Consider the following 44052-nt stretch of genomic DNA (forward strand, 5'->3'; position numbering starts at 1 on the left):
GGGTCCCAGGACCGGATCGGGGAGCAGGCGGGAGACGGGGTCGGGGGCGGGGGCGGGGGCAGGGGCAGGGGCCGGAACGGCGGTGGAAGGCCGCGCCGGGGACGGGGCCGGGACCCGGGCCGGTTCCAGACAGGGGGACGGGGCCGTCGTCGGGGTCGCCGCTGGTGCACCCAGGAGTTCCTTCGGCAGCACCAGCACCGCGAGCACACCGCCGTAGATGTTGGACTTCAGCTCGACCGCGATGCCGTGCCGGCGGGCCAGCGCCGAGACCACGTACAGGCCGATCCGCCCGTCGGCGAGCAGGTGCCGGACGCTGATCTGGTCGGGGTCGCCGAGCAGCGCGTTCATCCGGTGCTGCTCCTCCGCCGGCATGCCCAGCCCGCGGTCCTCCACCTCGACCGCGATCCCGGCGGTGACCCGCTCCGCCCGCACCACCACATCGGTGTCGGGCGCGGAGAACACCGTGGCGTTCTCGACCAGTTCGGCCAGCAGGTGCACCACGTCCGCGACGGCGTGGCCGCGTACGCTGCCGCCCGCCGGCGGCACCACCTTGACCCGGGTGTACTGCTCGACCTCCGCGACGGAGGAGCGCAGCACCTCGCTCAGGTCGATGGGCCGGGTCCACTGGCGGCGGGACGCGGCGCCCCCGAGCACGGCCAGGTTCTCGGCGTGGCGGCGGATGCGGGTGGCGAGGTGGTCGACGTGGAAGAGCTCCTTGAGCAGGTCCGGATCCTCGACCGTGTCCTCCAGGTCGTCCAGCAGCGAGATCTCCCGGTGCACGAGGGATTGCAGCCGGCGCGCGAGGTTGACGAAGACCTCGACCTTGCGGTCGCTGTCGGACGGAGCCACCGGTCCGGCCAGTCGTACGAGGGTCGCGTGCGCCTGCTCGCGGGCGCCGCGCAGCTCCTGGGAGAGCAGCCAGAACTCGTCGATGCCCGCAGGATCCGCGCCGAGCCGCGGCCCGGCCGCACCACCGCCACCGCGCAGCGGACGCGGCGCACTCTCACCCCGCTCCAGCCGCTCGGCCGCGGTGCCCAGCTCCTGGCGGCCGCGCACGCTGGAGCGGCGCAGCGCCTCGCACCGGTCCCGGACGGCCTTGGCGGCGCGCTGGGCCCCGAGCAGCGCCGCGGCGAGGGCGCCGAGCACCAGCAGGGCGCAGCCGCTGAGCACGGGCCACAGCCGGGCGTCCCGGTCGCCCGCTCCCCCGCCGAGCTGCAGCGTGAAGATCACCGCGGCGGTCCCGCTCAGGGCGGCGGCGAGCGTGGGCAGCACGGCGGCGCGGATCAGCTGCGGCCTTATCTGCCGGCCGGGACCGGTGGCGGCGTGTCTCGACGGGGCGTGGCGGGCTGCGCGGAGTCCGGACATCAGCGTCCTCGGTACGTGGGGCCCGGCCCCCGGCGTTCTCCCGGGGCCCGGTGTTGATCACCGGATACCCACGCTAGACCGCACCGTCCCGCCCCGGAGCGCCAGTTGGGGAACTTCGCGGGGGTGCTTCCCGCTCCCGGTGGAGCGCTCGTACGGCAGCCCGAATATGCGGGTCGCGCTCCGGGGCGGCGCCCCGGAGTCCCTGACTCCGCCCCGGAGTCCCTGACGCACCGTCGGTCTCCGGGGGCCTGTGACGGGAGCTACGGCTGCTGCCCGGTGCCCGCACCGGCGGGAGCGGAGACGAACTGCCCGGTGGCGGTCAGCGCGAGCCGTGAGAAGAGGGTGCCGGAGAAGCCGAAGAGCAGGGCGATGGCGAGGGCGATGGGCCGGTCCGGCGCGTCCCAGGAGTTGTCGAGGAAGACGTGCCCGAGGACGTTGAGCTCCGGGTCGGCGAGCATCCGTACGAGGAGGAGCCCGGCGACCGCCGCGAGCGCGCCGCCGACCGGGGCGAGGACGAGGACGCCCCAGGAGGCCGGGCGCTGCGAGCGCATCACGCTGACCACCGGGGAGAGGAAGCCGCCCAGCGCGCCGAGAGTGAGGGTGGGCCGGTGGTCGAAGGTGAGGCCGGTCAGGAGGATCACGCCGAGGCCGGTGGCCGCCAGCCACAGGGCCGTGCGCTGCTGCTCGTACTCCTGCTCGGCCTCGGTGTCCTCCCGCTCGTGGAGGTGCTCGGTGGCGGCGATCAGCAGGGCCCCGGCCTCGGGGCCGGCGGCGGCCGGTGCGGAGAGGCCGGCGGCGAGCTGTGCGTCGCCGGGGTGCGGGGAGGCGGCGAGCCGGATGCGGAGCGCGCGGAGCCGGGCGGAGTTCTCCTCCGGGGTCTGCAGGCGCAGCAGCCGGCGTTCGGCGCTGTGCAGGGCGCGCCAGGCGGCGGCGAGTTTGGACAGCGGGATCGCGACGGTCCAGGAGGTGGGCAGGAGCCGCGACGCCACCGTCCCGTTGGTCTCCAGGTCGTCGAGGCGGGCGGTGACCGCCGCTATTTCCGCGGCCCGGGCGGTGTCGTCCGGGGCGGCCGCCCCGAGGACGGAGGCGAGGGCGCGCGTGTCGCGTATGCACGTCTGGAGCTGCCGGTAGCGGGGGGCGGCTATGAGTCCCCTGCTGGTGATGAACACGATGGCCAGATAGGCGCCGCACACCACCGGCAGCGCCCAGGGCCCGCCCCCCGCCACGGCCTGCCACATGCCGAGCCCCCTCGGTGTCCGCGAACCGCGCCGGGCCGGTACGGGCCGCGGCTGGGCTCATCGTGCCGCACGGCGGTGCCCCGGCGGGGCCGGTTGCGGATTCCCGGGCCGGTTGCGGCTTCCCGGCCGGTTGCGGCTTCCCGGGCCGGTCCGGCGGAGGGGGCGTCGGCAGCGGTGCCGGCCGTGTCAGCGCTCGCCCGCGAGGTCCAGATCGCTCCGGGGAGCGGCTTCGGGAGCCGCGGCGGGCTGCACGCCGCCGTCGCGCCAGGGGTGGGCGATGGACTCGGCCACCGGCCGCCACCAGGGATCGACGGGGACGGCGCCCCCGGGCTCGAAGGGCTCGCCCGGCCTCGGGACCGCCACGGCCTGCCCGGCTCCCACGGCGGCGTCCACCGTCCACTCCCCGGGCTCGGCCCACGGGTGCAGTGCCAGGTTGAAGGTGCCCCAGTGGATCGGCAGGAACACCCCGTGCGGGGCGCCGCCCTGCAGGTCGAGGTGGGCGCGGATGCCCTCCTCGGGCGTCATGTGGATGTCGGGCCAGTACTCCGAGTACGCGCCGATCTGGATCATCGTGGCGTCGAAGGGGCCGTGTTCGGCGCCGATCTCCCGGAAGCCGGGGAAGTAGCCGGTGTCGCCGCTGTGGTAGATCCGGTGCTCGTCGCCCGCGACGACCCAGGAGGCCCACAGGGTGTGCTGCTGGTTGCGCAGGCCGCGGCCGCAGAAGTGGCGGGCGGGGGTCGCGGTGAGCGTGAGACCGGCGACCTTGGTGCTCTCGTTCCAGTCGAGCTCGCGCAGCCGGTCGGCCGGGACCCCCCAGTGCTCCAGGTGCGCGCCGACGCCCAGCGGGACCGCGAAAACCGTGTCCGTACCGGCCAGCGCCTTGATCGTCGGCAGGTCCAGGTGGTCGTAGTGGTCGTGCGAGATCACCACCACGTCGACGGTGCCCAGCGAGGCCAGCGGGACCGGTACGGGGTGCAGCCGCTTGGGACCGGCGAAGGGGAACGGGGAGCACCGCTGGCCCCACACGGGGTCGAACAGCACGCGGCGGCCGTCGATCTCCGCGAGCACGCTGGAGTGGCCCATCCAGGTCAGGCGCAGGCCGCTCACCGGCGGTTTCGCCAGCTCGGCGAGAGTGGTCGGGTAGACCGGGATCGGTGCGGCCGGAGCCCGCCGGATCCGCTGCTCGCGGTGGAAGTAGATCTTGGCGAACTCCGCCATCGACCCGGAGGGCCTGTTCCGGGCACCGACCGGATTCTGGAAGACGCCGTCGGCGAAGTTCGGCGAGCGGCGGATCCGCTCCAGCCGCGCGCCCGAGGGGTCCGCGCCGAAGGCTTCGGGCCGCAGGGCGCGCAGCCGGGGACGCAGGGGACGAGAGCCGGTCAAGGCGCCTCCAGGGACGGTGCGGTCGGTATGAGGGTGCGGTGGGGATGTTCGTCGGTCTACGAGCATCCCAACGCACACCGGCCCCGAAGGATTCCGCATCCCCCGCGCGTGTCGTCCCCCGGCGGCCCCGGGCAGTGTCCCGGCTCCCCCGTCTACAGCGGCAGCAGGTCCGGCCGCTTCGCCTCGACGTGGTCCCCGGAGGACTCGCCGCGCAGCCGGCGGCCGATCCAGGGCACCAGGTGCTCGCGCGCCCAGTGGATGTTGTCGCGGGTCACGTCGACCGAGCCGCGCGGGCGCTCCGGCGGCCAGGGCTGGTCGGGGTCGGCCGGCACGTCCAGTCCGAGCACCTGCGCGGCCCGCAGCGCGACCCGGGTGTGCCCCTCGGGCGACAGGTGCAGCCGGTCGGTGTCCCACGCCCGGCGGTCCTGTACGGACTTGAGGGACCAGAGGTCGAGCACCGGGCAGTCGTAGCGGTCGGCGATGGCGCGCACGTGGACGCTGTACGTCGCCACCTTGCCCCGCAGGTGCTTGAGGACCGGTACGCCCCGGGTGTCGAAGCCGGTGGTGATCACGACCCGGCCGACGGCTCCGGTGAGGTCGGCGACGGCCGCCTCGAACCGCTGGGCCACGTCGTCCGGGTCGGTGCCGGGGCGGATGATGTCGTTGCCGCCGGCGCAGAAGGTCACGAGGTCCGGTGCGAGCGCCTTGGCCCGCGGGACCTGGTCGGCCACGATCTGGTCGAGGAGTTTGCCGCGCACGGCCAGGTTCGCGTACCGGAATTCGCCTTCTGGATGCTGGTCGGCCAGGAGCACGGCGAGCCGGTCCGCCCAGCCGAGATAAGTGTCCCCGGGTCCCGGGTCCCCCACGCCCTCGGTGAAGCTGTCCCCGATCGCCGCGTACGAGCCGATGGTCTTGGGTTTCGTCGTCGTCGCTGCCACGAGACGACATCCTTCACTCTCGTAACCAACCTACGCCAACGTAATGAGGGGTTGACGGGCCGTGATCTTTACCACCCGGGGGATAAGGAATACGTACACGTGGGGCCGGGACCCCCCTCGGGTCCCGGCCCCACGCGTGCCTGTGCTCCGGCGGCGGCTGCCGTCAGATGCTGACGCCCTTCGAGCGGAGGTAGCCCAGCGGGTCGGTGTCGGAGCCGTAGGAGGGGCCCGTGCGGATCTCGAAGTGCAGGTGGGGGCCGGTCGAGTTGCCGGTGGAACCGGACAGGCCGATGGTCTGGCCTGCGGTGACGCTCTGGCCGACCGAGACGGACAGCGAGGAGAGGTGGCCGTACTGCGAGTACATGCCGTCCGCGTGCCGGATGACGACCTCGTTGCCGTACGCGCCGCCCCAGCCGGCGGAGACGACGGTGCCGGCTCCGACGGCCCGGACCGTGGTGCCGGAGCTCGCGATGAAGTCGACACCGGTGTGGTAGCCGGAGGACCACATGCTGCCCGCGACCTTGTACTGGGTCGAGACGCCGGTGCTGGCCAGCGGAGCCACGAAGCCGGAGGCCGAGGTCTTGGCCGCGGGGGCCTCGGCCGGGGACTCCTTCTGCGCCGGGGCGGCCTGCTCGGCCGCCTGCGGAGCGGTCCTCCGGGCCGTCTTGGGAGCGGTCTTCGGGGCGGTCTCCGGAGCCGATTCCGGAGCCGATTCCGGAGCGGTTTCCGGAGCGGTTTCCGGAGCCGCCTCCGGGACGGTTTCCGCCGGAGCCGCCTCGCCCGCACCGCCGAGGTTCAGCTTCAGGCCGGGGTGGATCAGGTCGGGGTTGCTGCCGACCGCCTCGCGGTTGTCGGCGTAGAGCTGCTGCCAGCCGCCGGACAGGTGGCTCTCGGCGGCGATCTTGGAGAGGTAGTCGCCCGGCACGACCGTGTAGACGGTCGGCGCGGCGGACTCGGCCCGGAGCGCGGCGGGGACCTGCGGGGCAGCCGCGGGGGCCACGGTGGCCGTGGCCGTCGTCGCGGCGGCCGGGGCACCGGCCGCCTGGGCGCCGGCCGCACCCATCAGCGGCAGCGCGAGGGCCGCACCACCGGTGCCGGCGACGGCGAAGCCGCGCGAAATCGAAAGGGACTTGGGGCGGCGGTGCTTACCCTTTGCAGGCATGTCGAATTCCTCTCCGGCGCCTGCGAGGTGAGCTGTCGGGTTCGGACTGGAGATGTCCGGCGGTACATGAACGGACCATGTACGGCTTCACCCCTAGCCGTCCCGGAGCTGACTTCCGGGACAGCGGCTTACCTGGTTCCCCCGCTCCTGCCGCGCGTGAATGGTCGAGTGCGGTTTCCGGGCGGCGGCAGGATTCGGCGATCCACCCGGATCGGTCGCGAACGTAATCCCAAAAGGCCGCACCGAACAAGCCGTGAATTTCCTGACGGAATCACAGGCACGGGAAACCGGGGGAATGCTGGTCACCCTGCGTCCATTCCCGCCCGCCAACAACCGCGCCGGCGCAGGCATTCGGCTTTCGCGATCAGGCACTCACGGTCACCGTATGATCTGGCTCACGGGGACGCGCCCGATCTCGCCTCCACTTATGGCAAGTTGTCGCCAAGTAGTGTAATTCGGACAGAGCACCCACGAGCAGGATCACGAAGCGGAGGACTTCCCTTGACCCAGCAGATACAGGAGCCGGAACTGTCCGGAGTGCGCAATTTCCGCGATGTGGGCGGATTGCCGACTTCCGATGGACGAAGGGTCAGGACGGGACGACTGTATCGAAGCGGACATCTCGCACATGCCACTGAAACCGATGCGGAATTCCTCGATTCGCTCGGCCTGCACACCGTGTTCGACTTCCGCAACGGCGCCGACCACGCGCTGGAGGGCCCGGACGTGGACCTGCCCGGCGTGCGGAACGTGAACATCCCGCTCTCGGATCCGGCCGACGGCCGCGAGTTCTGGAAGATGGTCCGCGACGGCGACCTCGAGCAGCTCCGCTCGATCCTGGGCGACGGGAAGGCCGCGGCCCGGATGACGAACTCGTACCGGGCGATGATCAAGAACCGCACCGCCGAGCACAGCCGGGTCCTGCACGCCCTCGCCGAGGACAGCGTCCCGGCGCTGATGCACTGCGCCGCCGGCAAGGACCGGGCCGGCCTGTCGATCGCCGTCACCCTGCTCGCGCTGGACGTGGAGCGCGAGGCGATCGTCGCGGACTACCTGGAGTCGAACGCCCCGCACCGCCGCTACCGGGTCCGCCGGAGCGACGACTCCGCCGAGGCCCGCTCCCCCGAGGTGATGGAGCTGCTCGCCCCGCTCTTCGACGCCCGCGCCGAGTACCTGGTCGCGGCCTTCGACACCATCGACGAGACCTGGGGCGGCGTGGACCGCTACCTGGAACAGGGCCTCGGGCTCACGCCCGGGACCCGGAGCCGTCTGCGCGAGCGGCTGCTCGACTGACGGAGGGGCGGGAGGGGAGCGCGTCGGCGCGCTCCCCTCCCGCCCTTCCCGCGGCCGTCGGCCCGCTTCCCGCCGGTCAGCGGTTGCCGACCGCCTGCTTGACCAGGGTCCGGCCGAAGTCCCACATCAGCCCCGACCCGCCGTGCGCCTCGTCCATGACCGCGCGGAAGGCCCCGACGAACCGGTCGACGTCCCGCTCGTCCACGATCAGCGGCGGGATGAGCTTGATCACCTCGAGGTGGTCCCCGGAGACCTGGGTCAGGATCCGGTGCTTCTGGAGCAGCGGCACCACGACCATCTGCGCGAAGAGCCCCTTGCGGGCCGCCTGGAGCATCGTCCAGCGGCTGCGCAGCCCCAGCGAGGACGGCCGGCCGAACTCGATGCCGATCATCAGCCCGCGCCCGCGGACCTCGTGGAGCAGTTCGTACCCGTCCACGAGCGCGGCCAGCCGCCCGCGCAGCAGGTCGCCCATCGCCCGGGCGTTGGCCACGACCTCCTCGTCCTCCATGACCCAGAGCACCGCGAGCCCGGCGGCCATCGCCTGCGCGTTGGAGCCGAAGCTCGCGGAGTGCACGAGCACCCGGTCCATGGAGGAGTAGACCTTCTTGAAGATCCAGTCCTTTCCCAGGGTCGCCCCGACCGGCACGTAGCCGCCCGACAGCGCCTTGGCCACGCACACCAGGTCCGGCTCCACACCCGGCTCGTGCTGGTAGGCGTAGAAGTCGCCGGTACGTCCCAGCCCGGTCTGCACCTCGTCCGCGATCAGCAGCGCCTTGTGCCGGTGCAGCAGCTCCTGCGCGGCGGACAGGAATCCGGGCGGGGCCGCGAGGACCCCCTTGCCCTGGATCGGCTCGACGACGAGGGCGGCCACGTCTCCCTTGCGGAGCTCCCGCTCGAGGGCGGCCAGGTCCCCGAGCGCGATCCCGGTGTCGGGGAGCAGCGGGGCGAAGCCGTCGCGGAAGCCGCTCTCCCCGTTGACCGAGAGCGAGCCCGTGGTCAGGCCGTGGAAGGCGTGGTCGCAGTAGAGGATCCTCGGCCGCCCGGTGGCGTACCGGGCGAACTTCAGGGCCGTCTCCACGGCCTCGGTGCCGCTGTTCCCGAAGAAGACCCGGTCCAGGTGGGGGCTGTAGGAGAGCAGCTTCTCGGCCAGCAGCCCGGGCAGCGGCTGGCAGTCGAAGCGGGTGAGGTCGGCGAGCTGGGCGTCCAGGACGTCGTGCAGGGCCTGACGTACGACGGGGTGGTGCCGGCCCAGGCCCATCACCCCGAAGCCGGCCAGCATGTCCAGGTAGTCGTTGCCCTCGGCGTCCCAGAAATGGGCGCCCTCGGCCCGCTCGTAGACCTTGTCGAAGCCGATGGTGTGCAGCATCCGGGGCAGTTGGTGGTTGAGGTGCCTGGCGTGCAGTTCGTACCGCTCCGCCCCGCGCGCGGCCAGCAGGGCGCCGAGGTCGAAGCCCTTCCCCCCTCGTGACTCCGCTGTCATGCCGACTGGTCCCGGTTGCCGCGGACCGTCTCGCGGGCCGCGCGGAGGGATTCCTTGAGGGAGCCCATCGTGGCGAGGACCGCGGTGGGCTCGTACCCGCAGTGCGCCATGCAGTTGGCGCAGCGCGGGTCCTTGCCGCGGCCGTACTTGGTCCAGTCCGTGTCGTCGATCAGTTCCCGGTAGGTGGGAACGTAGCCGTCGCTCATCAGATAGCAGGGCCGCTGCCAGCCGAAGAGGGAGTAATTCGGAATGGCCCAGGCCGTGCAGGGGAAATCGGCCTTTCCTTCGAGGAAGTCCAGGAAGAGCGGGGAGTGGTTGAGCCGCCACCGCCGGCGGTTGCCGCCCGCGAACGCCTTCCTGAAGAGTTCGCGGGTCTGCTCGACACCCAGGAAGTGCTCCTGGTCGGGAGCCTTTTCGTATGCATAGGCGGGCGAGATCATCATCTCGTCGACCTTCAGGTCGTCATTGAGGTAGTTCAGGACCTCGATGATCGTCTGCGGGGTGTCGGTGTTGAAGAAGGTGGAGTTGGTGGTCACCCGGAATCCGCGCCGCTTCGCCTCCTTGATGGCGGCGACCGCCTCGTCGAAGACGCCTTCCTTGGCCACGGACTCGTCGTGCCGCTCGCGCAGGCCGTCGATGTGCACGGCGAAGGCGAAATACGGCGACGGCGTGAACTTCTCGATCTTCTTGCGCAGCAGCATCGCGTTCGTGCAGAGGAAGACGTACTTCCGCTTCGCCACCAACTGTCGGACGATCTCGTGGATCTGCGGGTGCATCAAGGGCTCGCCGCCCGCGATGGACACCATGGGCGCGCCGGATTCCAGCACGGCGCCGACCGCCTGGGCCACCGGCATGCGCTGCTTGAGCACTCCGGCGGGGTGCTGGATCTTCCCGCAGCCTTCGCAGGCGAGGTTGCAGGCGTAGAGCGGTTCGAGTTCGACGATCAGCGGGAACTTCTCACGCCTGCGGAGCTTCTGTTCGAGAAGATAGGTCCCGACCCTGATGGACTGTCGCAGCGGCATGGCCATCTGGCTCACCTCCTGGGGAGCAGCAAAGAACGGTGCCAGTCGTAGAACGCGGGCAGCACGGCACGGAGAACACGGAAGGCCGATATTCCACCGCGAACCGTGCCGATACGGACGAGCTCGTGTTCCGGAGCGTCCACGATCACCCGGACGGCCGCAACCGGACGTCCCCCTCCTGCCGGAGGACCGGGGCCGCGGGTCGCGGTCCACAGGGTGGACGCCGACTCCATGTCGACTGCGATCGCGCCGGTGGCGCGCAGCTGCGCGCGCTCCTGGCCGCGGACGACGTGGTCCGATCCGGTCAGTGCGCCGGTGTGCACGGTCCGGCCGGGGGCGGCCCGGGCCAGCGCTTCGGCGAGCAGGGCGGTTCCGGTGCAGGTGACGGTCCCCTGCGGGTCCCGGGTCTCCTCGGCGACGACCAGGTCGCCGGGGTGCATGCCGGGGACGAGTCCGGCGCAGAACCCGGTCGCGAGGACGGCCGCCCGGTCCATCCCCGGTCCCTCCAGGGCCCGGCCGACGGCCCGCTCGGCGGCGCGCGGGCCCATGCCGGTGCGCAGGAGCCCGTACGCCTGCGGGGCGCCCCGGCCCGCGCTGCGCAGTGCGGCCTGCTCGATGCGCAGGGCGCAGGCGACCAGCAGCGGGTCCGGGTTCTCGGACCGGTCCGCCCCGGCGGCGGACATCAGGGCTCTCCGGCTGCGGCGAACGGCTCTCCGTGCAGGTAGCGGCCGAGCGCGGTGAGCGGGAAGACCTGCCGGTACAGGTGGTAGTTGATGGAGAAGTCCCAGGGGAAGCCGGTGCCCGTGAAGTGCGGCTCGTCCCAGGAGCCGTCCTGGCCTTGCGTCCGTACGAGGTGGGCGATGCCGCGCTCCACGGCCTTGGTGTCCCGCCCGCCGGCCGCCATCAGGGCCATCAGCGCCCACGCGGTCTGCGAGGCGGTGGACTCGCCCTTCCCGGCCCAGGAGCGGTCCTTGTAGGAGCGCTGGTCCTCGCCCCACCCGCCGTCCTCGTTCTGTACGGATTCCAGCCAGCGCACGGCCCGCCGGATCGCGGCGTGCGAAGGGGCGAGGCCGGCGGCGGTCAGGGCCGGGACCACCGCCCCCGTTCCGTACACGTAGTTGGTGCCCCAGCGGCCGAACCAGCAGCCCTCCGGCTCCTGTTCGGCGAGCAGCCAGGCGATGCCGCGCCGGGTGCGGGCGAGTCCCGCCTTGCCCTCGACGGCGAGCATCTCCACGACGTGGGCGGTGACGTCGGCGGAGGGCGGGTCGACGACCTCGCCGAAGTCGCAGAAGGGCAGCTTGTTGGGGAGGATGCTGGTGTTGTCGGCGTCGAAGGCGGCCCAGGCGCCGTTCCCGGACTGCATGCCGAGGGTCCAGGAGACGCCGCGGGCGATGGCGGCCTCGACGCGGGCCGGGTCCGGGTGCTCGATCCGGCGCAGCGCGAGGACGACCTCGGCGGTGTCGTCGATGTCCGGGTAGGTGTCGTTGTGGAACTCGAACGCCCAGCCGCCCGGGGCGAGTCCGGGCCTGCGCACCGCCCAGTCGCCGCTGCGGACGATCTCCTCTCCGAGCATCCAGTCGGCGGCCTTCACCAGCGCCGGGTGGTCGGGGCGCAGACCGGCGTCGGCCAGCGCGATCGCGGCGAGGCAGGTGTCCCAGACCGGGGACTGGCAGGCCTCGATCATGCGGGCGCCGTCCTCGCGCCAGACCGCGAAGCGGTCCAGGGATTCCAGCCCGGCGCGCATCACGGGGTGGCCGAGGTCGTAGCCGAGCAGGTGCAGGGCGATGACCGAGTAGACGGCGGGGGGCTGGATGCCGCCCCAGCAGCCGTCGTTCTCCTGGCGTTCGACGATCCACCGGCCGGCCGCGGCCATGGCGGCCTTGCGCAGCCGGCGCGGGGCGAAGCGGCGGTAGACGTGGAGAGCCTTGTCCATCCGCTGGAAGGCGCCGTTCCAGGTGGTGGCCGGGGCGAGCCGCGCGGCCGGGTAGGGCGTGCGGGCGTCGGTGTGCAGCTCGTCCAGGGCGAAGGGGGCGGGGCGGACCGGGCGCATCGCGGAGACCACGGTGAGGGGGACGATGGTCTGGCGGGCCCAGCAGCCGAAGTCGTAGATGTTCAGCGGCACCCAGGGCGGCAGGAACACCAGCTCGGGCGGGAGTTCGGGCAGGTGGTCCCAGCTCCACCAGCCGAAGAGCGCGAGCCAGATCCGGGTGAAGACGCGGGCGGCGGCGATCCCGCCGTGGGCCCGGATCCAGGCGGAGGCCCGGACCATGTGCGGGGCGTCGGGGGCGTCCCCGGCGAGGCGCAGTGCGACGTACGCCTCGATGGTGGCGGAGAGTTCGGGCGGCCCGCCGTGGAAGGTGGCCCAGGTGCCGTCCTCGTTCTGCTCACCGCGGATGAAGAGGGCCGCGGCGTGGGTGGTGGCCTCGTCGCGGATCCCGAGGAACTGCCGCAGCAGGAGGTCCTCGGCGTCCATGGTGACGTTGGTCTCCAGGTCGCCCTTCCACCACCCGGCGGGGTCCTGCCGCTCCAGCAGGTGCCGCGTCGCCCGCCGGGCGGCCTCCTGCGCGGCGAGCGTCCCCGCGTCCTGCGGCTCGCGCGGGCCCGCTTCCGAGGTCCCGCCCCACTCCGGCACGCCGTACCCGGCCCGGGGCCCGGCCTCCGGGACCGGTCCGGACCCCGCGGGGGTCCCCCCCGGGCCACGGCCGGAGGCCGGACGGGCCTGGGGCCCGGTCACCTCCGCGGGCTCCGGGCCGGCGGGCGGCGCGGGCGGCTCCGCCGTCGCCGCGTCGGCTCCCTGACCGGCTCCATGCCCGGCAGGACCCCGCCCGGCTCCCGGCGCGGCCGCGCCCGACGTCGACGCACCCGGCCCGTCGCCACGGCCAGAGGCCGGGCGGGCCGGCGCCCCGGTCGCGGGCTCCGGCCCGTCCCGCGGCTCGAGCGGCTCCGCCGCGCCGGGCCGTGGGCCGTGGCTGCCTGGCGACGGCCCGGGTCGGCCGAGCCCGCCCTCCGGGCCGGCCAGGCCCTCCGAGCTGGTGCGCGGGGTTCCGGGCCGCGCGGGGCCCGGCTCCGGGGCACGCTGCCCGGTGGCGCCGGCCTCGGCCCGCCCGGCCGGAGCCCTGCGGCCGGCTTCCGGCGCACCGGGGCCCGGACCCGGTGCGGCCGCACCCACCGGGTCCGGGCCCGGGCGGCCGGGTCGGAATTCGCTGCCGGCGTCGGCGCGGTCCGCGCTGCCGTCGGTCGTCGCTGTCATGGCTTCCCCTTCGTGCAGTCGGTCCTCTGCTGTGCTGGGGTCTGCCGTCGGCCGGCGCATGGGCGCCGGCCGGCGACTCGCGAGTCATATCCGCCGTCGGGTGGCGGTCACCTCTTGCGCACGACGACGAAGTCGGCGAGTGCGACCAGCTGCTCGCGCACCCGCTGCGGCATGTCCACTTCGTCCAGCGCGCGGATCGCGATCGCGTGCTGGCGGCGCGCCTCGTCCGCCGTCCACTGGCGGCCGCCCGCCGCCTCGATGAGCGCCGCGCGGGCCGCGAACTCCTCCTCGGAGAAGTTCTCGAAGTCGCTGCTCTTCGCGTCCGCCGCGAGCAGCTCGGCCAGTTCGGCCGAGGCCGGCCCGCCCGCCGCCAGGGCGGCGACGACCGGCAGGGACTTCTTGCGCTGGCGCAGGTCGCTCCACGTCTGCTTGCCGGTGGCCTCCGGGTCGCCCCAGATGCCGAGCAGGTCGTCCACGGCCTGGAAGGCGAGGCCCAGGTGGTAGCCGTACTCCTCCAGCTTGTCGGCCGTGCGGTCGTCCGCGCCGCCGAGCACCGCGCCGATGGACACCGCGCAGGCGAGCAGGGCGCCGGTCTTGTTGCCCTCCATCTCCAGGCACTCCTCGACGCTGACGCGCTCGCGGTGCTCGTACGAGATGTCCTGCGCCTGGCCGTCGATGAGCTTGCGGCTGGCGGTGGTCAGTCGGCGCGTGGCGCGTCCCGCCTCGACCGTGCCGAGTTCCAGCAGCACCTCGTTGGCGAGGGCGAAGAGCGCGTCGCCGACCAGGATCGCCTGGGCCGGTCCGTGCACCTTCCACACCGTGTCGCGGTGGCGGCGCTGCTCGTCGCCGTCCATCAGGTCGTCGTGCAGCAGCGAGAAGTTGTGCACGAGCTCGACCGCGACGGCGCCCGGGATGCCGACCTCGGCGGGCGCGCCGGCGGCCTCGGCGGAGAGCAGTGCGAGGGCGGGGCGCACGGCCTTGCCGCCGTCGCCGTCCGCCGGGTTGCCCTGGGCGTCGATCCAGCCGAAGTGGTAGGCGGCGACGGTGTCCATGGGCGCCGCGAGCCGGTCGACGGCGGCACGGAGCACGGGGGTCGACAGCGTGCGGCCGCGCTCGAGCAGGGCGAGCGTGTCGGCCGTCTCGACGCCCCCTCCGGCCGTGCCCACACCGGCACCCGTGTTCTCGACAGCCGGATTACCCGGGTTCACTGGCTCTCCTCTGGTTCCTGTACGTGCTGCGGTCGTGCTGATGGTCGTCATGCCGCCTCCTGCAGAGGGTGTTCGCGGTGGCGGCCGAGGGCGGCGAGTGCGGCGTGTGCCGCGCTCAGTCCGCTCCTGACGGCGCTCTCCATGGTCGCGGGCCAACCGGTGGCAGTCCACGCACCGGCCAAGTAGAGCCCCGGCGTGTCGGTCCGCGCCCCGGGGCGCAGCCGGCCGACGCCGGGGGTGGGGGCGAACGTGGCCGTCCGCTCCCGGGTGACGAAGAAGTCCCGTACCTTGGCGCCGCGCGCGGCGGGCAGCAGCCGCTCCAGCTCGGGGAGGTACTTGGCGCGCAGCACGGAGACGGGTTCGTCGATGTCGTCCTGGGCCACGGACTGGGACAGCGCCAGGTACTGGCCGCCGTCGGGCAGTCCGGAGGAGTCGGTGCGGTCGAAGACCCACTGCACCGGCGAGCCGAGGGCGGCGAAGAAGGGCTGCCGCAGGACCTTGCGGTCGTAGACGACGTGGACGTTGAGGATCGGCGCGGTGCCGATGTCCAGGAGCCGGTCGGGGTCGGCGAGGGCCCCGGCGGGGAGCAGTCCGTGTGCCTCGCGCTGCGGGACGGCGAGGACGACGGTGCCCGCGTCGAGGGATTCGCCCTCGGTGTCGACCCGCCAGGTGCCCCCGGGGACGGCGCTGATGCCGGTGACGCGGGTGCGCAGCCCGGTCCGTACGCCGGCCGCGTCGAGCTGCTTGCGGGCGAGGGTGTCGTGCAGGTCGCCGAGGGGTACGCGGGCCCAGCCGATGTCGGCGGCGCCGTTCTCGGAGAGCAGGCCGGTCTTGAAGACCATGGCGGCCAGGCCCAGTGAGGAGTGCTGGGCGGTGGCGTTGAGGGTGGCGATGCCGACGAGGTCCCAGAGGGCTTCGACGGTCCGCGCGGACTGGCCGTGGCGGCCGAGCCAGGTCGCGAAGTCCACGCCGTCCAGGGCCGGGTCGGCGGGGTCGAGCCGGCGCAGCGCGAGGGCGGCGCGGCCGACGCTCGCGCGCTCGGCGAGGGAGAGGTGGGGGTAGCGGGCCAGCGAACCGGCCAGGTGCAGGGGCACGGGCAGGGCGCTGCGGCGCAGCCGGCCCAGGCGCGGGCCGCGCGGGTGGGCCACGTCGAGCACGGGTACGTCGAGCCGGTCCTGCAGGGGGGCCAGGGCGGCGCCGCCGACGCGGTCGAGGAACCAGCGGTAGGCGGTGCAGCAGCGCAGGTAGACGTGCTGGCCGTTGTCGACGGTGAGTTCGCCGCGCTTGAAGGAGAAGGCGAGCCCGCCGAGCCGGGGGCGGCCTTCGAGGAGGGTCACCTGCAGCCCGGCGTCGGCGAGTTCGAGCGCGGCGGTGACCCCGGCGAGGCCGCCGCCGACGACGACGGCGCGGCTGTCGCTGCCGCGGGTATCGCTGCCGCTCATGCACCCTCCTCCGTGTTGCGGTGCGGTCCGGGAGCGCCCGCCGCGAGAGACGCGCCCGCCGCCGGAGCGGTTGCCCGGGCAGCACCCGGCGCCGCCGGGGCCGGGTGTGCGGCGGGGCGCCCCCGCGGGGCGTCGAACGCGCGTGCCCTGCGGGCCTCCCCCAGGGACATTCCCGTGCCGTCGGGGTCGGGTGTGCGGCGGGGCGCCCCCGCAGGGCGTCGAACGCAGCCGCCCTCGGCTGCTCCGGCCCCTGGAAACCCTCGACGGCCGAGGAGGTGCCCCGGCGCGCGCCCGGGCCCGGCGGCCCACCCTGCGGCCCGGCTGTGGGTGCCGCTGCGCGGAGCCGTCCCCGACCCGCCCTTCCACCGTTCCCTGGGGCTCCGCCCCAGACCCCGGCCCTCGAACGCCGGACGGGCTGGAACACCCGCCCCGGACCGGGTCCTCGGATGCCGGGCGGGCTGGATGGTGCGGCCGGCAGCGGTGAGCGTCGGCGCGGGCATCAGGGTCGCCTCCGGGAGACCTGGCGGGCGATGGTGCGGGCGTCGAGGCCCGAGAGGCCGCGGACGGCGACGTACGCCTTCTCGTGCGGCGGGAGCGAGACGCGGCCCCGCAGCACCGCCTCCGGCTCGCGCTCGATGCGGTCGAGGAGGCGCCGGTAGATGCCCGCCATGGCGGCCACGCAGGCGCCGCTGCGCCGGTCGAGCAGGGGCAGCAGCCGATAGCCCTCGACGAACAGGGCGCGGGCGCGCCGGACTTCGTGGTGGACGAGCCCGGGGAAGTCGGAGCCGGCGGGGGCCCGGTCCCCGTGGAAGCCTTCCCCGCAGCCGAACTTGGCGAGGTCCTCGGCGGGCAGGTAGGTCCGCCCGTTGCCCGCGTCCTCCCGGACGTCGCGGAGGATGTTGGTGAGCTGCAGGGCGAGGCCGAGCGTGTCGGCGTACTCCGCCGCGCGCTCGGCCTCGGCGGCGCCGGGGCCCGCGGCGTTCACCGTGCCGAAGACGCCGAGCGAGAGCCGCCCGATGGCTCCGGCCACGCAGCGGCAGTAGAGCTTGAGGTCGTCCCAGGTCTCGTAGGTCTCGCCGCGGACGTCCATCAGGACGCCGTCGATGAGTTCGTCGAGGCCGCCGAGCGGGATCGGGAAGCGGCGGGAGGCGTGCGCGAGGGCGACGGCGACCGGGTCGGTGTCGTCCTCCTCGACCTCCTCGGCCCGGATCCGGCCGAGCAGCGCCCGGGTCTCCTCGAGCCGGACCAGCTTCGCCTCGGGCGGCAGCGTGCCGTCGCCGATGTCGTCGACCCGCCGGGAGAAGGCGTACAGCGCGGACATCGCCTGCCGCTTGTCGGTGGGCAGCAGGCGGATGCCGTACGCGAAGTTGCGCGCCTGCGATCCGGTGACGGCCTCGCAGTAGCCGTAGGCCGCCTGGACGGGTGCGGACACGTGTGCGGTTCCCTCCACGGTCGGGCTCACCCCTTTCTCGGCGCGGTGCGCAGGACGGCGGCCACCTCGCGGAGCAGGCCGCTCTTGGTGGGCTTGGGCGGGCCGGGGAGTACGTCGAAACCGGCGGCGGTGACGGCTCGCAGGGCGGCGCGTCCCCCTCCCACGAATCCCGCGAGCAGCAGCCTGAGCCTGCCGTGCACGCTACCCACGAGCGGGGTGCCTTCATTCAGCAGCTCGTGCGCGCGCTCGCACTCGTAGGCGATCAGGGAGCGCACGGCCGCGCCGGCGGACGGGGCGGCCAGGTCGGTTTCGGTGACGTGGAACTGCCGCATGTCCTCGGCGGGGAGGTAGATCCGGTCGCGGCCGAGGTCCTCGGCGACGTCCTGGACGTGCTCGACGATCTGCAGGGCGGTGCACACGGCGTCGGAGAGGCGGATTCGCTCGGGGGTGCTCGTTCCGGTGATCGAGAGCACGAGGCGGCCGACCGGGTTCGCGGAGAGCTCGCAGTAGCGGAGCAGGTCCCCGTACGTCTCGTAGCGCGCGACGTGCTGGTCCTGGCGGTTGGCCTCGATGAGCCCGAGGAACGGCTCGGGGGTCAGGCCGTGGGCGCGGACGACGGGCTGGAGGTCCAGCAGCAGCGGGTGCCGGGGCGGGCCGTCCGTGCCGCCGAAGACGCGCAGCAGGTCGGCCTCGAGGGCGTCGAGCATGGCGGGCCGGTCGTCGGCGGAGGCCGGGTCGAGGCCGAGGAGCACGGCGTCGAGCCCGCCGGGGGCGAGGTCGCCGTCTCCGATGTCGTCGACGAGGCGGGCGTAGCCGTAGACCGCCGTCAGGCCGTCGCGCCAGGCGCGGGGAAGGAAGACGGGGGCGACGGGGAAGTTCTCCGTGGCCGCTTTGTCGAGGGTGGCGCGCACGTGGACGGTGCCGGACGAGGTACGGATGCCGTGCCCCGGGGTCACCGCCCGCCGCCCGGGGCGGGGACGGCCGTAGAGCCTGGGGGCCGGAGAATTCCCGTAGCCATTGCCGTCACATCTCCCGTTCTACACTGCCGACCCAATACATCCTATTTCGGACACGCCGCCGGGGTATCCCGGGGGCTGCGCCCGGAACTCTCCACGGGCCGCTCACCTGTGGGGAATCGTCCCCTCTTGGCTCGATTCAGGACCGCATCAGCTTACGCTGTACAACGCCGCGACGGCCGCCCGGGTATTCGTCGCGCCACTGAATGTCGCCGCGGAATACGGAAAACATGCCGAGGCCCCCGCCGCGTGAAGCGGCGGGGGCCCGGGCGGAACCGGTTCGCGGTCAGCCGTTGGTCGCCTTCTCGTAGGCCGAGACGACTTCCTCCGTGGGCCCGTCCATCAGGAGTTCGCCCTTCTCCAGCCACAGCACCCGGTCGCAGGTGTCGCGGATGGACTTGTTGTTGTGGCTCACCAGGAAGACCGTGCCGGCCTTCTCCCGCAGTTCCCGGATACGGTTCTCGGAACGCACCTGGAAGCTGCGGTCACCGGTGGCGAGCGCCTCGTCGATCATCAGGACGTCGTGGTCCTTCGCCGCCGCGATGGAGAAACGCAGACGCGCCGCCATACCGGAGGAGTAGGTGCGCATCGGCAGGGAGATGAAATCGCCCTTCTCGTTGATGCCCGAGAAGTCGACGATGTCCTGGTAGCGCTCCTTGATCTGCTCGCGGCTCATTCCCATCGCGAGACCGCCGAGGACGATGTTGCGCTCACCGGTGAGGTCGTTCATCAGCGCCGCGTTCACGCCCAGCAGCGAGGGCTGGCCGTCGGTGTAGACCTTGCCCTCCTCGCAGGGGAGCAGACCCGCGATGGCCCGCAGCAGGGTCGACTTGCCGGAGCCGTTCGAGCCGATGAGGCCGATGGCCTCGCCGCGGTACGCCGTGAAGGTGACCCCGCGCACGGCGTGGACCCGGCGGACGCCCGGTGCGTCGCCCTTGCCCCGGCGCATGATCTTGCTGAGCGCCGCGGTGGCGCTGCCCTTGCCGGAGCTGCCCGTGTTCACGCGGTACACGATGTGCACGCCGTCGGCGATGACGGTGGGGACGCGCCCCTGGTTGTTCTCAGCCACGGCCGTAACGCTCCTCAGCCTTCCAGAAGTACACGAAGCCGCCGAGGCCGATCACGACGGCCCAGCCGACCGCGAAGAGCCAGACGTGGGGCGGCAGGTTCTCCGCCCCGTAGTTGTCGATCAGCGCGAACCGGATGAGGTCCATGTAGATCGCGGCGGGGTTCCACTGGAGCGCGTCGGCGATCCACGCCGGCTTGTCCTGGAGCATCGTGCTGATCGAGAACATGACACCGGAGGCGTACATCCACGTACGGGTCACGAACGGCATGAGCTGCGCGAGGTCGGGCGTCTTGGAGCCCATCCGCGCGAAGATCATGGCGAGGCCGGTGTTGAAGACGAACTGCAGCACCAGCGTGGGGACGACCAGCAGCCAGGACAGCTTCGGGACGTTCCCGAAGGCCATCACGACGATGAACACGACGATCATCGAGTAGAGCAGCTGCCCGAGCTGCTGCATCGAGAACGAGATCGGCAGGGAGGCGCGCGGGAAGTGCAGCGCGCGGACCAGGCCGAGGTTGCCGGGGATCGCCCGGACACCCGCCATCAGCGAGCTCTGCGTGAAGGTGAAGACGAAGATCCCGATCACCAGGAAGGGGATGTAGACCCCCTTCTGCATGCCGCGGTCCGCATTGAGGATCAGCGCGAAGATCAGGTAGTAGACCAGGGCGTTCAGCAGCGGGGTCGCCACCTGCCAGACCTGGCCGAGCTTCGCCTGGCTGTACTGCGCCATCAACTTGGCCCGGGAGAACGCCATGATGAAGTGGCGCCGGCCCCAGAGCTGGCGCACGTACGCGCTCAGACCGGGCCGGGCGCCGCTCACCGAGAGGCCGTACTTCCTGGCGAGCTCCGCGGGGCTCAGTCCCGCGTCGGCGGACGGCGGCATGCTCGTGGCGAGGGCGCCGTCGTGGGTTGTGTCACTCACAAGTTGAAACTTTCGTCTTCAAGATGCGGCCAGGTCGGGCATCAGGCCGGTGGCACGAGGCCCATGATCGCGTCATGTTCGCAGACGCGGGCTGGTCAGATGACAGGTGGTCGGCCCAGACGGGTCAACCGCCAGACCGTACGCCATCTCATCGGGCGGCGGGGACCGCAGGGAGTCGTCCACCCCTCCCGGAAACCGCCGAACCAGGCCTTCAGCGCCGGTCCCGAGGGCTTGCGCAGGAGCGTCAGCAGGAGCCAGACGCCCACGTAGACCGGGACCAGAGGAGCGGGCAGGTTGCGGCGGGCGAGCCACACCCGATTACGGGCAACCATACGGTGGTAAACCGCGTGCCGGGAGGGGGCGGTGGTCGGGTGCAGCAGCACCATGTCCGCCCGGTAGTCGATCGACCACCCTGCGTCGAGGGCCCGCCAGGCCAGGTCGGTTTCCTCGTGCGCGTAGAAGAAGTCCGCCGGAAGGCCCCCGACCTGCTCGAACACCTTGGTGCGGACGGCATTGGCGCCGCCGAGGAAGGTGGTCACGCGCGAGGAGCGCATCGGGTCGGAGGCGCGCAGCCGGGGCACGTGGCGGCGCTGGGTGATGCCGGTCTCAGGGTCGGCGATCCGGAAGCTGACGATCCCGAGCCCCGGGTCCTCGGCGAAGGCCTGGCGGCACAGCTCGGCGGTGTCGGTGCGCTCCAGCAGGCCGTCGTCGTCGAGGAACAGCAGCGCGTCCACGTCGGAGCCGCCGGGGCCGAAGGCGTCGATGCCCACGTTGCGCCCGCCGGGGATGCCCAGGTTCTCGGGCAGGTCGACGGTGCGGATCCCTTCGGGCAGGCCGGTGACCTTCACGCCCTGGCCCACGACGACGACCTCGACCGGGTCGCCCTCCTGGCGGGCCACCGAGTCGATCAGGGCCTTCAGGTCGTCGGGGCGGTTGCCCATGGTGATGATCACGGCGCCCAGCCGCATCGGCGTGGTCACTTGAGCCTGCTGGAGGCCAGGATCGACACCAGGTGCAGCACGGTCTGGAGCAGCGCGATGGCCGCGAGGACGGCGACGCCGACCCGGGACCAGAACAGGTCGCCGCGGATCTGGTCGGCGACGGCCAGCACCAGGATGAGCAGCGAGGCCTCGATGCCGAGGACCAGGCGGTGGAACTTCAGCGCTGCGGCCGCCCGGCGGGCGAGCGCCATGCCGGAGGAGCGCGGCTCGGCCGCCGCGTCCTTGACCACGGGCTTGCCGGCCTGGTGGCGGGCGACGCCGACCAGGTCGGTCTCGGCCTTGATCAGGATCGCGCCGAGCGCCGCGAGGGTGCCCAGGAAGGCCCACAGCCAGTCGATCCGGCCGCCGCCCCAGAGGTCGGCGGCGCGCAGGCCGAAGCCGGTCAGGACGGCCGCGTCGCACAGGTAGGCACCGACCCGGTCCAGGTACACGCCGGAGAGCGAGAACTGCTTCTTCCAGCGGGCCACCTCGCCGTCGACGCAGTCGAGCAGCAGGTAGAGCTGGACCGCCACGACGCCGAGGACGGCGCCGAGGATGCCCGGGACCAGCAGGGCCGGGAGGGCGAGGACGCCGCAGAGGGTCATCACGTAGGTCAGCTGGTTCGGCGTGACCTTGGTGGTGACCAGGAAGCGGGTGATGCGCAGGGAGATCTCACGCATGTAGAGGCGGCCGCCCCAGTGCTCGCCGCTGACCCGGTCCTTGACGCCCGCCGGGTGGACGACGGGGCGGAGTTCAGCTACGGATGGTCTTGGCATAGTCGGCGTAAGCGTCCCTGATCTCGGCGGCGGACAGGTTGAGGTGTTCCAGGATCGTGAAGCGTCCCGGACGGGTCTGGGGGGCGTACTCGACGGCCGCGACGAACTCGTCGACGCTGAAGCCGATCTCCTCCGGCCCGACCGGCAGGCCGTGGCGGCGCAGCACCTCCACGAAGAGCCCGGACTGCTCCGCGGCCCCCCGCAGGTGCATCGCGAAGGCGGCGCCGAGGCCGACCTGCTCGCCGTGGAGCGCGGAGCGCCCGGGGTGGAGCAGGTCGAAGGCGTGGCTGATCTCGTGGCAGGCGCCCGAGGCGGGGCGGGTGTCCCCGCTGATCGACATGGCGATGCCGGTGAGGACGAGCGACTCGGAGAGCACGGTGAGGAACTCGTCGTCACCGCAGCCGCCGGGGTGGCGCAGTACGGCCTCGCCGGCGGTACGGGCCATGGCGGCGGCCAGACCGTCGACCGGCTCGCCGGTGACCTCGCGGGAGAGCTCCCAGTCGGCGATGGCCGAGATGTTGGAGATCGCGTCGCCGATGCCGGCGCGGATGAACCGCACCGGGGCTTCCTTGATCACGTCGAGGTCGATGACCATCGCGATCGGAGTGGGCACTCCGTAGGAACCGCGGCCGTTGTCGTTGTCCAGGATGGACACCGGCGAGCAGATGCCGTCGTGCGAGAGGTTGGTGGCGACGGCCACCATGGGCAGCCCGACCCGCGCCGCGGCGTACTTCGCGACGTCGATGATCTTGCCGCCGCCCAGGCCCACGACGGCGTCGTAGCGGCGGCCCTTTATGTCGTCGGCCAGCTTGACGGCGGAGTCGATGGTGCCGTCGACGACCGGGTACCAGTCGGCGTGCGGCAGTACGGGCTCCAGCCTGGCGCGCAGCGCCACTCCGGAGCCCCCGCTGATCGCGATGGCCAGCTTGCCGGAGGCGGAGATCCGCTGGTCGGCGAGGATGCCGTCCAGCCGGTCCATCGCCCCGCCGCTGATGTCGACGACGACGGGCGAGGGGATGAGCCTCGTCAGTACTGGCATGCGATCGTCCGGCCCTTGGCGAGGTCGTCGTGGTTGTCGATCTCGACCCACCTGACGTCGCCGATGGGGGCCACGTCGATCGTGAAGCCGTCGTTGACGAGCTGCTGGTAGCCGTCCTCGTAGTACAGGTCGGGGTCGCGCTCGAAGGTGGTCTTGAGCGCCTCGGCCAGCTGCTCGGCGGCCTCGGGCTCGATGAGGGTGACGCCGATGTACTCGCCGGTGGCGTCGGCGGGGTCCATCAGCTTGGTGATCTTCCGGACGCCCTGACCGTCGGCGGTGACGACCTTCATCTCCTCGTCGGCCAGGCTCTTGACCGTGTCGAGGGCGAGGATGATCTTCTGGCCGTTGCCGCGGGCCGCGAGCAGGGTCCGCTCGACGGAGACGGGGTGGACGGTGTCGCCGTTGGCGAGGATCACGCCCTGCTTCAGGACCTCACGCGCGCACCACAGGGAGTAGGCGTTGTTCCACTCCTCGGCCTTGTCGTTGTCGATCAGCGTGATCTTGACGCCGTACTTGGCCTCCAGGGCCTCCCGGCGCTCGTAGACGGCTTCCTTGCGGTAGCCGACGACGATGGCGACCTCGGTGAGGCCGACCTCGGCGAAGTTGCCGAGGGTGAGGTCGAGAACCGTCAGGCTCTCCTCGTCGCCCTCGGGGCCGACGGGCACGAGGGCCTTGGGCAGGGTGTCGGTGTAGGGACGCAGGCGGCGCCCGGCACCGGCAGCGAGTACAAGGCCGATCATGCTGGTTCTCCTTCGTCATGTACGGCGGGTGCCCCGGAGGAGACCCAGAAGCGGATGCTCTCCGCGAGCACCACGATTGCCACGAACACGGCCAGGACCGTGAGCGCGACGGGGAAGTCCGATGCGCGCCCGGCGAGGACGGCGGCGAGGACCGTGGTCAGCAGGACCCGGCCCTCGTGGCCGCCGATCGTCCGCACCAGCCAGTGCGGGGGCGCTCCGGTGCCGCCGCGAATGCGGTACACCGTGTCGTAGTGATGGTAGGCGACCGCCGCGATCAGGCCGAATGCCGCCGGGAGGGCCCCGGGGACGTCCGCCTTGGCGGCGAGCACGAGGACCGTCACGTACTCCGCGGCCCGGAAGAGCGGCGGGATCAGCCAGTCCAGGGCGCCCTTGAGGGGGGCCGCGACGGCGAGGCCGGCGGTCATGGCGTAGATCACGGCGACGGCGGTCAGACGCCGGTCGCCGAAGGGCAGGTACAGGGCCGCCCCGATCATCAGCAGCGTGCCGAGGGCCGCCACGTACACCGACCCGAAGGTCCCGGCGCGGCCGCGCAGCAGCCGGGCCTGGAGCTCGGCGAGCGGGCCGGAGTCGGTCAGGTCGGCGAGGGCCTGGGCGGCGCGGTCCGTGCGCTTCGCCTTGCGGGTCAGGGAGCGCAGCACCCGGCCCGCGGTGGTGTAGAGCGCACCGAAGGCGCAGCCGGCGATGAGGGCGTAGAAGACGATCCGGGGGGTGGTGAAGGCGGTCAGCACCGCGATCATGGCCCAGCGCTCGCCGATGGGGAGGATGATCATCCGGCGGACCCAGACCGTCCAGCCGACGCTGTCGAGCTTGTCGGAGAGGGCCGCCGTGGGGCTGGTGTTCGCCGTGGCGTCGTGGTTGGCCTCGTTGAACGAGAAGTCCACGACGTGCCGGCAGGTCATGAGGACCATGGCGCCGACGGCGAGGCCCCACACGTCGTCGCCGTTCCTGGCGGCGCCGAGCGCCAGACCGGCGTAGAAGGAGTACTCCTTCGCGCGGTCGAAGGTGGCGTCGAGCCAGGCGCCCATCGTCGAGTACTGGAGCGAGTAGCGGGCGAGCTGCCCGTCCGTGCAGTCCAGTACGAAGGAGACGAGGAGCAGCACACCGGCCGCCACGTAGCCCCAGCGCTCGCCCGTGGCGGCGCAGCCGGCCGCGATCAGCGCGGTGAGCAGCGAGGCGGTGGTGACCTGGTTCGGGGTCAGGCCGCGGCGCGCGCACCAGCGGGCGATGTAGCGCGAGTACGGGCTGATGAAGAAGGTGGTGAAGAACCCGTCGCGGGACTTCACGGCGGTCCGCAGCCGTACGGCCTCGTCGTCGACGGCGGCGACGGCGGCGTTCGCCGCCTCCCGCTCCGCCGCGGTGGCGGGGACGGCTGCGACGAGGGTGCCGAGCTCGGGGCGCTGAACGGCGGTCCCGGCGGCCTCGACGGTGCCGGCGAGCCGGTCCGCGTAGGGGCCGGAGCCGTCGGGGCCGAGCGCGGCGGCCTTGGCGGCGGCCTCGTCGAGGGCCGCGCGGGCGCCGGGCTGCACGGAGAGCGCCCCGGTGACGGCGCAGGCGTCGAAGCGCGGGTCGGTCAGCGCGAGGCGCAGGGCGTGCACGTGCCCGACGAAGGCACTGTCGACGACGGCCACGCGCTGGTCGGCGGGGACGCCCGCGAGTGCGGCGGCGGTTTCCTGGGGACCGGCGGCGGGGCGGACGTCGAAGCCGAGTGAGCGCAGCTCGTCAGCGAGCGGTGATCCGGGGACCGGCAGGCCGGTGAGGATGACGGTCGGCAGACGAACTCACTCCTTGTGACGGATTGCGGACGGGCGCGCCCGTCGGGGCGCGGCACGTCGGCTGAGGCTATCGGATGAATGGAAGCAGGGGTTCATCACCCGTTTACGCCCTGATAAGCGGAATATTCCCGGCCATCGGGCCCTGTCGAGCCCTGGCGGAGCCCGTCCCGGACATCATCGACGATCATGGCGCCCTACCACAAACGGCTCGGATGTTACGGTGGACACGCCCTGTAGGCGAACGAGCGAGGAAGAGGTGGGTTGATGACCGTCGTAGTGGTCGCGGCCATGCGCAGCGAACTCCGGTGCATCCCCCATTCCTCCCGGGCACCCGGCCACCGGGCCTGAACCGCACCACCGACAGGCCCCCGGTCGGCCGGAGCCCCCTTTCCAAGGGTTCACGTTGACCGACGACACCAGCACCTCCGCCTTCACCGAGGCCTTCTTCGCCCTGCACCACGGTCTGCCGCGGCAGGCTCCCGGCTCCGACGCGAGCACCCGTCACCTGCTCTCCCTGTGCGGGCCGCTGCCGAAGCGGCCGCGCGTCCTCGACCTGGGCTGCGGCCCGGGCCGCAGCGCCCTGCTGCTGGCCGCCGAGGCGGGTGCGGACGGCGCCGAGGTGACCGCCGTCGACCTGCACGCCCCCTTCCTCGAAGAGCTGCGCACCGAGGCCTGCGCCCGCGGGCTCGGCGACCGGGTCCGCACCGTCCGGGCGGACATGGGCGCACTTCCCGCCGAGGAGTTCCCCGACGGCTCCTTCGACCTCGTGTGGGCGGAGGGCTCCGCCTACACGATCGGCTTCGGCACCGCGCTCGCGCGCTGGCGGCGGCTGCTCGCCCCCGGCGGCACGATCGTGCTGACCGAATGCGAGTGGACCACCCCGGAGCCGTCCGCCGGGGCGCGCGCCTTCTGGGACGCGCAGTGCCCGCTGCGCTCCACCGCCGGGAACCTCGCCGCCGCCCAGGCCGCCGGGTACCGGGTGCTCGGCGTGCACCACCTGCCCGACTCCGACTGGGCCGAGTACTACGGACCGCTCGCCGAGCGGGTCCGCACCCATCCGGGCGGCTCCCCCGCGGCGGAGGCCGCGCTGGCCGCCACCCGCGAGGAGCTCGCCGTACGGGCCCGCCACGGGCACGAGTACGGCTACACGGGCTACGTGCTGCGCCCGGTGACCGCCGGGGCCGGCGGGGCCTGGCCGGCCCGTCCGGAGACCGCGGCCGACGTGGCCGCCGTACGGGCCGTCAACCTGGCGGCCTTCGAGACCCCGCTGGAGGCGGATCTCGTGGACGCGCTGCGCGCGGACGGGGCGTGGCTGCCCGGGCTGTCGTACGTGGCCGAGGGGCCCGACGGGTCGGTGGTGGCGCACGCCCTGCTCACCGCCTGCGAGGTCGACGGGGTACGGGCGCTCGCGCTCGCCCCCGTCGCGGTGGCTCCCGGGCTGCAGCGCTCGGGCGCGGGCAGCTCGGTCGTCCGGGCGCTGCTCGCCGCTGCCGGGGAGCGCGGGGAGTCGCTGGTCCTCGTGCTCGGGCATGCGGAGTACTACCCGCGCTTCGGCTTCGTACCGGCGTCGCGCTTCGGGATCCGGGCGCCGTTCGAGGTGCCGGACGAGGCCATGATGGCGCTGGTACTGGACGATTCCGTACCGGTTCCGGCGGGCACGATCAGCTACCCGGCCCCGTTCGGAGTCTGATGCTCCGCCCCACGCCGCATAGCACGCGGCGTGGGGCGGACGCGGACAGATCTTCGAAGTGGGGACAAGACCCTTTTGTACGGCAGACTGAAGGCCGAAGTCCGAAGCGAAGGATGGGTATGCCGACCACACCAGCCACCGCCGCCAGCAGCGCGTCCGACGGCACCGGGACTCAAGAACCGATCATGCTCGAACTGGTCGACGAGTCCGGCAACACCATCGGCACGGCGGAGAAGCTCTCCGCCCATCAGGCGCCGGGGCAGTTGCACCGGGCGTTCTCTGTGTTCCTCTTCGACGAGCAGGGCCGGCTGCTGCTGCAGCAGCGGGCGCTCGGGAAGTACCACTCCCCCGGCGTCTGGTCGAACACCTGCTGCGGTCACCCCTATCCGGGGGAGTCTCCGTTCGCGGCGGCCGCCCGGCGGACCCACGAGGAGCTGGGGCTCTCGCCCTCGCTGCTCGCGGAGGCGGGAACGGTGCGCTACAACCACCCGGACCCCGCATCGGGTCTGGTGGAGCAGGAGTTCAACCACCTTTTCGTGGGACTTGCGCAGGCCGCGGTGCACCCCGACCCGGAGGAGATCGCGGACACCGCCTTCGTCACCGCCGAGGAGCTGGCCAAGCAGCACGCCGAAGTTCCCTTCTCGGCCTGGTTCATGACCGTGCTGGACGCGGCGCGGCCCGCGATCCGCGAGCTGACGGGCGACGCGGCGGGCTGGTAGCCCTTCGTACGGCCCTCGCCCTCAGGCGGCCGGGGCCGGCCCGGCGGGCGCGGTGAGCGGCAGGGCCGCCCAGATGACCTTGCCGCCGGTCGAGGTGTGCTCGACGTCGCAGACCCCGCCGGCCTCCAGCGTGACCTCGCGCACCAGGAGCAGCCCCCGGCCGCCGGTCTGGCCGAAATCGGCCTCCAGCGCCTTGGGGCGGTACGGGTGGTTGTCCTCGACGGCCACCCGTACCCACGAGCGGCCGATCGCCACCTCCACCGCGACCTCGGGCGAGAGCAGGGCGGCGTGCCGGACCGAGTTCGTCACCAGTTCGGAGACGATCAGCAGCAGGGAGTACACGATGTCCTGCTGGGCGGGCACCCCCTGGCGCCCGAGCAGCTCACGGACCGCACGACGGGCCTGCGGAACGGATTCTTCTACCGCGGGCGCGGTGAACCTCCACACCCCCTCGTACGCGAGGGGGTCGGCCGGAGCCGTCGGCTCCGCCTCCCTGGCTGGCGGGACGCTCCCGCTGACATCCATCTTCCGTCCCCCGTCTTCGCGCTCGATCGTCTCCACGCGTCAAGAGTGGGGAACGGGCTGGTCCGGCCCGAACCGCTGACCAGAAGTCAGCGCCAATCGGACGCTTTCTGACCGCCGGCGTATGACAGAGTCAGTTGTTGACCGTTGTTGATCCTCGGCCGGGCCGGCCCGGCAGGATCCTGACGGACTCCCCCGATCATGCGATCGGCGCACCGGGATAGCATCCGGCGCATGAACGCAGCCGGGGATCCCGCACTCCTCCACACGCTGGCCGACGGGGTGGCGACCGTGGTCATCTCGCATCCCGCCAAGCGCAACGCCATGACCGCGGCGATGTGGCGGGAGCTCCCGGAGCTGCTGGCGGACCTGGCGGACGACCCGTCCGTACGGGTGCTCGTGCTGACCGGGTCCGGACCGACCTTCTGCGCGGGCGCGGACATCTCCTCGCTGACCGGGGACGAGGACCCGCGGGCCCTCGCCGTGACCGCCGAGGAGGCGCTGGCCGCCTTCCCCAAGCCGACGCTGGCGGCGATCCGCGGGTTCTGCGTGGGCGGCGGCAGCCAGCTGGCGGCGGCCTGCGACCTGCGCTTCGCGGAGGAGGGTGCGTCCTTCGGGGTGACCCCGGCGAAGCTGGGCATCGTCTACCCGGCCTCCTCCACCCGGCGGCTGGCGGCTCTGGTCGGCCCGGCCTGGGCCAAGTACCTGCTCTTCTCCGCGGAGTTGATCGGCACGGAGCAGGCGCTGCGCGCCGGGTTCCTGAACGAGCTGCTGCCGGCCGGACAACTGGACAAGCGAGTGGCCGAGTTCACCCGGATCCTGGCCTCGCGCTCGCAGCTGACGCAGGCGGCGGCGAAGGAGTTCGCGGACGGCCGGACGGACCGGGAGGACCACTGGGAGCAGCAGGCGGCCGGGAGCGACGACACCGCGGAGGGTGTCGCCGCCTTCCTGGAACGCCGGCCGCCGGTGTTCACGTGGACACCGTGAACGGCTGCTCCGGCCGGGAGACGGCCTAGACCAGCGGGTTGTCCGCCCGCAGGCGGGCGACGAGCGCCGCCGGGGCCTTGGCCGGGGAACCGGCGTCGTAGGGCGGCTGCGGGTCGTACTCCGTCATCAGCTGGACGGCCTGGGCGTACTCGTCCCCGGCGATCCGGCCGAGCAGGGTGAGCCCCATGTCGATCCCGGAGGACACCCCCGCGGCCGTGACGTACTTCCCGTCGGTGACCACCCGCTCCCCGGTGGCCTCGGCGCCGAACTCCGACAGCCGGTCCAGGTACAGCCAGTGGCTGGTCGCCCGCCGCCCGTCGAGCAGCCCGGCCGCCGCCAGCAGCAGGGACCCGGTGCACACGGACGTGGTCCAGGTGGTGGTGGCGTCGACCGACCGCAGCCACTCCATGACGGCGGGGTTCTCCATCTCCAGCTCGGGGTGCGGCCCCCCGGGCACGATGACGACGTCCGGCCGGGTCACCTCGTCGAGCCCCTTGTCCGCGACGAGCGCGAGCGCCCCGTTGTCGGTCCGCACGGGCCCGGGCCGCTCGGACACGAACACGACCTCGGCGTCCGGAAGCCTCCCGAGGGTGTCGAAGGGCCCGACGGCGTCGAGCGCGGTGAAGCGGTCGTAGAGCAGTACGGCGATCTGCATGGCTCCTCCGGAGCGGTAGACGAACAGCAGGTCAGGGGGTGGGGCCGAAGCGGCGGCGGTACTCGGCGGGCGGTTGGCCGAGGGTGCGCACGAAGGCGCGCCGCAGGGCCTCCGGCGTGCCGTAGCCGCAGGCCCGGGATATCTGGGCGACCCCCGCCGTGCCCTCCTCCAGCAGCCGGCGGGCGTGTTCCACGCGGACCCGTTCCACGTACCGGCCCGGAGTGACCCCCGTCTCCGCCTGGAAGGCCCGTGCGAAGTGCCGTGGCGAGAGACGGGCACGGGCGGCGAGGGCGTCGACGCTCAGGTCTCCGTCCGGGTGCTCCGTGATCCACTGCTGGACGTCCCGCAGGGGATCGCGCCGCGCCGTCTGGGCCGCCAGCTGCGCGCTGAACTGCGCCTGGTTGCCGGGCCTGCGCAGGAACACCACCAGATGCCGGGCGATCTTCAGCGCGACGTCCCGCCCGTGGTCCTCCTCCACCAGCGCGAGCGCGAGGTCGATCCCCGCCGTGACCCCGGCCGAGGTGGCCACGTGGCCGTCCCGGACGTAGATGGGGTCCGGCTCCACCACGACGGCCGGATAGTCCCGCGCCATCTGCTCGCACACGTACCAGTGCGTCGTCGCGCGCCGCCCGTCCAGCAGCCCGGCCTCCGCCAGCAGCAGCCCACCGGTGCACACCGACACGAGCCGCTCCGAGGCACCCCCGTGGACGCGGAGCCAGTCGGTGAGCCGGGGCTCGAAGTCGGCCCGGTAGCGGCCGCCGGGCACCAGCAGCGTGGTCCCGGCGCCCGGCCGGGCGCTCTCCAGGTCCCCGTCGGGCACCAGCGTCAGGCCGCTGCTCGTCCGCACCGGCGCGCCCCCAGGCGACACCGTCCGGATCGTGTAGCCCTCCCGCCCGGGGAAACGGGCGAGGGCAGCGAACACCTCCACCGGACCGGTCACGTCCAGGCTCTGGACCCCGTCGTAGAGGAGGACGAGCACGTCGTTTCGCGGCGACAACGTCATGCCCTCATGGTGGTCCGCCGCGCGCGATGGCCGCAATGACGCGCTTCCCACCTATCCCGCCATGGCGGGGCGGGACGGGCGCGGGCCACCGGCCCCCGCCCCGGGCGCCCTGACGCCCCGGTGTCATCCTGCCGGGGTCCCCGAGCCGCCGTTCCGGAGTACCTGCCCGTGGCCGGGTTCCATGCGGTCGTCCTGGCCCTGGCCCGGCTCTGCGCCGACGAGGGGCTGTTCCGCGCCGCCGGCGCCGCGGTCGCCCGGCGCGCCGCCGACCGCGGGCCGACGGCCCTGCTCGGCGGGGTCTTCGCGGCGGCCTCGGTGGTCACCGGTGGCCGGACCGCTGCCGGTCGGCCGCCGGGGCCGTGGGGGCGGGCCCGATAGGATCGGCGCATCATGACTGCAACCCTCGTCGCCAAGAAGCTCACCGCCGCGCACGGTGAGCGCACGCTCTTCGCCGATCTCGACCTCGTCGTCGCGCCCGGCGACGTCATCGGTCTCGTCGGCGTCAACGGCGCCGGGAAGTCCACGCTGCTGCGCCTGCTGGCCGGGCTGGACACCCCAGAGACCGGTGAGCTGCGGCTCTCCCCGCCCACCGCCGCCGTCGGCCACCTCCCGCAGGAGCCGGAGCGCCGGCCTGAGGAGTCCGTACGGGAGTTCCTGGCCCGGCGCACCGGCGTGGCCGCCGCGCAGGCGGAGCTGGACGCGGCGACCCAGGGCCTGGTGGACGGGACCCCGGGCGCGGACGACGCGTACGCGACGGCGCTGGACCGGTGGCTGGACCTCGGCGGCGCGGACCTCGACGAGCGGGCCGAGGAGGTCGCGGACGACCTCGGCCTCACGGTGGGCCTGGACCTGCCGATGACGGCGCTCTCCGGCGGCCAGGCGGCCCGTGCGGGCCTCGCCTCCCTGCTGCTCTCCCGCTACGACGTCTTCCTGCTCGACGAGCCCACGAACGACCTGGACCTGGACGGTCTGGAGCGCCTGGAGCGCTTCGTCAAGGGGCTGCGCGCGGGGACGGTCGTGATCAGCCACGACCGCGAGTTCCTGACGCGGACGGTCACCAAGGTCCTCGAACTGGACCTGGCCCAGCAGCAGATCAACCTCTACGGCGGCGGGTACGAGTCCTACCTGGAGGAGCGGGCCCGGGCCCGCAGCCACGCCCGCGAGGAGTACGAGGAGTTCGCGGACAAGAAGGCCGCGCTCGAGGGCCGCGCGCAGATGCAGCGCAACTGGATGGACAAGGGCGTGCGCAACGCCCGCCGCAAGGCGGGCGACAACGACAAGATCGGCAAGAACCTGCGCGGCGAGTCCAGCGAGAAGCAGGCCGCGAAGGCCCGCCAGACGCAGCGGGCGATCGAGCGGCTGGAGGTCGTGGACGAGCCGCGCAAGGAGTGGGAGCTGCGCATGGAGATCGCGGCGGCCCCGCGCTCCGGCTCGGTCGTGGCCACCCTGCGCGAGGCGGCCGTCAAGCGCGGTGACTTCGCCTTCGGCCCGGCCAGCCTGCAGATCGACTGGGCGGACCGGGTGGCGATCACCGGCGCGAACGGTGCGGGCAAGTCCACGCTGCTGGCCGTGCTCCTGGGCAGGCTGGTGCCGGACTCCGGCTCCGCCACCCTGGGCTCCGGCGTCCTGGTCGGCGAGGTCGACCAGGCCCGCGGCCTGTTCCTGGGCGACGAGCCGCTGCTGGAGGCCTTCTGCGCGGCGGTCCCGGACACCGAGCCGGCCGAAGTCCGCACGCTGCTGGCCAAGTTCGGCCTCAAGGCGGCCCACGTGCTGCGCCCGGCGGCGACCCTCTCCCCCGGTGAGCGCACCCGCGCGGCGCTGGCCCTGCTGCAGGGCCGCGGGGTGAACCTGCTGGTCCTGGACGAGCCGACCAACCACCTGGACCTCCCGGCGATCGAGCAGCTGGAATCCGCCCTGGAGTCCTACGAGGGCACGCTCCTCCTGGTCACGCACGACCGCCGGATGCTGGACGCCGTCCAGGTGACGCGCCGCCTGGAGGTCACGGCCGGCAAGGTCGTCGAGCTGTAGAAGAAGGGGCACGTCCCGAGGTGCCGATCGCCTCGAACGGGACTAGCCTCGGTAAGTGAGAGCCGCAACCGCGGAGCACGCCCGCGCGGGCCCGAGTCCCGCGTCGACTGGAAACGTGCTTCCGCAATTCCCGCGGCCCTGTATCCGATCCGCGCTGCGCATTCTGATCCTGCGGCTGCGGTTCCGCCTCCTCACACCTCGAACGGGGTGCGAGAGAGCGGGAGGAAAGGGAAATTCTCATGTTTGCACAGAGAGCGAAGCGCCTCTTCGCGGTTTCCGCCGCCGGTGTCCTGATGGCCGGCGGGGCCGCCCTCGCGACCGCGGGCACTGCCGCCGCGGCAACCCCGACCCAGCACGTCAGCTATGTCGCCGGCGGTGGTGGCTGGGACGACGATGACGACTGGGGCGGCCACGGCGGCCACGGCGGCTACGGCGGCTGGCACCACGGTGGTTGGGACCACGACAACGGCTGGGACGACGACGACGACTGCGGTTAGTCCCTCCATCCCAGGCCTGCGCGGCCCCTGACCGGGCCGCGCATCGGCCTGCCGGGGCTTCAGCCGCCGTCCGGCCGGTCCGCCGGGGCGCGCCGGGTGCGCGCCATCCTGCGGGCCACGAAGTCGCGCGGGAGGTGCCTGACCGCCAGTGCGTAGGCGCGGTAGCGGCGGCCCGTGATGCTGAGCGGGCGGCGCAGCGCCAGGTCCCGCAGGGCGCGGTCGACCACCGCTTCCGGTTCCAGCCAGACCGCGTCGCGCAGTGAACTGACGTCCATGCCCGCCCGCTCCTGGAATTCGGTGCGGGTGAAGCCGGGCACGACCGCCAGGACGCGGACGCCGTACGGCTCCATGTCCACCCGGAGGGATTCGCTGAAGGCGGTGATCCAGGCCTTCGCCGCGCCGTAGGTCCCCGTGGGCAGCAGGCCCGCCACCGAGGAGACGTTGAGGACGGCCCCCCGGCGGCGTTCGCGCAGGCCCGGCAGGAGGGCGTGGGTGAGCCGGAGCGGGACCTTGACCAGCAGGTCCAGCATCCGCTCCTCGTCCTCCACCGGGCTGTGGGGGAACGGCGCCGGCAGCCCGAAGCCCGCGTTGTTGACCAGGACGTCCACGGGCCGGGCCCGGTCCGCGAGCCGCTCGGAGACCGACGCGCACTGCTGCGCGTCGAGGAGGTCGGCCGGCAACACCTCGCAGGACACGCCGAATTGCCGGCCCAGCTCGCCGGCGAGGGCGTCGAGGCGGTCCTTGTCGCGGGCCACGAGGACCAGGTCGCAGCCCTTGGCGGCGAATCCGCGGGCGAAGGCGGCGCCCAGTCCAGCGCTGGCGCCCGTGATCAGTACGGTCCTGCTCGTCGTCGACGTGCTCAAAACGGTTTCACTTCCCGGTGGTTGCCGCGGCGGCGTATTCCTGGGCGACGTCGACGAGGAACGCTGCTTCGTCCGCCAGGTCTCCGTCCGCCTTCGTGGTCTGGATCGCGGCCGGCAGTTCCAGCGCGGCCGCCTCGCCCGCCTGCCCGGGCAGTCCGTCGAGTTTCGCCTGCCGCGCCTCCCGCAGTACGCAGGCCAGCGCGGCGGCGGTGCGCCGCTGTTCGGGGACCCCGCGTCCGGCGACCCGGCCGCGGGCCTGCTCCAGGGCGCCCGGGGCGACGTACTCCCCCAGGATCAGGATCGCGTCGCGCGTCTCGATGACCTTGCGGTAGACGAGCAGGTTGCGCGGTACGGGCGGCCACAGCAGCTCCACCACCCGCCCGGCGCGCGGCTTGTTGAGGGCCACGTGCGGGACGGCCTGGACCAGGTCGCGCCACAGCGGCCACAGCCGCCACGCGATGGCGATGTCGGCGGCCCCGCGGCGGAAGGTGAACAGCGTGGGCACGAGGATCGCGGCGGCCCGCAGCAGCCCGTGCAGGTTCATCAGCAGCGGCAGGGCCGGCATCGCCCAGGTGCTGCCGAAGAGGCCCTTGAGCAGGTACGCGAACCAGAAGACGCCGGCGAGCGCGGTGCCGAGTCCGAACAGCCGCAGCCCGGCGGCCAGCCCCCGGCTCTCGGTGCGGCGGCTGTAGCGCCAGCACAGGGCCACGCAGACGGTGTTGGCCGCCAGGTGCGCGGAGATCAGCACCAGCCAGTACGCGAGGGAGGGCACCGGGTCGCCGACCGGCGGCATGGTGTGGCTGCCGTGCGGGGGTGCGGCCGCGTCCAGGGCGAAGAGGGCGCCGAGCCAGCCCACGGTGGCGGTGCAGGAGGCGAGTTGGAGCCGGCGGCCCTTGGTGGTGGCGGCGACGAAGTAGAGCACGGCACCCGCCGAGAACACGCCGGTGAAGTTGCGGGTGAGTCCGATGGCGTGGGCGTAGCCGGGGCCGCGGCGCATCGCGTACGCGACCACGTCGGGCAGGTTCAGGGTCATCGCGGCGGCCGCGGTGGCCACGGCCAGCCACAGTCCGCGCTGTTGCGGGGAGCGCAGGGCGCCGGGGGCGCGGAGCAGGAGCGCGATCCACAGGCACGCGACGCCGGGGACGGCGAGCCAGTTGCCGAAGGCGGTCAGGTCAGCGGCCATCGTTCCTCCGCTCGTACCCCATGGCGGACTCCAGCCGGGCCAGGGTGCCGCGCGGGGGGACGGCGGCCGTGTGCGGGCCGGTGTTCGCCGTGCGGATGCGGATCATGCTGGCGAGCATCTCCGCCTCCTGCTCCTGGCGGGTGGTGTAGTTGGTGCGCCCGAGCACGGTGGGGTTGCGGCCGTCGTTCACGTCGGCGTCGTCGGCCTCCACGGAATGGTGGCCGAAGAGGATGTGGCCCAGTTCGTGGAGCACGATGTGCTCCCGGTGCAGCGGGGTGGTCTGCGCCTCGTAGAAGACGTAGTCGACGCTGACGGTGCCCACCCAGAGTCCGCACACCCCCGTCTCGGCCGCCTCCTTGGGAAGCGGGTGGAGCCGGATGGGCCGCCCGCGCTGCTCGGCTATTCGGCTGCAGAGCTCATCGAGGGAGAACGGATGAGGTAATTCCAGATGGCCGAGAATGTTCTCGCACCTTTTGCGCAGACTGACTCGCCGGTGGGACATGTGATCCCTCTTCGGACCCTTTCTCGGGCAGCGTCTGTAGGCGTGCGGGGGCAGGGGCATGGAGTCCTGTGCCTTCGAAGAGCGGCCTCGGGGAATGCGGTCCTGAGGGGAATGCGGAAGCCCGTCCGCCGAGTGACGAACGGGCGTTCCACATGCCTACATATCTTCTGCCGCCATTGGCAAGGCAACTCCCCAGGTGGGGAAGGTATTCGGCCATGCCGTGCGCGGGCCCGCGCGGGAGGCGCGCGAGGGCGTTCTCCCTACCGCTTGCGGCGCTCCTCGGGACCGGTGAGGCCGGCCCGGCGCAGGGCGTCCGCCATCGCGCTGTTGGCGGGTGCGGGGGCGCTGCCGCCGCCCTGCCGCTGGCCCTGGCCCCGCTGTCCCTGGCCCTGGCCCTGGCCGCCGCGCCGGTCCTGACCGCCGCCGCCACCGCCACCGCGCTGCTGCGGCGGACGGCCGCCGCCGGACCGGCGTTCCTGGCGGTCCTGGCGCGGGGCGCCGCCGGCCGGGCGGTCTGCCTCGTCCTCCAGGCGCAGCGTCAGCGAGATGCGCTTGCGCGGGATGTCCACGTCCATGACCTTCACGCGGACGATGTCGCCCGGCTTGACCACGTCCCGCGGGTCCTTGACGAAGGTCTTCGACAGGGCCGAGACGTGCGCCAGCCCGTCCTGGTGGACGCCGATGTCGATGAAGGCGCCGAAGGCGGCCACGTTGGTGACCACGCCCTCCAGGATCATCCCCGGAGCCAGGTCGCCGATCTTCTCCACGCCCTCCTTGAAGGTGGCCGTCTTGAACGCGGGGCGCGGGTCGCGGCCCGGCTTCTCCAGCTCGCGCAGGATGTCGGTGACCGTGGGCAGGCCGAAGGCCTCGGTGACGAACTGCTCCGGGCGCAGCGAGCGCAGTACGGAGGTGTTGCCGATCAGGGCCGCCACCTCGCCGCCCGCCGTCTTGCCCATGGACCGGACCACCGGGTACGCCTCGGGGTGCACGGCGGAGGCGTCCAGCGGGTCGTCGCCGCCGCGGATGCGCAGGAAGCCCGCGCACTGCTCGTACGCCTTCGGGCCGAGGCGGGCCACGTCCTTGAGCCCCTTGCGGCTGCGGAACGGGCCGTTGGCGTCGCGGTGGGCCACGATGTTCTCGGCGAGGGTGCCGCTGATGCCCGAGACCCGCGAGAGCAGCGGCGCCGAGGCGGTGTTGACGTCCACGCCGACGCCGTTCACGCAGTCCTCGACCACCGCGTCCAGCGAGCGGGACAGCTTCACCTCGGACAGGTCGTGCTGGTACTGGCCCACGCCGATCGACTTCGGGTCGATCTTCACGAGTTCGGCGAGCGGGTCCTGGAGGCGGCGGGCGATGGAGACCGCGCCGCGCAGGGACACGTCCATGCCGGGCAGTTCCTGCGAGGCGAACGCGGAGGCGGAGTACACGGAGGCGCCCGCCTCCGAGACCATCACCTTGGTGAGCCCCAGCTCGGGGTGGCGGGTGATGAGGTCCCCGGCGAGCTTGTCGGTCTCGCGGGAGGCCGTGCCGTTGCCGATGGCGACCAGCTCGACGGCGTGTTCCTTCGCGAGGCGGGCCAGCTTCGCGAGGGACTCGTCCCACTTGTTGGCGGGCACGTGCGGGTAGATCACGTCGGTGGCCACGACCTTGCCGGTGGCGTCGACGACGGCGACCTTCACCCCGGTGCGGAAGCCCGGGTCGAGACCGAGGGTGGCGCGGGTGCCGGCGGGGGCGGCGAGCAGCAGGTCGCGCAGGTTCGACGCGAAGACCCGTACGGCCTCGTCCTCGGCGGCGGCGCGCAGCCGGGTCCGCAGGTCGATGCCGAGGTGCACCTGGATCTTGGTGCGCCAGGACCAGCGCACCGTGTCCGCGAGCCACTTGTCGCCCGGGCGGCCGCGGTCGGCGACGCCGAAGCGGCGGGCGATCATGCCCTCGTACGTGGAGGGGCCGGGAACGTCGGAGGGCTCCTCCGGCTCCAGCTCCAGGGTGAGGACGTCCTCCTTCTCGCCGCGCAGCATCGCCAGGACGCGGTGCGAGGGCAGTGCGGTGAGCGGCTCGGCGAAGTCGAAGTAGTCGGCGAACTTCGCGCCCGCCTCCTCCTTGCCCTCGCGGACCTTGGCGGCGAGCCGGCCGCGGCTCCACATGCGCTCGCGCAGTTCGCCGATCAGGTCGGCGTCCTCGGCGAACTTCTCGGTGAGGATGGCGCGGGCGCCCTCCAGGGCGGCGGCCGGGTCGGCGACGCCCTTGCCGGCGTCGACGAACGCGGCCGCTGCGGCGGCGGGTTCGGCCGACGGGTCGGCCAGCAGTCCTTCGGCGAGCGGCTCCAGACCGGCCTCGCGGGCGATCTGCGCCTTGGTGCGCCGCTTGGGCTTGAACGGGAGGTAGATGTCCTCCAGCCGGGCCTTGGTGTCGGCCGCGTTGATCCGCGCCTCCAGCTCGGCGTCGAGCTTGCCCTGTTCCCGTACGGAGTCGAGGATCGCCGCGCGCCGGTCCTCCAGCTCGCGCAGATACCGCAGGCGCTCCTCGAGGGTGCGCAGCTGGGCGTCGTCGAGCATCTCGGTCGCTTCCTTGCGGTAGCGCGCGATGAACGGCACGGTCGAGCCGCCGTCGAGCAGCTCGACCGCCGCCTTGACCTGCCGCTCCCGTACGCCGAGCTCCTCGGCGATCCTGCCTTCGATGGACGTCGTCACGATCGGGTCCCGCCTGCCTTCGTTTGCACTGGAAGGCTGCCAATTGTGGCAGGTGGCGGTGGCGGACGGCGGGAGCCCTGTCCGTCAGCCCCTGAGGTCGGGGGGGAAGGCGCCGGCGGCCATGGCCTCGCGCACGACGGCGCCGCCGAGTTCGGCGAGGCGGGCGAGGCCGTCGGCGCCGAGGTGCTCGTACGGGGCGGCGTCGAGGCGGTCGGTGTCGGTCTCCAGCTGCTCGCGCAGGGCGGCGCCGTGCTCGGTGAGGGCCCCTTCGGCGTCGAGCACGCCGCGGGCGCGCAGCCGGGCCGCGGCGGCGTCCAGGTCGGCCTGCTCCCAGCCGCGGATCCGCTTGATCCACTTCGGGCTCATGCCCTTGCCGGTGGCGGTGTGGCTGAGCAGGGCCTCGACCGGGTCGAGTCCCGCGAGGAGCAGGGCGGCGAGGTGGCCGTCGCCGCGGTGCTCGCGCAGCAGGGTCGTGGCGTGCCAGAGCCGCAGGTGCGGCTCCTCGGGGACGGGGAGGTCGGCGTGGGCGGCGTAGAGGACGCGGGCGTGCCGGGTGCAGCCCTCGGTGGCGCGTATCGCGAGGTCCGCGGCCTCGGCGAGCTCGGGCGAGCCGATGGTCGCGGGGCCGAGCAGCCGGCGCAGGGTGGTGTCGGCGGCGCGGAGCCGGGCGGCGAGGACGTCTTCAGGGGTGGCCGTTTCCCAGACCGCGGGCAGGTACCGGGCGACGTGGTCGTGGCTGTAGTTGTAGAACGTCGCCGTCACCGCCCCGGCCCCGACGGCTCCCAGGGCGGCGGAGCGCTGGGCGAGGTTGACCGCGACGGGGTCGGTGATCCCCAGCGCGGCGAACTCCTTTGCGGTGTCCGGCGAGAAGTAGATCGTCGAGTGCAGCGGGTTGATGGCTGCGTGCCAGCAGTGCCGGGCGGCGAGCGGGGGAATCGTCATGCCGGGCAGGTTACCGACTGCTCAGTATGTCGTGAACCCCGCCTCCCTCACGGGCAGTCGGCACCCCACCCCGTACGAGGCCTGCCCCTGGGCCACCCGGTGGCGGGGGAATCCGGCCGATCCGGAGGGCCTCGCGCGGCGGGTTTCGCGCGCCCGGTGTTCCACTCGCCGGCCTGCACCACCACGCCCGCGGACCCGTTCCGGCGGTCGCGCCGCAGGTCACGGGCCCGGGCCGGCGGTGCGGGGCGGACGCGAGGGGGCACCCCCCGCCCGGCCCCGCCGCCGAGGGCACCTCACCGCTCAGCGGAGCGTGACGGCCGAATGGCGATCGTGTGACAGCAGGGGCCATGGACATGACCTGATGCGCCACGCGTGAATACGGTCGGACGACGAGACCTTGAACCGATGTGTCTCCCCTACCACTTGGAGCCATTCGTGCACCGCAAAGTCATCGCCCCGAGCGTGCTCGCCGCTTCCCTGCTGCTGGTGATCCCGGCATCCGCGGCGAGCTACGGTCCGGGCGCCCCGGGTATCGGCGATCCCTACTACCCGGCCAGCGGCAACGGCGGATACGACGTGTCGCACTACGACCTTCGGCTGCAGTACCAGCCGAAGACGGACCTGCTCGAAGGGACCGCCACCCTCCTCGCCACCGCCAAGCAGGACCTGTCCCGCTTCAACCTCGACTTCGGGCTCCAGGTCAGCGAGATCAGGGTCAACGGCGTCAAGGCGAAGTTCGCCACCTCCGGTTCCCAGGAGCTGGAGGTCACCCCCGCCAAGGCGGTCGCCCGCAACACCCCGCTCACCGTCGTCGTCAAGTACGCGGGCAAGCCCTCCGAGCTGAAGGTGGACGGCTGGTCGGCCTGGCAGCGCACCCCCGACGGCGGTGTGGCCGCGCAGGAGCCCGACTCGGCGATCTGGTGGTTCCCGAGCAACGACCACCCGCTCGACAAGGCCACCTTCGACATCTCGGTCAACGTCCCCGACGGCACCCAGGCCATCAGCAACGGCGTGCTCCAGTCGCAGACTTCACGGCTCGGCTGGACCAGGTACAACTGGCGCTCCAACAAGCCCCAGGCCACCTACCTGGCCACGCTCGCCGTCGGCAAGTTCGACATCACCACCGACAAGACGGCGAGCGGGCTGCCGATCCTCAACGCCTACAGCAAGGACCTCGGCGACAACGCGGGCTCGGCGCGCGCGAGCGTGGAGCGGACCGGCGAGGTCGCGGAGTGGCTGGAAGGGGTCTTCGGGCCGTACCCCTTCAACGCGCTGGGCGGCTACGTCCCGAACGTGCCGTCGGGCTTCGCACTGGAGACCCAGACCCGGCCGTTCTACAGCCCCCGCCAGTTCTCGAACGGCTCCAACGTCTCCGTCGTCGTGCACGAACTGGCCCACCAGTGGTACGGCGACAGCGTCTCCGTGGACGGCTGGAAGGACATCTGGATCAACGAGGGCTTCGCCCGCTACAGCCAGTGGCTGTGGTCGGAGAAGGAGGGCGAGGGCACCGCGCAGGAGCTCGCGCAGTGGGCGTACGACCTGCGCCCGGCCGAGGACGCCTTCTGGCAGGTCAAGCCGGGTGACCCGGGCCCGGAGAACCAGTTCCACGGCGCCGTCTACGACCGCGGCGGGATCGCGCTCCAGGCGCTGCGCAACCGCATCGGCGACGAGAAGTTCTTCGCGATCCTGAAGGGCTGGCCGACCGAGCGCGCCTACGGCAACGCGAAGGTCGCGGACTTCGTCTCGTACGCGGAGAAGGTCTCCGGGCAGCCGCTCGCGCAGCTCTTCCAGACCTGGCTCTACACCCCGGGCAAGCCGGACGCCTCGGCCCTGAACCCCACGGCCGCGAACCCCGCAGCCCGTTCCTTCTCGGCCCCGGTGAACAAGACCGAGCCGAAGTCCTGGAAGAAGATCGCGGAGACGAACACGATCCACGACCACGCCGGGCACTGAGCCCCCGCGGTCCCGTCAGCGGGCGGCGGCGTGCCGACGGGCGCGCGCCGCCCGCGCGATGGGCAGGTACCGCAGCCGCTCGGGCAGCAGCGGTACGAGGATCCGCGCGGCCGTGCTGAACCGGCGCAGCCGGCGCTCCTGGGCCGGGCTCCACTCCAGCCCGAGCGCGGCGCGCGCCTCCGGCGGCATGTACCCGACGGTGACGAAGGCGCGGAAGTGCAGGAACGCCGCGCGCAGCGCCGGCCAGGCGAGCCGCAGCAGGAGCCGCACGGCGGGCGAGCCGCTCTCGGGCCGGGGCAGCGGCACGTCGGTGGCGAGGAGCTCGCGGGCGACCTTGGTGGGCTCGATCTCCTCGGCCAGCATGCGGCCCCAGTACGTCCAGTACTCCTCGATGCTCTGCGGCATGTCCCGGTCGTGCAGGCCCAGGATCCGGCCGACCTGGAGCCACTCCCGGTAGAGCTGCCGCTCCTGCGCGGGGGTGAAGCGGCGCAGCAGGTAGCGCCCGGCGTAGAGGTAGACGGGGAAGCCGGTGGCGTGCACCCAGGCGTAGCAGGCGGGGTCGAGGGAGTGGTACGGGCGGCCGCGGGTGTCCGTGCCCCGGATGTCCTTGTGCAGGCGGCGCACCCGGCGGCCCTCCTCGGCGGCCTGCTCGCCGCCGTACACCCACAGCTGGACCGAGCGCAGGGAGCGTTCGCCGCGGCCCCAGGGGTCGGTGCGGAAGACGGAGTACTGGTCGACGCCGGCGCCGATGGCCGGGTGCGCGACCTGCAGGGTGAAGGCGGCGGGCAGCATCAGCAGGGCCCGGACGTCGCCCGCGATGGTCCACAGCACGCCGCCGGGCGGGGGCGGCTGGGGGTCGGTCCGGCTGCCGGGTGTCCGGTGCGCTCCGGACGCGGTCCGCTGCCCGGTCCCGCTCATGTGTGCCCCCAGGGTGTCGGTCTCGCCGATTCCCAGTATGACCTGCTGCGGAGTCCGGCCGCCGGGGCGGGCCGCGGGGGCATTCGCGGGGGCGTCCGCAGGGGCGTCCGCGACGGTGGGAGACACTCCGTCGCCGCGTTGTCGCGGCCCCGACAGAAAGTCGCTGCACGGGTGTTACCCAGAGGTAACCGCGGCTGCTTGGATGACGGAGCCGATCTTCCCCCGCAGGAACGATGGAGTCCTCATGCTGCCTTCCCCCCGCCGTCACCGCGCCGCCGCCGCGGCCGTGGCCGCGATCGCCGCCGGCACCCTGGCCGCCACCACCGCGCCCGCCGCCACGGCCGCACCCTCTTCCGAGGTCTCGGCCGCCGCCGCGCCGCGGCTCAGCGTCCTGTCGTACAACGTGTTCCTGATGAGCAAGAACCTGTACCCGAACTGGGGCCAGGACCACCGGGCCGCGGAGATCCCGAAGGCCTCCTTCTTCCAGGGCCACGACGTGGTCGTGCTCCAGGAGGCCTTCGACAACGGCGCCTCGGACGCGCTCAAGGCCAACGCCGCTGCCCAGTACCCGTACGCGACGCCGGTCGTCGGCCGCAGCAAGAGCGGCTGGGACGCCACGGGCGGCGCGTACTCCTCCACCACCCCGGAGGACGGCGGCGTCATGGTGCTCAGCAAGTGGCCGATCATCCGCAAGGAGCAGGTGGTCTACAAGGACGCCTGCGGGGCCGACTGGTGGTCCAACAAGGGCTTCGCCTACGTGGTGCTGAACGTGAACGGCACGAAGGTGCACGTGGTCGGCACGCACGCCCAGTCCACCGACCCGGGCTGCAGCGCGGGCGAGGCGGCGGAGATGCGCGCCCGTCAGTTCCGTTCCATAGACGCGTTCCTGGACGGGAAGAACATCCCGGCGAACGAGCAGGTCATCGTGGCGGGCGACATGAACGTCGACTCCCGCACTCCGGAGCTCGCCTCCATGCTGGCCAACGCCGACCTGGCGGCCTCGGACACCCGCACGGGCCACCCGTACTCCTTCGACACCGCACTGAACTCGATCGCCAACTACCGCTACCCGACGGACCCCCGCGAGGACCTCGACTACGTCCTCTACCGCAAGGGCAACGCCCGCCCGGCGGGCTGGGAGAACAACGTGGTCAAGGAGGAGTCGGCGCCCTGGACCGTCTCCAGCTGGGGCACCTCCTACACCTACACCAACCTGTCCGACCACTACCCGCTGATCGGGCGCTAGCCAGGGCGAGCGGGGGTGGGGGCCCCCCCCCCCCCGCCCCCCCCCCCCCCCCCCCCCCCCCCCCCCCCCCCCCCCCCCCCCCCCACAACCCCCCCAACCCCCCGGC

38 protein-coding genes and 1 riboswitch (1 of these 39 only partly in view) are annotated in these 44052 nt (G+C 72.9%); of the genes, 9 read left to right on the forward strand and 29 right to left on the reverse strand.

Annotated elements, in window-relative coordinates; all coding sequences use genetic code 11:
* The 5 genes from ACIGFK_RS02300 to ACIGFK_RS02320 form a co-directional block, all read right to left on the reverse strand.
* Positions 1 to 1365: the 5' portion of a sensor histidine kinase gene (locus ACIGFK_RS02300; RefSeq protein ID WP_400050172.1), read on the reverse strand. The gene continues 444 nt to the left of window position 1, outside the view; only the first 1365 of its 1809 coding nucleotides appear in the window; its start codon is at positions 1363 to 1365; its stop codon lies off the left edge, out of view.
* 260 nt (positions 1366 to 1625) lie between these two features.
* Positions 1626 to 2603 carry a hypothetical protein gene (locus ACIGFK_RS02305; RefSeq protein WP_400050173.1) on the reverse strand — a complete coding sequence of 326 codons (978 nt, stop codon included), beginning with the start codon at positions 2601 to 2603 and terminating at the stop codon, positions 1626 to 1628.
* A 186-nt stretch (positions 2604 to 2789) separates the two neighbouring features.
* A complete protein-coding gene (locus ACIGFK_RS02310) occupies positions 2790 to 3986 on the reverse strand; it encodes an MBL fold metallo-hydrolase (RefSeq protein ID WP_400050174.1) in 1197 nt (398 codons plus the stop codon).
* A 152-nt stretch (positions 3987 to 4138) separates the two neighbouring features.
* Positions 4139 to 4924 (reverse strand): SGNH/GDSL hydrolase family protein, encoded by a 786-nt coding sequence (locus tag ACIGFK_RS02315; protein ID WP_376658623.1) that lies wholly within the window; start codon positions 4922 to 4924, stop codon positions 4139 to 4141.
* 163 nt (positions 4925 to 5087) lie between these two features.
* Positions 5088 to 6086, reverse strand: coding sequence for a LysM peptidoglycan-binding domain-containing M23 family metallopeptidase (locus ACIGFK_RS02320; protein ID WP_400050176.1), 999 nt, complete (start codon positions 6084 to 6086; stop codon positions 5088 to 5090).
* Positions 6087 to 6090: 4 nt separating this feature from the next.
* Positions 6091 to 6296: riboswitch (cyclic di-AMP (ydaO/yuaA leader) on the reverse strand.
* 291 nt (positions 6297 to 6587) lie between these two features.
* On the opposite strand from ACIGFK_RS02320, the gene ACIGFK_RS02325 reads away from it, so the two are divergent.
* Positions 6588 to 7379, forward strand: coding sequence for a tyrosine-protein phosphatase (locus ACIGFK_RS02325; protein ID WP_376658625.1), 792 nt, complete (start codon positions 6588 to 6590; stop codon positions 7377 to 7379).
* A gap of 76 nt (positions 7380 to 7455) precedes the next feature.
* Here ACIGFK_RS02325 and ACIGFK_RS02330 read toward each other — a convergent pair whose 3' ends face one another.
* The 15 genes from ACIGFK_RS02330 to ACIGFK_RS02400 form a co-directional block, all read right to left on the reverse strand.
* Positions 7456 to 8859 (reverse strand): aspartate aminotransferase family protein, encoded by a 1404-nt coding sequence (locus tag ACIGFK_RS02330; protein ID WP_400050177.1) that lies wholly within the window; start codon positions 8857 to 8859, stop codon positions 7456 to 7458.
* Entirely contained in the window at positions 8856 to 9887 is a 1032-nt protein-coding gene (hpnH, locus tag ACIGFK_RS02335) for an adenosyl-hopene transferase HpnH (protein WP_376662214.1), read from the reverse strand. The genes ACIGFK_RS02330 and hpnH overlap by 4 nt, the downstream gene beginning before the upstream one ends.
* 5 nt (positions 9888 to 9892) lie before the next feature.
* Complete coding sequence (locus ACIGFK_RS02340; RefSeq protein ID WP_376662215.1) at positions 9893 to 10564, reverse strand: 1-hydroxy-2-methyl-2-butenyl 4-diphosphate reductase; 672 nt, start codon at positions 10562 to 10564, stop codon at positions 9893 to 9895.
* Positions 10564 to 12513, reverse strand: coding sequence for a squalene--hopene cyclase (gene shc / locus ACIGFK_RS02345; protein WP_376662216.1), 1950 nt, complete (start codon positions 12511 to 12513; stop codon positions 10564 to 10566). Before shc ends, ACIGFK_RS02340 begins: the two co-directional genes overlap by 1 nt.
* 725 nt (positions 12514 to 13238) lie before the next feature.
* Positions 13239 to 14339, reverse strand: coding sequence for a polyprenyl synthetase family protein (locus ACIGFK_RS02350; protein WP_376662419.1), 1101 nt, complete (start codon positions 14337 to 14339; stop codon positions 13239 to 13241).
* Between the two features lie 47 nt (positions 14340 to 14386).
* Complete coding sequence (hpnE, locus tag ACIGFK_RS02355; protein ID WP_376662420.1) at positions 14387 to 15781, reverse strand: hydroxysqualene dehydroxylase HpnE; 1395 nt, start codon at positions 15779 to 15781, stop codon at positions 14387 to 14389.
* A gap of 499 nt (positions 15782 to 16280) precedes the next feature.
* Positions 16281 to 17243, reverse strand: coding sequence for a presqualene diphosphate synthase HpnD (gene hpnD / locus ACIGFK_RS02360; protein WP_400050179.1), 963 nt, complete (start codon positions 17241 to 17243; stop codon positions 16281 to 16283).
* Entirely contained in the window at positions 17240 to 18169 is a 930-nt protein-coding gene (gene hpnC / locus ACIGFK_RS02365) for a squalene synthase HpnC (protein WP_376659944.1), read from the reverse strand. Before hpnC ends, hpnD begins: the two co-directional genes overlap by 4 nt.
* 346 nt (positions 18170 to 18515) lie before the next feature.
* Positions 18516 to 19298 (reverse strand): ABC transporter ATP-binding protein, encoded by a 783-nt coding sequence (locus tag ACIGFK_RS02370; protein ID WP_376659315.1) that lies wholly within the window; start codon positions 19296 to 19298, stop codon positions 18516 to 18518.
* Positions 19291 to 20220 carry an ABC transporter permease gene (locus ACIGFK_RS02375; protein ID WP_376659314.1) on the reverse strand — a complete coding sequence of 310 codons (930 nt, stop codon included), beginning with the start codon at positions 20218 to 20220 and terminating at the stop codon, positions 19291 to 19293. Before ACIGFK_RS02375 ends, ACIGFK_RS02370 begins: the two co-directional genes overlap by 8 nt.
* Before the next feature lie 95 nt (positions 20221 to 20315).
* Positions 20316 to 21188, reverse strand: coding sequence for a glycosyltransferase family 2 protein (locus tag ACIGFK_RS02380; RefSeq protein ID WP_376659318.1), 873 nt, complete (start codon positions 21186 to 21188; stop codon positions 20316 to 20318).
* Positions 21189 to 21196: 8 nt separating this feature from the next.
* Complete coding sequence (locus tag ACIGFK_RS02385) at positions 21197 to 21976, reverse strand: CDP-alcohol phosphatidyltransferase family protein (RefSeq protein WP_376659313.1); 780 nt, start codon at positions 21974 to 21976, stop codon at positions 21197 to 21199.
* Positions 21954 to 23015 (reverse strand): iron-containing alcohol dehydrogenase family protein, encoded by a 1062-nt coding sequence (locus ACIGFK_RS02390; RefSeq protein WP_376659312.1) that lies wholly within the window; start codon positions 23013 to 23015, stop codon positions 21954 to 21956. Before ACIGFK_RS02390 ends, ACIGFK_RS02385 begins: the two co-directional genes overlap by 23 nt.
* A complete protein-coding gene (locus tag ACIGFK_RS02395) occupies positions 23003 to 23755 on the reverse strand; it encodes a sugar phosphate nucleotidyltransferase (RefSeq protein ID WP_376659311.1) in 753 nt (250 codons plus the stop codon). The genes ACIGFK_RS02390 and ACIGFK_RS02395 overlap by 13 nt, the downstream gene beginning before the upstream one ends.
* A complete protein-coding gene (locus tag ACIGFK_RS02400) occupies positions 23752 to 25548 on the reverse strand; it encodes a DUF5941 domain-containing protein (protein ID WP_376659317.1) in 1797 nt (598 codons plus the stop codon). The genes ACIGFK_RS02395 and ACIGFK_RS02400 overlap by 4 nt, the downstream gene beginning before the upstream one ends.
* Positions 25549 to 25951: 403 nt before the next feature.
* On the opposite strand from ACIGFK_RS02400, the gene ACIGFK_RS02405 reads away from it, so the two are divergent.
* The gene (locus ACIGFK_RS02405; protein WP_376659310.1) at positions 25952 to 27238 is read left to right on the forward strand and encodes a GNAT family N-acetyltransferase; all 1287 of its coding nucleotides are present in this window, start codon (positions 25952 to 25954) and stop codon (positions 27236 to 27238) included.
* Between the two features lie 119 nt (positions 27239 to 27357).
* Entirely contained in the window at positions 27358 to 27957 is a 600-nt protein-coding gene (gene idi, locus ACIGFK_RS02410) for an isopentenyl-diphosphate Delta-isomerase (RefSeq protein ID WP_376659309.1), read from the forward strand.
* Positions 27958 to 27978: 21 nt separating this feature from the next.
* Here idi and ACIGFK_RS02415 read toward each other — a convergent pair whose 3' ends face one another.
* On the reverse strand, positions 27979 to 28482 hold the full coding sequence (locus ACIGFK_RS02415; RefSeq protein ID WP_376659316.1) for an ATP-binding protein: 504 nt from the start codon (positions 28480 to 28482) through the stop codon (positions 27979 to 27981).
* A 231-nt stretch (positions 28483 to 28713) separates the two neighbouring features.
* Here ACIGFK_RS02415 and ACIGFK_RS02420 point away from each other — a divergent pair, with 231 nt between their 5' ends.
* The gene (locus ACIGFK_RS02420; protein ID WP_400050182.1) at positions 28714 to 29466 is read left to right on the forward strand and encodes an enoyl-CoA hydratase/isomerase family protein; all 753 of its coding nucleotides are present in this window, start codon (positions 28714 to 28716) and stop codon (positions 29464 to 29466) included.
* Between the two features lie 25 nt (positions 29467 to 29491).
* Here the strand turns inward: ACIGFK_RS02420 and ACIGFK_RS02425 are convergent, their stop codons facing one another.
* Both ACIGFK_RS02425 and ACIGFK_RS02430 read right to left on the reverse strand, forming a co-directional pair.
* Positions 29492 to 30121, reverse strand: coding sequence for a DJ-1/PfpI family protein (locus ACIGFK_RS02425; protein WP_386471947.1), 630 nt, complete (start codon positions 30119 to 30121; stop codon positions 29492 to 29494).
* A 31-nt stretch (positions 30122 to 30152) separates the two neighbouring features.
* A complete protein-coding gene (locus ACIGFK_RS02430; RefSeq protein WP_376659306.1) occupies positions 30153 to 31124 on the reverse strand; it encodes a GlxA family transcriptional regulator in 972 nt (323 codons plus the stop codon).
* Between the two features lie 168 nt (positions 31125 to 31292).
* Here ACIGFK_RS02430 and ACIGFK_RS02435 point away from each other — a divergent pair, with 168 nt between their 5' ends.
* The 3 genes from ACIGFK_RS02435 (at position 31293) to ACIGFK_RS02445 (ending at position 33649) form a co-directional block, all read left to right on the forward strand.
* Positions 31293 to 31502 carry a hypothetical protein gene (locus ACIGFK_RS02435; RefSeq protein WP_386471950.1) on the forward strand — a complete coding sequence of 70 codons (210 nt, stop codon included), beginning with the start codon at positions 31293 to 31295 and terminating at the stop codon, positions 31500 to 31502.
* A 12-nt stretch (positions 31503 to 31514) separates the two neighbouring features.
* Positions 31515 to 33152 carry an ABC-F family ATP-binding cassette domain-containing protein gene (locus ACIGFK_RS02440; RefSeq protein WP_376659304.1) on the forward strand — a complete coding sequence of 546 codons (1638 nt, stop codon included), beginning with the start codon at positions 31515 to 31517 and terminating at the stop codon, positions 33150 to 33152.
* Positions 33153 to 33391: 239 nt separating this feature from the next.
* Complete coding sequence (locus tag ACIGFK_RS02445) at positions 33392 to 33649, forward strand: hypothetical protein (RefSeq protein WP_376659303.1); 258 nt, start codon at positions 33392 to 33394, stop codon at positions 33647 to 33649.
* A 59-nt stretch (positions 33650 to 33708) separates the two neighbouring features.
* Here the strand turns inward: ACIGFK_RS02445 and ACIGFK_RS02450 are convergent, their stop codons facing one another.
* The 5 genes from ACIGFK_RS02450 to ACIGFK_RS02470 form a co-directional block, all read right to left on the reverse strand.
* Positions 33709 to 34512, reverse strand: a complete 804-nt coding sequence (locus ACIGFK_RS02450; RefSeq protein ID WP_376659302.1) for an SDR family NAD(P)-dependent oxidoreductase — start codon at positions 34510 to 34512, stop codon at positions 33709 to 33711.
* A gap of 7 nt (positions 34513 to 34519) precedes the next feature.
* Positions 34520 to 35695 carry an MAB_1171c family putative transporter gene (locus tag ACIGFK_RS02455; protein WP_400050186.1) on the reverse strand — a complete coding sequence of 392 codons (1176 nt, stop codon included), beginning with the start codon at positions 35693 to 35695 and terminating at the stop codon, positions 34520 to 34522.
* Positions 35685 to 36197, reverse strand: coding sequence for a hypothetical protein (locus ACIGFK_RS02460; protein WP_376659300.1), 513 nt, complete (start codon positions 36195 to 36197; stop codon positions 35685 to 35687). Before ACIGFK_RS02460 ends, ACIGFK_RS02455 begins: the two co-directional genes overlap by 11 nt.
* 260 nt (positions 36198 to 36457) lie before the next feature.
* On the reverse strand, positions 36458 to 38887 hold the full coding sequence (locus ACIGFK_RS02465; protein WP_386471959.1) for a Tex family protein: 2430 nt from the start codon (positions 38885 to 38887) through the stop codon (positions 36458 to 36460).
* Between the two features lie 84 nt (positions 38888 to 38971).
* The gene (locus tag ACIGFK_RS02470) at positions 38972 to 39829 is read right to left on the reverse strand and encodes a hypothetical protein (protein ID WP_376659298.1); all 858 of its coding nucleotides are present in this window, start codon (positions 39827 to 39829) and stop codon (positions 38972 to 38974) included.
* A 435-nt stretch (positions 39830 to 40264) separates the two neighbouring features.
* Here ACIGFK_RS02470 and ACIGFK_RS02475 point away from each other — a divergent pair, with 435 nt between their 5' ends.
* Positions 40265 to 41782 (forward strand): M1 family metallopeptidase, encoded by a 1518-nt coding sequence (locus ACIGFK_RS02475; RefSeq protein ID WP_376659297.1) that lies wholly within the window; start codon positions 40265 to 40267, stop codon positions 41780 to 41782.
* 15 nt (positions 41783 to 41797) lie between these two features.
* Here ACIGFK_RS02475 and ACIGFK_RS02480 read toward each other — a convergent pair whose 3' ends face one another.
* Entirely contained in the window at positions 41798 to 42700 is a 903-nt protein-coding gene (locus tag ACIGFK_RS02480) for an oxygenase MpaB family protein (protein ID WP_376659296.1), read from the reverse strand.
* A 244-nt stretch (positions 42701 to 42944) separates the two neighbouring features.
* On the opposite strand from ACIGFK_RS02480, the gene sph reads away from it, so the two are divergent.
* Complete coding sequence (gene sph / locus ACIGFK_RS02485) at positions 42945 to 43946, forward strand: sphingomyelin phosphodiesterase (RefSeq protein WP_376659295.1); 1002 nt, start codon at positions 42945 to 42947, stop codon at positions 43944 to 43946.
* The last annotated feature ends 106 nt before the right edge of the window (positions 43947 to 44052 follow it).

Origin of the sequence: Streptomyces sp. NPDC085524, from assembly GCF_044541755.1 — a bacterium.
Lineage (GTDB): Bacteria > Actinomycetota > Actinomycetes > Streptomycetales > Streptomycetaceae > Streptomyces.

Excerpts from the sequence above, each read along its gene's own strand:
- ACIGFK_RS02455 (WP_400050186.1), bottom strand. The coding sequence starts at position 35,695 with ATGGCCGCTGACCTGACCGCCTTCGGCAACTGGCTCGCCGTCCCCGGC.
- sph (WP_376659295.1), top strand. The coding sequence starts at position 42,945 with ATGCTGCCTTCCCCCCGCCGTCACCGCGCCGCCGCCGCGGCCGTGGCC.
- ACIGFK_RS02425 (WP_386471947.1), bottom strand. The coding sequence starts at position 30,121 with ATGCAGATCGCCGTACTGCTCTACGACCGCTTCACCGCGCTCGACGCC.
- ACIGFK_RS02445 (WP_376659303.1), top strand. The coding sequence starts at position 33,392 with ATGTTTGCACAGAGAGCGAAGCGCCTCTTCGCGGTTTCCGCCGCCGGT.
- ACIGFK_RS02470 (WP_376659298.1), bottom strand. The coding sequence starts at position 39,829 with ATGACGATTCCCCCGCTCGCCGCCCGGCACTGCTGGCACGCAGCCATC.
- ACIGFK_RS02380 (WP_376659318.1), bottom strand. The coding sequence starts at position 21,188 with ATGCGGCTGGGCGCCGTGATCATCACCATGGGCAACCGCCCCGACGAC.
- ACIGFK_RS02390 (WP_376659312.1), bottom strand. The coding sequence starts at position 23,015 with ATGCCAGTACTGACGAGGCTCATCCCCTCGCCCGTCGTCGTCGACATC.
- ACIGFK_RS02330 (WP_400050177.1), bottom strand. The coding sequence starts at position 8,859 with ATGACAGCGGAGTCACGAGGGGGGAAGGGCTTCGACCTCGGCGCCCTG.
- hpnE (WP_376662420.1), bottom strand. The coding sequence starts at position 15,781 with ATGAGCGGCAGCGATACCCGCGGCAGCGACAGCCGCGCCGTCGTCGTC.
- ACIGFK_RS02415 (WP_376659316.1), bottom strand. The coding sequence starts at position 28,482 with ATGGATGTCAGCGGGAGCGTCCCGCCAGCCAGGGAGGCGGAGCCGACG.
- ACIGFK_RS02480 (WP_376659296.1), bottom strand. The coding sequence starts at position 42,700 with ATGAGCGGGACCGGGCAGCGGACCGCGTCCGGAGCGCACCGGACACCC.
- ACIGFK_RS02395 (WP_376659311.1), bottom strand. The coding sequence starts at position 23,755 with ATGATCGGCCTTGTACTCGCTGCCGGTGCCGGGCGCCGCCTGCGTCCC.
- ACIGFK_RS02320 (WP_400050176.1), bottom strand. The coding sequence starts at position 6,086 with ATGCCTGCAAAGGGTAAGCACCGCCGCCCCAAGTCCCTTTCGATTTCG.
- ACIGFK_RS02305 (WP_400050173.1), bottom strand. The coding sequence starts at position 2,603 with ATGTGGCAGGCCGTGGCGGGGGGCGGGCCCTGGGCGCTGCCGGTGGTG.
- ACIGFK_RS02420 (WP_400050182.1), top strand. The coding sequence starts at position 28,714 with ATGAACGCAGCCGGGGATCCCGCACTCCTCCACACGCTGGCCGACGGG.
- hpnH (WP_376662214.1), bottom strand. The coding sequence starts at position 9,887 with ATGGCCATGCCGCTGCGACAGTCCATCAGGGTCGGGACCTATCTTCTC.
- ACIGFK_RS02440 (WP_376659304.1), top strand. The coding sequence starts at position 31,515 with ATGACTGCAACCCTCGTCGCCAAGAAGCTCACCGCCGCGCACGGTGAG.
- ACIGFK_RS02430 (WP_376659306.1), bottom strand. The coding sequence starts at position 31,124 with ATGACGTTGTCGCCGCGAAACGACGTGCTCGTCCTCCTCTACGACGGG.
- ACIGFK_RS02460 (WP_376659300.1), bottom strand. The coding sequence starts at position 36,197 with ATGTCCCACCGGCGAGTCAGTCTGCGCAAAAGGTGCGAGAACATTCTC.
- ACIGFK_RS02340 (WP_376662215.1), bottom strand. The coding sequence starts at position 10,564 with ATGTCCGCCGCCGGGGCGGACCGGTCCGAGAACCCGGACCCGCTGCTG.
- idi (WP_376659309.1), top strand. The coding sequence starts at position 27,358 with ATGCCGACCACACCAGCCACCGCCGCCAGCAGCGCGTCCGACGGCACC.
- ACIGFK_RS02385 (WP_376659313.1), bottom strand. The coding sequence starts at position 21,976 with ATGCCAAGACCATCCGTAGCTGAACTCCGCCCCGTCGTCCACCCGGCG.